The sequence below is a fragment of the Herbaspirillum rhizosphaerae genome (genome assembly GCF_046025915.1).
In the GTDB taxonomy this organism is placed as follows: Bacteria; Pseudomonadota; Gammaproteobacteria; order Burkholderiales; family Burkholderiaceae_D; genus Herbaspirillum; species Herbaspirillum rhizosphaerae_A.
Map to the genome: position 1 here is coordinate 1 of NZ_JAQQFR010000005.1, position 57,196 is coordinate 57,196.

Here is a 57,196-nt window from a genome sequence, read left to right on the forward strand (position 1 = left end):
GGTGTAATTGCCCTGCACGATGAAGTGGCCACCTACGCCAAGGAAACGGCACAGTTGCGCCAGTCGCTCCCTGGTACTCGGGGCGCCTGGGATAAAGTCGCTTTTTTGACGGCCTTCAAGATGAGCTTGTCATAAAAAGTAGGGTAAGTTTTTCTGAAGACAATAAGGGAAAGGTCCCTCGAGTTTAATATTCACTACTTTGGGATTTTTGTACAACTGCTCCTAGCCGATTCCGGCTGTCCTGTGGGCTCAATTTGTTGAGCGTGCTAACGACAAACTGAATGGAAGCTAACAAGCATTACTTGCTTAACAACAAATTGCTCGAATAGAATAAGTTCCAAGAAACGCTGGGTGTTGCTTCAAATAATCAGAATAAGATTGTTTCTCAAGCGCCAGTTTGCAGCATAGATTGCTCTTACATGGGGTGCGAATGTTCACTACGCAAACGCTGGCTCGTCGTCTGCTCAACACAATGTTGCCGTGGTACTTGTTGTTGGTGGTAAGCATGACCATGCTGCAGATGGGGATCCAATATGTCTCGATCAGTAAAGCTATCGCAGAAGACTTGGCATCCCTGGTGCGCACAATCGAACCCAGTGTCACGCAAGCCTTGTGGGAACTCGACTCCGCACGCCTTTCAAGTATTGTCAGCGGAGTGCGTCAAAATGCTATCGTCACCGGCGCCCGGATAAGCAACTCGGCTGACATTGAGGTTGTCGGTGATGGCGATCGTCCCGCAGTGGCGGATACCGAAGAAACCCATCCAACGTCCCAATATCAGGAGGTGGCAGTTCCGCTACGCCATATGGAGCGCGACAATAGACAGCTTCAAATTGGCAAACTTAGCCTGTATACCAATCGCACCGTATTATGGGACCGCATCAAATACAGCTTCTTTAACGTTTTGCTCACCTCAGTGCTTACCAGCACGTTCTTGTGGATACTATTTTACTGGGCCATCAGCTACCGGTTATCAGACAGCGTGACTGAAGTGGCGCACGCGATCGCACGGTGGCGTGCCAATCAGAGCGTGACGGAAGCCGAGAGAATAGTCTATCCGTATCGAGACGAACTGGGCCAGCTTGTGAAGGCTCTGAACCTCAGTCACTTCGAGCTCTACAAATCGATGCAGCAACTCAAGGAAATGAACCATAACCTTGAGAAAATGGTCGCAGAGCGCACTGCCGAGCTTCAGCAGGCCAAGGATGTCGCGGAGGCTGCTAATTTGGCAAAAGGACAATTCCTAGCCAACATGAGCCATGAAATCCGCACACCGATGAGTGCGATTCTGGGGATGCTTTATCTCGCCCTAAAAACGGAATTGTCGTCGGCACAACAAAACTACCTGAGCAAAGCTCGGACAGCGGCGCTGTCCATGCTCGCACTCATCAACGATATTCTTGATTTCGCAAAGATTGAGGCGGGAAAACTTGAGATCGAAAAAATTTCATTCTCGTTTGACTCCGTACTGGCACAACTCACCGATGCAATTTCCTATCAGGCCGAACAGAAAGGTGTTGAGTTTCTCATCCGCTATGATCCGACTATGCCGAATACGCTGGTTGGTGATCCTCTGCGCTTGGGACAGGTTCTGCTGAACTTGTGCGGAAATGCGATCAAGTTCACCGAGCAAGGCGAGGTTGAATTGCGGTTTCGTTCGGTCTCGCAGGAGAACAGTCATATCACTATAGAAATGTTGGTGCGCGATACTGGTATCGGAATGTCCGAGCCAGTCCAGCAAGTTTTGTTTGAAAAATTTACTCAGGCTGACCAAAGCACGACACGTCGTTTTGGCGGCACCGGACTGGGGTTGGCCATCAGTAAAGAGTTGGTCGAATTGATGGGCGGACGTATCTGGCTGGCGCAGTCCGAACCTGGGCGTGGTACCACCATATGCGTTGAACTGACGTTTGCATTGACAAAATCTGGACAGCTGACTGAGCTAGCCTTGATTGATCAGGTAGGTCCGATGCTGAAAGGACTCAGGGTGCTCGTCGTTGACGACAGCGTACCGGCGCGCGAAATCATGACGGAGATGCTGCGTTTCCTGCACCTCGACGTCGAGGTGGCCGTGAGCGGAGAACAGGCATTGGACATGCTCTCGGCGGCGAATCAGGCTTTTGACCTCGTCCTCATTGACTGGCGTATGCCTGGAATGAACGGTGATGAAGTCACCCGGTTGCTGCGCCGTGACAGTCGCCTTGCATCCACACCGAAAGTGATCATGGTGACTGCGTATGGCCGCGAAGATGTGTTCCAGCTGGCCCAGCAAGCGGGGGTAGACGGCTTTCTCATCAAGCCGGTCTCGCCCTCGACTTTGCTTGACGCCATACTATCGGTGCTTGGTCGCAAGCGCATTTTTGAAAATGAAGAGCAACAACGCTCGCGTCGTCGGACAATATCATACGGTCTCGCGGGTGCGCATCTGCTCTTGGTTGAAGACAATGATATTAACCGCGAATTCGCCTGCGAGTTGTTGCGCGGCGAGGGAATGCAGATTGACGAAGCGGTCAATGGCGAAGAAGCCGTCGATATGGTGCGTCAAAAACAATACGATGTTGTATTGATGGATATCCAGATGCCTGTGATGGACGGACTTGAAGCTGTGCGTCGAATCCGCGCATTGGCCTCTTCGGAGGCCGACGGTCGACGTTTTATTGATTTACCCGTCATTGCCATGACCGCCCTGGCAATGGCGCATGATGTGGAGCAGAGCCATGCTGCGGGCATGAATGACCATGTGACTAAGCCTATCGAGCCGGATCGGCTGATCGCCACGCTGGCACGCTGGATCAGATTTCCTGCTAAGCGAAGTGATGCCGACAGGCTGCTTGCGATGGCACCGGCGCAGATTCCGTGTCCTGCAGATTTACTCGATCTGGCCAGTCTTGATGCACAGGCAGGCATTCGTCGTATGGGCGGTAAAGCGGATGCGTATCGTAAGCAATTGCAGCGGTTTCGAGAAAGTTACGGAGATGCAGGTCTTCAGCTAAGCGCCATGCTATCGGCAGGGGATCATGCAAACGCACAGCGTTTTTGTCATACCTTGATCGGCGTGACCGGCAATATCGGTGCCATGTCCTTGCATGCTCAGTTGGTAACGATAAATAGCCGGCTCAAGGATGGGGAGGCACCCATCGATGACGAAATCACATTAATGCGTAACCTGCTCAGCAGCTTGACGGTGGAGATCGATAGCATCGCCCGCACTGCCGCGGCGGCGCCGGATACGTCCAGCGCAAGCTTGTCACAGGCATCTTTGATCGCACTCATCGAAGAACTGGAAACGGCGCTTGAATATGATCTTGGAAGAGCCGAATCATTACTGGCGGAGTTGCACGCCGGCTCGGTCGGGACGCGGGTTGCCGCAGCAATTAACGAAATAGCGGTATGCGCTGACGCATTTGACACAAGCAAGGCGGTTCGGCTGGTCATCGCATTGCGCCAGCGTCTGTTGGCAGAGACACAATGATGCTCTCTTTAGTTTGTAGGAATCCCCCAAGGGAATACGCACAACAATGGATTTGGAACCGCACATGAGCCGATCAAACCAGCATCGCCCCCGTATTCTGATCGTCGATGATGTTCGGGAAAACTTGCATCTTCTGATGAATATTTTGAAGGTGAATCACACCATGATGGCAGCAACATCGGGGGAAAAGGCTATTGAAATTGCACGCCGGATACCCCAGCCGGAATTGATTTTGCTCGATATTAAGATGCCGGGCATGGACGGCTACTCGGTATTGTCAACGCTGAAGTCGGATCCTGCGACAGCCCATATCCCGGTCATCTTTATAAGTGCTCTGAGCGATGCCGCCGATATTGCAGGAGGTCTGGAACTTGGTGTCGCCGACTACATCACCAAGCCTGTAGATCCTGAAATGCTACTGTTGCGCGTCAACACCCAGCTCACTCTTCAACGCTACAGGGAAGGACCGGCCTTGTTTGACAACGGGCCCGACGTCGACCCCGCACCTGTGCCAAGCGTCCTGCTGGTTGACGACGTCCCCGCAAACGTACACGGCCTTCTCGAGGTGTTACGGGATGACTATCGCGTCGTTGTCGCGAGTTCCGGCATGAAGGCGCTCGATATTGTGCAGAGCGAGTCACCACCGGATTTAATTTTGCTCGACATTCTGATGCCGGGGCTGGGAGGGTATGAGGTTTGTGAGCATATCAAGTCGTTGCCGGAGCGCAGCCGGATTCCTATCATATTTGTCACGGTGGCCGACTCTAAAGAGGACAAACTCAAGGCTTTTCAACTCGGAGCAGCTGATTACATTACCAAGCCTTTTGATGTAGATGAGGTACGCGCACGCGTGCGTATGCATCTCGAATTAGGCCGCTTGCGCCGTTATCTTGAACGGCTAGTCGGGCAGCGTACGGCGATGCTTCAGAAGAGTGAGGACAAATATCGCGTCTTGGCTGACTACTCACCCAACTGGGAGTACTGGCTTGCCCCCGATGGTAGTTATCTCTATGTTTCGCCCGCCTGCGTCGAGATCTCAGGGTATGTCCCCGAAGATTTTTTCAGCGAGCCTGGATTGATGGAGAAAATCATAGCGCCGGCAGATTTGCCAGCCTGGGCTGAATTCGGTCCAAACTGCGGTAAAGAAGCGTTTATGCCGCTGGCCTTGCGTATTCGTCACCGCGATGGTGGTGAGCGCTGGATCGAGCACACCGCAAAGCAGGTGATAAACGACGAAGGGCAACTGTTGGGTTGGCGCGGCTCTTATGCGAATATCACGCAACGGCGCCAGGCTGAACAGCGGCTCGATTTCTTCACGCATCGCGATCCTTTGACTGGCTTGTCGAATCGGGCCTTGTTTGCGGAGCTGTTGCTCCATGCCTCCAAACAAGCTGAACACACTCAATCCGAGTTTGCGCTGTTGTTCATCAATCTTGATAATTTTAAGACCATCAATGAAAGTCTAGGACATCGTGCGGGCGACCGTTTGCTAGTCGAGGTCGCAACGCGCTTGCGTGATTTCCTGCCCGGCATCGATGCGATTGCCCGAGTAGGTGGCGATGAGTTCAACGTGATACTGGAGTTGGAGGAAAATGGACCCGGTGTCGATCTGCTTGGCCAGCGCATCATCGATATTCTGTCCAGTCCGTATCAACTCGATGGCAATAGCGCCTATGTGGGCGCGTCGATCGGGATTGCTCTCTATCCGACTGACGGACTGGACGTGGAGACTCTGCAGAGCAACGCCGATGCCGCCTTGCACCAGGCAAAAGCAATGGGACATGGCAGCCTGCGCTTCTTCTCCCCGGAAATGAGCCGCCGGGCCAAGGAGCGACTGGCGCTGGAAGCGGATTTGCGCGGTGCGCTGGAGCGCGGCGAGTTTTCCCTCAGCTACCAGCCGCAGGTCGATCTGCGCAGTAGTGAACTGGTCGGGCTGGAAGCGCTGATCCGCTGGACTCATCCGGTACGCGGCAATGTCCCCCCAAGCGTCTTTATCCCGCTTGCCGAAGAATGTGGCCTGATTGTTGAGTTGGGCGACTGGATTTTGCAAACGGCCTGTCGCCAGATTCGGCGCTGGACCGACGCTGGATTGGCGCCGCGCCACACGGCGGTAAATATCTCAGCCGTACAGTTGAGTCGCGGACGCCTGCTCGACTCGGTAACGTCGACGTTGGAGAAGACGGGCGTGGCGCCAGAACAGCTGGAGCTTGAAATCACGGAGAGCTTTGTGATGCTCGAACGCGAACTGTCATTTCAGTCCTTAGCAGACCTACGGGCACTCGGAGTAAGTCTGTCGATCGACGATTTCGGCACCGGCTATTCCTCGCTCTCCTATCTTCAACAGCTCAAGGTACACAAGCTGAAAATCGACATGTCTTTCGTACGCGACATGATGAAAAATAGCAGCAACGCAGGTATCGTTAAGGCCGTCATTGCGCTAGGGAAAAGCCTCGGACTGGAAGTAATTGCCGAAGGGGTTGAGGATAGCGACCAGGCACATTATTTACGCGACCTGGGCTGTGACGTCATGCAAGGCTATCTTGTCAGCAAGCCGCTCCCGGACGACGAAATCAGCAAGTTCCTCGCCGATTTCAGTAAGCGGAAACCTATTTTTTAACCGAGGCATCTTGACGGCCGATGAGACTGGACCGCAGTTCCGTCACAGCGCCAGATTTGCTAAGAAGATCGATGATGGCATCCATTTCTTTTACTGAAATCGGTCCATCTCGCCTGACTAGATTTGACAGGTCCACACGCGAATCAAATTTCTCGCTTACGATGATCTCTCCCTGTATTTTGGGGTCTGCGAGATATTTGGCGATGATGACTTCAGGAACGATGCCGACATCGGCGCGACCGGCCATGACGAATTGGACCACCGCCTTATTGGTGGCGACAAGATAGGCATTGAAGTTGCTCTTGATATAGTTTTCATCAGAATTATTGTTGAATATCCGGTAGTGGTAGCCCCGTACTCCTACAATACTTTTTTTCGTCAGGTTATCAAAAACTTTGGTACCGCCGAAACGATTGTGGCGTTTCGAAAAATAGACATCGCCGCTGAATAAAATGGTCTTCGTCGGCAGCAGTCCGAGCGCCGGATTGGTCCACGCGGTCGTCCGTAGTGGATACACATCTGCTTCTTTTTCCATAAAAACGGTGTCGAGACGCAATCGGGGATAGACGTTCAATTCGAAATGAAATTTGCTTTGAACGTCGTTCATTTTGCGTATGAAATCAGCAATTGCGCCTTTGGGTTCCCCCGTATCGTCCAGATACACAATTTGATCCCAAGGCTCGGTCGCAACGCGGACTTTGATTTGAGCCAGGGCGATCCCAGCAGTTGAGATGCACAGCAGGAACATCGCTGATCTCAAAAATGCGCCAGTTTTATATACACTCACGTAGGTTCCATCGAGAAAAAATTGGTAAGAGAAATGGAAGGCTCTCGTTGTGAGAACATCTTCCCACCGCCTGCCACCGTGAGTCAGCCTACGCTAGGTAGATTTATCTTGCACCATACTAGTACCCACAATCTATTGGCGTATTTTTGACGTCATTTGCTACATAAATATTTCTTCACCAGGTTCGTTTTTGGCCGCGACTGTGTAAAAACGTAGAAAATTTTAACTCATCGAAAAATCGACCTCTCTGATCAAGCTGTATTCAATTTTCTCGACATCGGGAAGGGCCTCCCTACACACGAATTTTCCGCTGTTTTACGTTTTTACACAAAATTATGTACAGACTCCGTTGACGAAATTTAAAGATAGCTGGCTGTCCGGTTAAGGCAGTCAGCGCGGTTAGCCTCACCTCAGGCTAGGCGGCGGAGTCATTTGCACCGAATCCCGGCGAATTCAGTCGTTCTTCGACGTCTTCCGAGAAGTCCATCACCAATTGAATTGGATTTTCATGAGGGAGATGGTCATTCCACATCATCTCATCAATTTTCAAGTGAACAGCATCACCCACCATCTGTTGTCGTCGGTTTGTCAGCGACAACAACATTTGCGGCCGAGTTGCGTCATCTATGTCGACCCATAAAGTCGTTTGCCGCCCATCTTTTCTACTCACACGTAACGCGTGATTTACCCAATAAGATAAGCCAGTCTTAGGATCTTGCCTATACTCAGCGCGTGCTGCATCGGAAAGTTGAGCTACGAGAAGTTCACGCGCAGATTTAGGCCTTGTGAGTGTTACTCCTCGATGGATATGCGTTTATGCGGCAACATTAGTGCGGATACTCACAAACTTCGCAAATGCGGCAGATCGCGCCAGCTGGTCGTCGTCCCAATCACGTGGACAGAGATGTCTGGAGAAATAGTGCTCGGAGCTGCTCCACTGTGCGTCTCTGCTCTGAGAGCGCGCTAAATTGCAAGTGGAAACCCAGAGGTGGTATGCTTTCTTTGCTATATGACCATAAAATTGAGAATTGCTATGGTCATATAACATTTTGAGTTCCGAATGAAATTGCTCCAGCCGCGCTCATTGTTCGCTTTGACAGGCGTCTCGATCATCGCTGCATTGGCAGGCGCTGCCACGGCGAAACCAGCGCAATTCAGGATACTGCCATCCGCCTTATGGCCAGCTCCGGAACCGAAATAGCGGATCGCAAGCACATCGCTGTTGTAGTTCGTCGTGTTCTCTATTGGCACAGTGAGAGCGATTGTCTGGTCGCCGAGTCTGGCGTTATCTAGTCCAGAAACACCGGGTTGAAGCAATTTTGTGTCCAGCGAAGGGAAATCTGTAAATGCCGGATGATCGTAAGGCACAAAGTTAGCCTGCCGGATCGCGCGGCTCAAGACGTCGAGTGTGTAACGTCCATTGTCTTGCATGAGTGCGCCATCGCTGACGGCGACATAGCTGGATTTGGCCGCGTTGAGCAAAGCCAGTGATGCAAGAGCTACAGCCATGCCAAGCGCCATGGCAATCATGAGTTCGATCAGGCTCAAACCAGTTTGTCGACCTTGGCGCATTCAGATAGCGACAGCGATAGCAATGTGCGGAGAGGGTTCTTTAGCTACAGAGGTAGCGCTGGTTGAGACGGGTTCTCTTGCCGACCAGCCGATCTTGATGACGATCGCGGCATTGGCTGCGTGATCGCAAGACCATTGCAGTCTGTTCGCCGTTGCGGGATTGCTGTCGTGGCAAACGACGGCTCTTGCCTGCGGAAGTGCTTGCTGCAATTGCAGTTGCCATCGCTGTACTTCTGCCGTCGCCATGGTGGCGCCGTCGCAGATGTGCTGCATGCAGGCGAGAGAAGAGGGGGTATTGTTTGCCATCGCATCAGCCTGATAAGAAAACAGATACGGGCTGCCGGGCAATCTGGCCAACTCAGGATCAGTGCGCATGAGGTCTGCCAAGGTGACAGCCAGTTGTGTCGCCGTGGTTTGAAATCCGCTTTGCTGTGTCATGCGCAAGGCGCGCAATTGCATCGCGGCGACACCGCTTGCGCCTAGCGCCAGGATCGCGACGGCGACCAATACTTCGATGAGGGTAAAACCGCTTTCCCGCGATTGAGCGCTGGACTTGTTCACATGGAGGCGCATGGCGAGGTCATGTAAAAAGCCAAGATTGTGAGGGAGTTTCGACGGCAAACAAGCTGAAACTGCGCCCTACGATAGCCGCAGCACGCAATATCTGCGTTACCTAAAATCTTTTGCCAGGTTCTCGTGAAGATATTTCGCCTTCAATATCGATATTGAAGGCGAAGATGTGAAAGAAAGGTGGAGGAGGAGCGGCGGCATGCCAGTACCGCGCGCGCATTCAGAAAGATGAATGCGGTTCCTTCAAAAACGCGGTCTCTTCCGTGGTGGGCGGGCGTCCGAGAATGGCATTGCGATGTGGAAAACGACCGAAGCGTTCAATGATGGCGTGATGCTGGTCTGCAAACTTCAGGTAGTTGTCCACGCTTGCCTTGCAGGCCGGATCGTCCTTGACGCTTTGCTTGGCCAGTGCGCGAAACAGTTGCACGGAATATTCCTGATCATCGAGATCTTCGGAGTGTTCCAGCGGCAGGTAAAAGAAGACTCGCTGCAGCGGTGACAATTGCTGGTCGAAACCCTGTGCCAGACCGAGATGGCAACATTGCTGCGCCAGCGCATCGAAGGCAAACGCCTTGGCCGTATCGCGATACATATTGCGGGAGAACTGATCCAGCAGCAGGATCAGCGCCAGCATGCCTTGTGGCGTGTCGGCCCAGTCGTCGCGCTGGTTGCCGGCGGCGGCCAGCAGATCGGTTTCAAAGCGCGATTTGATATCTTGATCGACGGTGGCATCCTTGCCCCACCACAGTGCCGATTGACGACCGGCGACGGTGGCAATAGCGGCATCCGTACCACTACCGTCGGCACCGAACCAGAACGCCAGGATGGCGCTGATATTTTCCGGCGTACTCATTCTGCCAGCACGCGGATACGCACGTCGCCCAGCGCCACGGTCTGGCCGGCGGTGATCTTGCAGGTCTTGCGCAGCTCCTGTCTGCCGTCGACCTTGACGTTGCCGTCGGCGACGATAGCTTTGCCGGCGCCGCCGCTGTCGCACAGTCCGACAAGCTTCAGCAACTGGTTCAGTTCGACGTAGGGGCCTTGCAGTTGGAATTCCAGGTGTTGCATATCAACCTTAATAGATGCTTCAAAGACGCTTCAACAATGCTTCAATAAAGTACTTCAATAAAAATCAAACGAGTGTCTTCTCGGCCTTGTGCAGCCACACGGCGAGGTTGTTCAGCAGGTCTTCCTGGCTGAAAGAGCAGCTTTCTTCGGTGAACAGGCTGCCTGCTTCCAGGCGGCCGAGCAGGTCTTCTGCGACTTCTTCATAGCGTGGCGGCAGGCGCTTGAGCAAATCGCTTTGCGCGCGCCAGGCGGTGCAGAAGGCGGCAACATTGATGTCGCCGTCGCGCAGGGAGTTGAGTGCGTCGTGCAGGGTTTGGATGCTGGCGTTGCTCATGGCGAAGGTAAGATCAAGAGTGTAAGGCAGAGGCGACGAACAAGCCGATGACGCAGGCATAGCCGACGATCCAGGACAGCGAGCGCAAGCTCGGCAAGTCGTTCAGATAAAGCGCCGTGTAGACCAGACGTGCCGCGATGAACGCCATCGCCAGGCCGTCGATCCATGTTTGTGCAGCGCCGGTTTGCTGCGCCACCAGCACGGCGGCGGCAAAGAAGGGCAGTGCTTCAAAATGATTGCGGTGCGCATAATCGGCGCGGCGGCGCAGGCCGGTTTGTTTGTCCAGCCACGCGCGCGGTTCGGAATTGTCAAAATCCCTTTTGCCATATTTAGCGACTGCAATCGTCAGGATCGGCAGCAAGCCTGCGATCAAAATACACCAGTAGGAAATATGCACGAATGTCCTCGTTTAAAGTGTCTTGGCTTCAAAAGTATTGCAGGCGCTGACCTTGCCTTGCGTGATGCCGCGCTTGAACCAGTTCACGCGTTGCGCCGAGGTGCCATGCGTGAAAGAGTCCGGCACCACTTCGCCGCGCGCCTGACGTTGCAGCGCATCGTCGCCGATGGCCGACGCCGCGTTGAGGGCGCCTTCGATGTCGCCTTGTTCGATGATGTGACGCGCCTCATTGGCGTGATTGGCCCAGACGCCGGCAAAACAATCGGCTTGCAATTCCAGTCGCACCGAAAGCGCATTCGACTGTTTCTCTGACATGTTGCGGCGAGCCTTGTCGACCTTCCCGGAGATGCCCAGCAGATTTTGCACGTGATGTCCGACTTCATGCGCGATCACATACGCTTGCGCAAAATTGCCGGTCACGTTGAAACGCTGCTGCATCAACTTGTAGAAGCTCAGGTCGATATAGACTTTTTGATCACCGGGGCAATAGAACGGGCCGGTGGCGGTCTGGCCGGTGCCGCAGGCGGTTGGCGTGCTGCCGGAGAACAGCACCAGTTTCGGACGAACGTAGGTCGCGCCTCCGGCCTTGAAGATTTCACCCCAGGTGTCTTCGGTATCGGCCAGCACGGTCGATACGAAGCGCGCCATCTGGTCATCCGGCGGCGGCTTGTGGGCAGGCGCGGAATGCTGCACCGGTGCAATCTGGCCACCGCCGCCGCTCAGCATGTTGATGACGGTCAGTGGATTGATGCCGAGAAAGTAGGACGCCACCAGCGCCACGGCGATGCCGCCCAGTCCGATCGAACGGCCGCCGAAGGAGAAACCACCACCTCCGCCACCGCCATCTTCGCCACGGCGGTCTTCAACGTTGTCGCTTTCGCGATTGCCTTCCCATTTCATGATTGATTCCTTGATTGCTGCTGATGTGCTGCCGAGTTACTGCTGAATTCGTCGTTTAAGCGAGATTGTAATGGACTCGTGCCCGGCGAGATGGTTTCCGCGTGCCCATATCGCCGCAAACAGGAAAAGAATGAATTTCTGCGGAGAAATGCGGTCATCAAGATAAGTGCGGCAGGATGCGGCAGCATGGCACGGTGATGTGCTGCAAAGGTTTTCACAATCGCAACTTCTGTGGGAATATCTCAATGCGCTCATTGCGCTCAGTGCCTGGTACGCAGCGTTTGGCACGCAGCGTTCTGTATTTTGCGTTGTTATAGCATCCTCGTTTGCATCGTTCTTTGCACCATAAGCAGCATGACTGCCTGCGCCATACATCTCATCTGTTGATGTTGTAGTGTTGTCATGCAGATAACAGCAATTTCGAACGGGAGACTCTCATGATCTTATGGCTCGTTGTTTTCGTAGCAGGCGCCCTTGCATTGATGATGATGCGTGTCGGCGCATGGACCTGGCTGGTGGCTGAACTGGCCTGGATATGGGTAGGCGGCGTCACCGATCAGGCCAACGCCATCGTCTGCATATTACTGGCGATCATTTTGTGCGTGCCGACACTGCTCATCGCCATCAAGTCGGTGCGGCAGACGCTGATCACGCGCCCGGCACTGGACGTCTTCCGCAAGATATTGCCGAGCATGTCCGATACCGAACGCGACGCCATTGAGGCCGGTACCGTCTGGTGGGATGCCGATCTGTTTTCCGGCAAGCCCGACTGGAACAAGCTCATGCAATTGCCACCGCCGACATTGACGGCGGAAGAGCAATCTTTTCTCGACAACGAAGTCACGCAACTCTGCGCCATGGTCAACGACTGGGACACCACGGTTGCCTGGCAGGATCTGCAGCCGGAGGCGTGGCAATTCGTCAAGGACAAGGGCTTCCTCGGCATGATCATTCCGAAGCAATACGGCGGCAAACAATTCTCCGCTTACATGCACTCGCAAGTGATCATGAAGCTGTCCTCGCGTTGTTCGGTTGCGGCGATTTCGGTGATGGTGCCCAACTCACTGGGACCGGCGGAATTGCTGCTCCACTACGGCACCGAAGAGCAAAAGAATCACTACCTCCCACGCCTGGCGCGTGGCGAAGAAATTCCCTGCTTCGCCTTGACCAGCCCTTACGCCGGTTCTGATGCGGCAGCGATTCCCGATGTCGGCGTCGTCTGCAAGGGCATGCATGAAGGTAAAGAAGTGCTGGGTTTCCGCGTGACGTGGAACAAGCGCTACATCACGCTGGCGCCGGTCGCCACCGTACTCGGCCTGGCGTTCCGTGCGCTTGATCCGGATCATCTGCTGGGCGGCAATGCGGAACCCGGCATCACCTGCGCACTGATTCCGACCAAGCATCCCGGCGTCGTCACCGGCCGCCGTCACTGGCCGCTGAACGCCGTATTCCAGAACGGCCCGACTTCCGGCGACAACGTCTTCATCCCGCTTGACTGGGTGATCGGTGGACAGGCGCAGGTCGGCAAAGGCTGGCGCATGCTGATGGAATGTCTGGCGGCAGGCCGCGCCATTTCACTGCCGTCGTCCAGCGTGGGATTTTCTAAAATGGCGGTGCGCGGCACCAGCGCCTACGCCGCCATGCGCCGCCAGTTCAAGATCGCGATCGGGAAGTTCGAAGGCATTCAGGAGGCCTTGGCGCGCATGGGAGGCAATCTCTACATGATGGACGCCACGCGCCGCATGTCATCGCTGGCGGTCGATGCCGGCGAGAAACCGTCGGTGATTTCGGCGATCTCCAAATACCACGTCACCGAACGCGGCCGTATCGTCGTCAACGACGGTATGGATGTTATCGGCGGCAAGGGCATCTGCATGGGGCCGGGCAATTTCCTGGCGCGCGTGTATCAGCAGATTCCGATTGCCATCACGGTGGAAGGCGCCAATATTCTGACGCGTTGCCTGATCATTTTCGGGCAGGGCGCAATCCGCTGCCATCCTTATGTGCTCAAGGAAATGGCCGCCGCCAACGACACCGATCATGACCGCGCGCTGGGAGATTTCGACAAGGCTTTCTTCGGCCATCTGAGCTTCGTTGCCGCCAACATGGCGCGCTCGCTGGTGTTCGGCCTGAGCGCAGGGCTGCTGGCAGGCGCGCCGACCAATGCCGCAGAAGAAACTCGCGTCTACTACCGCGCCGTGTCGCGCATGTCGGCGTGCTTCTCTTTGCTGACGGATGTATCGATGCTGGTATTGGGCGGCTCGTTGAAATTCCGTGAACGGATCTCGGCACGTCTGGGCGATGTGCTGTCGCAGCTCTATCTCATCTCCGCCACGCTCAAGCGCTACGAAGACGACAGTCGCCAGCGCGATGACCTGCCGTATCTGGAATGGTCGGTGCAGGATGCCCTCTATCGCGCCCAGGAAGCGATGCTTGAAGTGCTCGACAACTTCCCCAATCCATTTATCTCGCTGGCGTTGCGTATCTGGATGTTTCCACTGGGCCTGTCGTATCGCAAGCCATCGGATCGGCTTGCCGGCGCAGTCGCGGTCGCCATGCAGACACCCGGCGCATCGCGCGATCGTCTCGTGGCTGACGTCTATCAGCCCGATGCCGAAACCGATCCATTGGGCAGCGGCGAGCGCGCGTTCAACTTGCTGCCGCAGGTGCATGAAATCGAGACGCGCCTCAAGCAATCCATCAAGGACGGCGTATTGCCGCCGATACCGCAAAGCCTGATTGAAATGCGGCGCTGGAATGCACGTGCGATGGAGCAGGGCCTGATCAATGCCGACGAGCGTCTGGTGCTGGATGACTTCGCACACTACGGCGACATCACGGTACAAGTGGACGATTTTGGCCCCGATCTCGATATGGGCAAGGCGTTGCAAAAGCCACAAGAACCGGTATTGATCAGAAGCGCTTGAGTAAAGTGAAGTGCAAGGCAGAGACGGCCATGCAACTCAGTTGGCGCCAGTTTCATCTCTGGCCGTCGTCCCGGCGAACGCTGGGACCCAGTGTCGTGAAGACGGTCGATACGACGCTGGATCCTGACTTTCGTCAGGATGACGGTCATTTGATATTCGATGTAAGCGACGCCGATTGCAAACTCAGCAATATTTTGCTGAAAAACCTGAGAAGGAGGTCGGTTGTTCCGATTAAATTGACCGTGAGTCACGGCCTGCCGCCTTGGTCGATATGCAGCAAAGGCTTATAATGGCTGTGTACTTGTCTATTCGGCGTTTCATGTAATGCGTACGCGACGTCGTTTTAATTTGTTCTCTGTCTGAATCCGGTATTGTCATGACTACATCCTCCAACAGCTTGCCCTCCAGCTCACCTGACGTCGCGCCGCCATTCCGCTGGCTGAACCCATACCGCCCAACCAAATTCCGCGTCATCTTCGGTCTTGGCATCGCCGCCATCGTACTGGCGCTGATCAACTTGTTCGTGCCTGGTGCGCTCGACGCTACTGCCTATCTGTCCAGCATCGCCGCCGGCGCCATCGCCTACGTGCTGGCCGAAGTGCTGCTGGTCACGATTGTCGTGGTCGGGCCGTTTGCCGGGTTTGTGTATGGTGTGATTGCACTCTTCGCGCGTTAATCGACTGGATAATCGCTGATCAGGTTGAAAGAAAAGGCCGGTAGAGATACCGGCCTTTTTTGCGTCGTAAGAGTCTTTCCATATCAAGGCAGGCTGAATGGATATCCCATGATCCTGGTGTCGAATAAGCGAAACTGCACTTTGTCCTTTTCGATACCCGGATATTCCTGTTGGATTTCACCAAGATACTTATTGAAATCTTCGCGTGTTTCGGGATAGAAGCGCCAGGGCATAGGTGCCTTGGCGCAATCGAGACTGAAGTGCCCGATGTAGACGACTTCTCCCGCTGCGACGGTAAAGCTGCCGCCCTTCGACTTACCGTTCTCCAGCATGTTCTTGCGGTCGCCGTAGAAGTTGCCGACGTTACTGACGGATTTGCCTAATTTGATGCGGAATCCGGTCAGCAGATATTCACCCGGCTCGACGATGAAGGCGTAATTGCCGTAATTCTTCTTCGACGGAAAAATCGATCCATCCTTGATCAGCACATCCCATTGTCCGTCAGGGGATGTTTTCTGCGCACCGTCCTTATCAAACGCAAGGAATTGCAATTGTGCATTCTCGTAGCGGGCACAACCCCAATGCCTGCTCCAGTCGGCAGACATCAATACAACCCCCTTGGTTGCTGCCTGTTGCGCAAATAGCGTTGCATCGAAGGGCGTGCTGGAACCGCTCGTCTCTTGCGCCCAGCCAGGCGTGGCAATCAAGCCCGCCGCACCGACCAGCAGCACAGGAAGGCCGAGTCTGAATGAGCGTGAAAAACGCGCCGCACCGAAAGCTGTCATCTGATTTTCCCCAATTTGATTTTTATGTAGTCAGCGTGGACAAACGGTTTTGTTCATACCGCCTGCACAAGCTCGCAGATAAATGTACCATGCCGACTTGCCGCGAGGAATCCTGTTCGCGCGGGCGTTTACCCGTGGCAAGCGATGCCAAAAAACGTATTCACCGCGGCAAATAATTCATTGGAAAGCGCGCCGCAGCGGACATACCATAGCCGCCTCCGCGCTGATTGCACATCGGCAGCACATTCAGTGGTTTCAACAACAAGGACAATTCATGCAAACACGCAAGCTCGCCAGCGATGGCCTCACCATTCCTGAAGTCGGCCTGGGATGCTGGCAACTCGGCGGTGGCTGGGGCGATCATTGGGACAATGACGTCGCCCAGCAAACGCTGGCACAAGCCTACGCCACCGGCGTGCGCTTCATCGATACCGCCGACGTCTATGGTGATGGCGCCAGTGAACGTTCGATCGGCCAGTTTCTGAAATCGCACAAGGATCTGACCGTCGCCACCAAGCTCGGACGCGGTGCGATTTATCCCGACGGTTACAGCCGCGACGCCGTGCGCACCGCGACACAGCGTTCGCTGGACCGTCTGGGCGTCGACAAGCTCGACCTGACACAGCTGCATTGCGTGCCGCCGGCGGTACTCAAGGACGGCAAGATTTTCGACTGGATGCGCGAGCTGCGCCAGGACGGACTGATCAGCCGCTTCGGCGCCAGCGTCGAAACCGTGGAAGAAGGTTTGCTTTGTCTTGAGCAGGAAGGCATGACTTCGCTGCAAGTGATCTTCAACATCTTCCGCCAGAAGCCGTTGGCAGAACTGCTGCCGAAGGCAAAGGTGAAAGACGTCGGCATCATCGTGCGCCTGCCGCTGGCAAGCGGTCTGCTGAGCGGCAAGATGACGCGTGCGACCACCTTCAAGGCGGACGATCACCGCAACTTCAACCGCGACGGCCAGCAATTCAATGTCGGCGAAACTTTCGCCGGTCTGGAGTTCGCGACCGGCGTCGATCTGGCGCAAGAAATTGCAGCGCTGGTGCCCGCCGGCATGAACATGGCGCAAATGTCCTTGCGCTGGATCCTGGATCACGATGCCGTATCGGTCATCATCCCCGGTGCCAGTTCGCCTGCGCAGGTGTTGTCGAACGCCAGTGCATCGGCGTTGCCACGCTTGCCGGCCGAGCTGCACGAGAAGCTGGCTGTGCTGTATCGCGACAAGATTCATGCAGCGATTCGTGGCCCGTACTGAGTTAGTGCTCAAACATAATCGACGCCACAAATAAAAAGCCCACGACTTTGCGGTCGTGGGCTTTTTTAATGCAACCTGCGCTTACAGCTTGAACACGCTGACCACCTTCACCAGATTGTCGCCCTGCATTTGCATCGACTTCGATGCGGCGGCGGCTTCTTCCACCAGTGCGGCATTTTGCTGCGTGACTTCGTCCATCTGCGTGATGGCCAGATTGACCTGATCGATGCCTTCGCTTTGCTCGTGGCTGGCAACGGCAATTTCCTTGATCACTTCACTGACCTTGCGGATGCTGTCGACCACTTCACCCATGGTCTTGCCGGCCTGACCGACCAGATCCGAGCCGGCGCGCACTTCCTGCACCGAGCCGTCGATCAGCGATTTGATTTCCTTGGCAGCTGCAGCCGAGCGTTGCGCCAGGCTGCGCACTTCCGACGCCACCACCGCAAAACCGCGACCCTGCTCCCCGGCGCGTGCTGCTTCCACGGCGGCGTTCAGCGCCAGAATGTTGGTCTGGAAGGCGATACCGTCGATCACGCTGATGATTTCCACGATCTTGTTCGACGAGGCATTGATCGAATCCATGGTCTTCACCACTTGCTGCACGACGCTACCGCCTTGTTCGGCAACCGCCGAGGCCGACACGGCGAGTTCGCTGGCCTGTCTGGCGTTGGAGGCATTCTGCTTGACGGTCGAAGTGATCTCTTCCATTGCGGAGGCAGTCTCTTCCAGCGAGCTGGCCTGTTCTTCGGTACGGTTGGACAAGTCCATATTACCGCTGGCGATTTCGTCAACCGATTGCTTGATCGAGCCGGTTGCGTTCAGGATGCTATTGACGGTATCGACCATGCGATCGCGTGTGTAGGCGATCGAGGACACCAGGCTGGCTTCGTCGCCCTTGCGTACGGCAATGACACCGGTGAGGTCGCCTTCGGCGATCCTGCGTGCAATTTGCGACGCTTCGCTTGGCTCACCACCGATGGAGCGATAGATATTGCGCACCACCAGTATGGCAATACCCGACATCACCGCACCGAGGATCAGCAGCACGACACCGGCCCGGATCAGCGCGCGGTAAAAGTCGGTCTGGATGTCATCCTGATAGACGCTGGCGATGAAGTCCCAGTTCCATGGCTTGAAGCGTTTGACGAAGCCCATCTTCGGGCTGGCTTTTTCTTCCTTGGGACGCGGCCACCAGTATTCCAGGAAGCCTTCGCCGGCCGCGGATGAGCCGGTGGCGGCGATCATCTTGTAGAGCTCGTTGCCCTTGGCGTCCTTGAAGTCGTACATGTTCTTGCCGTTGAGTTTGGGGCTGGTCGGATGCATGACCACTACCGAATCGGCACCCACCAGCGTGATGTAGCCGTTGCCGGTATAGCGCTGGTCGGCGACGCGGGCAATGGCCATCTTCTTGGCGTCGTCGACCGACATCTTGCCGTCGGCAGCTTGCTGGGCAAGCCCGCTGACGATGGAGTAGGACATTTCCGTGATATCAACCAGCGCATGCTGGCGATCTGAGATCTGGAGATTTCTGGTTTCGTAAATGTTCCAGAGCGACAGCGCAAACAGCGCGACCCAAGAGAAAATCAGCGGAAGCCAAAGCTTCTGCTTCAAAGACAGGTTGTTCACTGCGTGTTCCCCTTTTTAACTATTCCTGCGACGAGTAAATGCTTCTTGCGTAACGATTTTTTTATCGTCTCTCTGGTTTTTATATAACGCTCACCGAAGATACGGCGTCGTATTTATGATGAAAAATCTTAGCACGGCGTTTGGCTTTGAAAGCATCGAATTGACGGGTAAAGCCTCAGTCTTTTCCTGAAAAAAAGCGGTATTGCCTTTCAGAAAGAAGGGCAATACCGCAAAGGGACGACTTGCTCAGAAAAAACTATTTATAACCATGCAACGACTTCAGACGGGTTTGCCGAAACCTCCGCCGCCCGGCGTGGCGATGACAAACACGTCGCCCGGCTGCATCTCCGTACTGGCGACGAAACTCAGCTCTTCCTGCGTGCCATCCTTGCGGATCACCATGTTCTGGCCGCACTGACCCGGCTCGCCGCCCGCCGCGCCGAAGGGTGGAACGATACGGTTGTTCGACAGGATCGATGCTGTCATCGCCTCGAGGAAGCGGATCTTGCGCACACCGCCGTTACCGCCATGCCATTGGCCGGCGCCGCCGGAGTTCTCGCGGATCTCGTAGCTTTCCAGCCTGACCGGATAACGCCACTCCAGAATCTCCGGATCGGTCAGACGCGAGTTGGTCATGTGCGTCTGCACCACATCAGTGCCGTTGAAACCCTTTCCCGCGCCTGATCCACCCGAGATGGTTTCGTAGTACTGATATTCGCCATTGCCGAAGGTGAAGTTGTTCATCGTGCCCGGCGCCGAGGCCAGCACGCCGAGTGCGCCATAGAGTGCATTGGTGATGCAACTCGAGGTTTCGACGTTGCCCGACACGACTGCCGCCGGATAACGCGGATTGAGCATCGAGCCTTCCGGGATGATCACGTTGAGCGGCTTCAGGCAGCCCGCGTTGAGCGGGATCTCATCGTCCACCAGCGTACGGAACACATACAGCACTGCCGCCATGCAGATCGCACTTGGTGCGTTGAAGTTGTTGTTCAACTGCGGCGAGGTGCCGGTGAAGTCGATGTCGGCGGTGCGTTCGGCATGGTTCACGCGAATGGCGACCTTGATCACCGCGCCGTTGTCGAGCGGGTAATCGTAGCTGCTGTCCTTGAGCAGTGTGATGACGCGGCGCACGGCTTCTTCGGCGTTGTCCTGCACGTGACTCATATAGGCTTGCACCACCTCCAGGCCGAAGTGATCGACCATCTTCAGCAACTCGTCGACACCCTTTTGGTTGGCGGCGATCTGCGCTTGCAGGTCGGCCAGATTCTGCGCGATGTTACGTGCAGGGTAGGGGCCGGAGCCGAGCAGAGTCACGGTTTCCTGTTCCAGGAAGCGGCCTGCGCGCACCAGCTGGAAGTTGTTGATCAGGATGCCTTCTTCTTCCACCACGGTGCTGTTGGCCGGCATCGAACCCGGCGTGATGCCGCCGATGTCCGAGTGATGGCCGCGTGAACCGACATAGAACAGGATGTCCTTGCCGTCCTTGTCGAAGGCAGGCGTGATCACCGTGATGTCCGGCAAATGCGTGCCGCCATGATATGGATCGTTGAGCATGAAGACGTCGCCCGGTTGCATCTTGCCGGCATTCTCGCGAATGATGGTGCGGATACTTTCGCCCATCGAACCCAGATGCACCGGGATGTGCGGCGCGTTGGCGATCAGGTTGCCTTGCGCATCAAACAGCGCGCAGGAGAAGTCCAGGCGTTCCTTGATGTTGACCGAGAAGGCAGTGTTTTGCAGGCGCAGGCCCATCTGTTCCGCGATGCTCATGAACAGATTGTTGAACACTTCCAGCATCACCGGATCAGCAGTAGTACCGATGGCCTTGCGTTGCACGCGCGCCTGATAGCGTTGCATCACCAGATGGTTCAGCGGCGTCACTTCGGCCAGCCAGCCTGGCTCAACAATGTTGGTCGCATTTTTCTCTGCGACGATGGCGGGGCCATGCACGATATCGCCGGGGCGCATGTCTTCGCGGCGATACAGCGCGGTGTCATGCCATTGACCGCCGGAGAACAGTTTCACCGTTTTGGTCGATAGCAGCGCGCCGTCGCGTGGCGGCAATTGCTCGACTTTCTCTTCACGATCATTGGACACGCCGATGGCCTCCACCGAGATGGCTTCGATGATCATGTTCTTGTCCGGCATCAGGAAAGAGTAGCGTTTCTTGTACGCCGACTCGAACTGCGACACCATGCTCGCGATATCGCCGAAGGCCACCACGATCACTGAGTCGGTGCCGTCATAGCGCAGATGCGCGCGCTTGAGAACATTGATCTGGGTTGGCGTCACGCCTTGCGACAACAGATCATCGCTGGCTTGCGTCGCCAGTTTGTTCAGCTCGGCATCGAGCTTGCTGATGGAGTAGCCGGTCAACGGCAGCTCCATCGCTTGTTCGCGCATGGCGGTCTGATCCGCCAGACCCATGCCGTAAGCCGACAGCACACCGGCGAAAGGATGGGCGAAGACGCGCGTCATGCCCAGCGCATCGGCCACCAGGCAGGCATGCTGGCCGCCGGCGCCGCCGAAGGTCGTCAGCGTGTAATCGGTGACGTCGTGGCCGCGCTGCACCGAGATGAACTTGATCGCGTTGGCCATGTTGCCGACGGCGATTTCGATGAAACCTTCCGCGACTTCTTCCGGTGTGCGGCGATTACCGGTTTCTGCAAAGATGCGATCAGCCAGTTCGGTGAACTTCTGCACCACTGCGTCGCGATCCAGTGCTTCGTCGGCTGCGGGGCCGAACACTTTGGGGAAGTACGCCGGTTGAATCTTGCCCAGCATGACATTGCAATCGGTGACGGCAAGCTGGCCGCCGCGGCGATAACTGGTCGGGCCGGGATTGGCGCCGGCGCTGTCCGGGCCGACACGATAGCGCGTACCGTCAAAATGCAGAATGGAGCCGCCGCCAGCCGCTACCGTATGAATGCTCATCATCGGTGCACGCATGCGCACACCGGCGACCTGGGTTTCAAACTCACGCTCGAACTCGCCGGCATAGTGCGACACATCCGTTGAGGTGCCGCCCATGTCAAAGCCGATGATCTTGTCGAAACCGGCCGTCTCCGCTGTACGCACCATGCCGACGATACCGCCGGCCGGGCCGGACAGGATCGAGTCCTTGCCCTGGAAGCGATGCGCATCGGTCAGTCCGCCATTGCTTTGCATGAAGAGCAGGCGCACGCCTTCCATTTCACCGGCGACCTGATCGACGTAGCGGCGCAGGATAGGCGACAGATAAGCGTCAACTACCGTTGTGTCGCCACGCGAGACCAGCTTCATCATCGGGCTGACTTCATGCGACACCGAGACTTGCGTATAGCCGAGTTCGGCAGCGATCTCAGCCAGCTTCTCTTCGTGTGCGGTAAAGCGATAGCCGTGCATCAGCACAATAGCGACGGCGCGATAGCCTTCTTTATATAAAGCCGCGAGTTGCTGGCGCACCGATACGGTATCAAGCGCTTGCACCACGTCGCCGTGCGCGCTCAGGCGTTCATCGACTTCCACGACTTTTTCAAACAGTAATTCCGGCAAGACGATGTTGCGATCGAACAGGCGCGGACGATTTTGATACGCGATGCGCAAGGCGTCGCGGAATCCTTTGGTGATGACGAGTACGGTCGGATCACCCTTGCGTTCAAGCAGGGCGTTGGTGGCGACGGTGGTGCCCATCTTTACGGCTTCCACCTGTTCCGGCGAAATCGCTTCTTCAGGTTTGAGTCCAAGCAGACGCTTGATGCCGGCGACGGCTGCGTCCTTATATTGCTCGGGATTTTCAGACAGCAGTTTGTGCGTCAGCAAGGTGCCGTCCGGCTGGCGCGCAACGATGTCGGTAAATGTGCCGCCGCGGTCAATCCAGAACTGCCAGCGTTGTTCCCCCAGTTTGGTCTGCTCTTGATTCATGGTGCATTGCCTTTCTCAAATGAACTTTCAGGTGCATTTTTGTTGATGAATTATCGATACTTTGCACATAAACCGTGCGATAAGAATCGAACGTTTGTTTGAGGAAACACCGGAAAACCAGTCAAATCCTCCTTAAAGCCTTGATGCGTCTGTGTTTGCGTCTGAAGTGGCGATCGCTCTTAAAAACTGGCACGCGCTTTGCTAATAACTCGTCAATGATTTGGCGATCATTTATTGTTTTTAGTATTAATAATTTATTGACATATTATCGACGAAACATATAGGATTCAACAAAAAAATAAAGGAGACAAAAAATGGATGAAAACCAGACAAAAAAGAGCGGACCGCAAACCAGCGCAGACACCGCCGCCATTTTTGAGCGTGCCCTCGACGTCGGCCAAACACCGGCGAATAGCAACGCAAGAGCAGCGCAAGCAGGGCAAGTTCGATGAATCCTGAGTCGAGAAGTCGATAGCAATCAGCAGTCAGCAATCAGCAATCAGGCAGCACCAGTAGCGTCAGCAATATCGGAAAACATCAGTAACGCCGCACCATCGTGCCGGTCAGCCCCTGCGGGCGGCCGCGTCACATCGGTTCAGTGCGTACTGAGCAGTGCAAGCAAGTCCAGCCGGCTTACCGGCCTGGAGTGGATCAACACATCCTTCGCTTTTGCGATGGCGATGTATTGATAAAAAACCGGTAAAAAAACCGGCAGCAACTGTGGTGATTTTTGGGCAGCTCCCGCTTCAGGTTTCATGCAGTGGGGGGAATTTTTAGATGTCATTCATCGATACAACAAGGAGCGTCTCATCATGTTAGGTCCCGTCTTCAAACACGCTAAACATCTCGTCAAAGCCGGCCTCGCCGTGTCCTTCTGTGTGGCCGCCTATTCGGCGCAGGCACAGCAACAGGAAATCAAGATCGGCGTCATCTATCCGCTCAGCGGCGCCGCTGCATCTACCGGTGCAGAAATGAAAGACGCGCTGGAACTGGCCGCCGACATCATCAACAACGGTGCCAAGAGCGTCCCCAACCTGCCGTTCTCGGCCGGCGGCGGTCTGCCCAACCTGAAGGGCGCCAAGATCAAGCTGGTGTTCGCCGATTCGCAAGGCAACCCGCAAGTGGGTGCTACCGAAGCCGAGCGCCTGATCACGCAAGAGAAAGTTGTCGCGGTTGTCGGCGCCTATTTCAGCAACGTCACCGCCACCACCAGCCAGGTCGCAGAACGCTACAAGGTGCCTTACCTGAACCCGGAGTCGTCGTCGGCATCGCTGACCCAGCGCGGCTTCAAGTGGTTCTTCCGCACGACAGCCCATGACGATCTGTTCGTCACCAACTTCTATGAATTCTTCAAGGAGCTGGAAGCCAAGAAGAACATCAAGATCAGCAAGCTCGGCGCTTTCAACGAAAACACGCTGTGGGGCAACGAAACCACCAAGCTGGAAACCAAGCTGTCCAAGGACCGTGGCTACGATCTGGTGAAGACCATTGTCTATCCTGCCAAGAGCACCCAACTGACATCGGAAGTGCAGTTGCTCAAAGCCGCCGCACCGCAAGTCGTGCTGCAATCGTCCTACCTCGGCGACGCCATCCTGTCGATGAAGACCTACAAGGAACTGGGCTTCACGCCTGACATGATCCTGGCCAACGACGCCGGTTTCATCGATACCGAATTCGTGAAGACCCTGGGCAAGGATGCCGACTACATCATCACCCGCGACGTCTGGTCGCTCGATCTGGCCGGCAAGAATCCGCTGATCAAGCAAGTCAACGATCTGTTCAACGCACGCTTCAAGATCAATTTCACCGGCAACTCCTCGCGCACCTTCACCGGTCTGATGACGCTGGCTGATGCGATCAACCGTGCCGGCTCCACCGATCCGGAAGCAATCCGCAAGGCGCTGTCGGAAACCAATATTCCCGGCAACAAACTGATCATGCCGTGGAAGGGCATCAAGTTCGATGAGCACGGCCAGAACACGCTGAGCTCCGGCATCCTGCTGCAAATCATCAACGGCAAGTACTACACCGTGTGGCCGTTCGACATGGCAACGCGCGACATCGTGTGGCCGATGCCGAAGTGGGATCAACGCAAGTAATCAGTTCAGGTAAGTCGTCTTTTTAAGCAGTCGAGGGAAGGCCGCGGCAGGAGAAATACGCAAGCAACGCGGCGGCCTTCCTCTCAGATTCAATTTTTATCGCAGGTATTTACGGCGCGTAAATAGCGTTAAGGGGAAATTTATGACTTGGGATATTTTGGTGCAGACCCTGGCGTCCGGTTTGTTGATCGGACTGATTTATGCGCTCGTAGCGATTGGTCTCACGCTGATCTTCGGCGTCATGGACATCGTCAATTTCGCGCACGGCGAATTCCTGATGTTCGGGATGTATTCCAGCTTCTGGCTGTTCGCGCTGTATGCGCTGGATCCTATTTTTACTTTGCCGCTGACAGCCTTGTTCCTGTTCGCGCTGGGTACCGTGCTGTACAAGCTGGTGATTCGCAAGATCACCAATGCGCCGATGGTGTCGCAGATCTTCACCACCTTCGGGCTGATGATCCTGTTCCGCGGCATTGCGCAGTTCTTTTGGAAGGCTGATTTCCGCACAATCGAAAACTCGATGGTTGCCGGGCATGTCTCCCTCGGGGGCATCCAGATCGGTTCGCCCCAACTCACCGCCGGCATTGGCGCAATCGTGGTCACCGGTGTGATCTATACCTTCCTGACTCGCACCAAACTTGGCGCTGCGCTGGAAGCGACGGCTGCCGACAAGGAAGCGGCACAGCTCATGGGCATCGATTCACAAAAAATGTTCGCGCTGGCCTGGGGCGTCGGCGCCGCCTGTGCCGGTGTGGCGGGCGCATTGCTGTCGACTTTCTTCCCGATCTTTCCGGAAGTCGGCGCCAACTTCATCCTGATCGCTTTCGTGGTGGTCAACCTCGGCGGCTTCGGCAGCGTGGTCGGTGCACTGATCGCCGGCGTGCTGGTCGGCGTGATCGAAGTGATGGGCGGTCTCTTTCTCGGGCCGCAATACAAGATGGCGATCGTACTTGTGCTGTTCCTGACGGTGCTGATGTTCCGCCCGCAAGGTTTGATGGGCAAGGCCTGATTCTTGTCTCGCACGCCAACTATATTAGAGAGAAACCCATGCTCAAAACAACTTCCAGTCTGCCACTGACGCCGGGCGCGTCAGTCAACGGCTTCAACAAAATCCACGCCTTGCTGGTCGCGCTGCTGGTACTCGCGCTGGCATTGCCGCTCTATATCACCAGCCCGTCGCACCAGAATCTCGCGATCCTGATCCTGATGGCGGCGCAGATCGGCGTGTCGTGGAACATCGTCGGCGGTTACGCCGGCCAGGTCTCGCTGGGCCACGTCGCGTTTTACGGTATCGGTGCCTACACCTCGGCGATCCTGTTCTCGATCTATGGCGTCAATCCATGGTTTGCCATGATCGTCGGTGGTGTCATCGCGGCGCTGGTCAGCCTGGTGATCGGCTGGTCCTGCTTCCGTCTCAAGGGCCACTACTTTGCGATGGCCACGATTGCAGTGGCGGAAATCATCCAGATCGTCTTCACCAACTGGGACTTCGCCGGTGCAGCCGTCGGCCTGACGATTCCGATGGGCGAGGGCGGTTGGGCCAACATGATCTTCGCCGGCAAGGAGCCGTACTACTACATCGCACTGGGTTTGCTGCTGATCACGCTGCTGGCCAACTTCATCATCGAACGCAGCTTTCTCGGCTACTACTTCCGCGCCATCAAGGATGAGCCGGATGCCGCGCGCAGCCTCGGTGTCAGCCTGTCCCGCTATAAACAGATCGCGTTCGCTGTCAGCAGCTTCTTCACGGCAATGGGTGGCAGCCTGTACGCACAGAAGGAGCTGTACATCGACCCGGCCTCGGTGCTCGGCACCGGCATGTCGATCAAGATGGCGCTGGTGGCGATCCTCGGCGGCATCGGCACCTTGTTCGGTCCGCTGGTCGGAGCCGGTCTGCTGACTGCGATTGAAGAAGGTACACGCACCATGTTCGGCGGCTCCGGCCGGGGTACCGATCTGATCATCTACGCCGCGCTGATCATCGTGATCGCGGTGTACTACCCGAACGGCATTCTCGGCTATCTGAAGAGCACGTTCGCACGCCGCAAAGCCGTCAAGGCACAAGCTGAAAACGCCGCCAAGGAGGAATCCAAATGAGTCTGTTACGCGTAGAAAACGTCTACAAGAAATTCGGCGGCCTGACCGCGAACCAGGATATTTCCTTCACGGTCCAGGCCGGTGAAATCGTCGGCCTGATCGGCCCCAATGGCGCCGGCAAGACCACCATGTTCAACTGCATCGCCGGTTATTCGCCGCCGACCACGGGCGACATCTGGCTGGAGGACATGAAGATCTCGGGCATGACGCCGGAGCAGTGCGCGCGTGTTGGCATCGGCCGCACCTTTCAGGTGGCGCGCACCTTCACCAGCATGACCGCGCTGGAAAACGTGATGGTCGGTGTCTTTCTCAATGAGCGTGGCGTCGGCGCCGCACGGCGCACGGCGCAGGAGCTGCTCGACTTCGTCAACCTCGGCCGCTTCGCCGACAAGCCGGCCGGCAGCATGACCATCAGCGAACAACGCCGCCTTGCCGTGGCGCGTGCGCTGGCGGTCAAGCCCAAGCTGTTGCTGATGGATGAAGTCATGGCCGGTCTTAACCCGACTGAAGTGCGCGAGACCGTGGACGTGGTGCTGAAGATTCGCGACCAGGGCATTTCCTGCCTGATCGTGGAACACGTGCTGGAAGGCATCATGCCGATCGCCAACCAGATCGTAGTGCTCGATTACGGCAAGAAGATTGCCGACGGTTCGCCGCACGACGTATCGAATGATCCACATGTGATCGCCGCTTATTTGGGAGATGAATAATGCTACAGGTGAGAAATTTGCGAGCCAGCTACGACGGCGTGCTGGCCCTGTCCAAAGTCGACATCGACGTCAAGCCGGGCAGTCTGGTGGCGCTGGTGGGCGGCAACGGCAACGGTAAGTCGACCACGCTGCGTGCGATTGCCGGTCTCAATAAAGTCGACGCGGGCAGCATCATGTTCGACAACGTCGACATCGGCAAGATCCCTCCCTTCGACCGTGTCGGCCTTGGGCTGTCGCTGGTGCCGGAAGGCCGCCGCCTGTTTGGCCGCCTGACCGTGCAGCGCAATCTGGAGCTGGGTGCCTATACGCGCAGCGATAAGCACGAGATCGAAGAATCGATCGAAGACATGTACGCGACTTTTCCGATCATCAAGGAACGCCGCCATCAGCTGGCCGGCACCATGAGCGGCGGCGAACAGCAGATGCTGGCAATTGCACGCGGCCTGATGGCCAAGCCGCGTCTGCTGTTGTTGGACGAGCCGTCGTGGGGTATTGCTCCCAAGTTCGTCACCAAGGTGCTCGACACGATCCAGCAAGTCAATGCCAAGGGCGTGTCGATCCTGCTGGTGGAACAGAACCTGCACAAGGCGCTGGCGATTGCGGATTATGGCTACGTGATTCAGACCGGCCGCATCGTGATGCAAGGCACCGGCGACGAACTGCTGCACAACGAAGACATCAAGAAGGCTTACCTCGGAGGGCTGTGAGATGAGTGAAATGAAGGGTAATAGCATGAAAATGAACATGGCGGTTTTTGATGATGCCTTGTCCGCTGCCGACGTACGCGCACTGTGCCGCAGTGGCGAGTTTGACGGGCCGACCGCAGGCTATGCCGACAACCACGTGCAAGCCAATCTGATGATCGTGCCGAAGGAATACGCTTTCGATTTCCTCCTGTTCTGTCAGCGCAATCCCAAGCCTTGCCCGCTGGTGGAGGTGCTGGAAGCCGGCGCGTTCGAACCGCGTACTGCAGCAGGTGCGGATCTGCGTACGGATCTGCCTGGCTATCGCCTCTTCGAAAACGGCGTGATGACAAAGGAAGTTGCCGACATCTCGGAATACTGGCGCGACGATCTGGTGAGCTTTCTGATCGGTTGCAGTTTTTCTTTCGAGAGCGCGCTGATCGAAGGCGGTATCCCCTTGCGCCATATCGAGCAGCAACGCAACGTCGCCATGTACAGAACCAATATGCGATGCGTGCCGGCCGGACGTTTTACCGGCAACGCGGTGGTCAGCATGCGTCCGGTCAAGAGCCGCGACATCTCACGCGCGGTGGAAATCTCCGCACGCCTGCCGCAGGTGCATGGCGCGCCGGTACACATCGGCAATCCACATGCCATCGGCATCAGTGACTTGATGCGCCCTGATTTCGGCGATGCGGTCGAGATCATGGACGATGAACTACCGGTGTTCTGGGCCTGCGGCGTAACGCCGCAATACGTTGCGGAGTTGAGCAAGCTGCCATTCTGCATTACGCATGCGCCCGGCAAGATGTTCATTACCGACCGGTTGAACGAATGACCTAAGCGCCAACGCGATAGCGATCAAGTGATCGCTCACCCATCCTAGCGGCGGATCTTCCGCCAAGAACCAAGGAATTTTATGTTGACGCATAAATCCCTGTTGGAAGCGTACGTCTACGCAAAAGACAAATGCTGTCCTTCACTGATCCACGACATCTACGAGCCCAATGCGGTGCTCAGTATTTCGACCTCCGCCAGCGCAGTGGCCTTTCCGCCGCTGGTCGTGGGCGCCGAAGGCATCGCGCAGACGCTGGTGACCGATTTCGCCAAACGCTTCACGCTCTGCTGCACGTATTACATCTGTGACGAGCTGGAAGTACAGGAGCGGGCAGGCGGCAGCCGCATCGAGCAATTGCCGTGGCTGGTACTGATGAGTGAAGAAGAAACCGCGTCGCTGCGCATCGGGCGCGGTTACTACAACTGGCAGCTCAATGAACATCCGGAAGAGCTCTGGCGCGCCAGTGAGATGCATATCCGCATCGATCACATGATGCTCATCGCCGACATCGCCGGCGACCTGTTGCAGACGCTGCAATCGTTCTTGCCCTATCCATGGCTGCCGGCGCGTGTGCTGGATTCGTCATTCGGTTTCATCGGCGACAGCAATCCGGCGTTCGCCTTCCTGAAGGAATTCCGAAGCAACAAGTTCGAGCTGCCGCGCGAGCGGCTGTCCGCTTAGTTGGCTGAGTTGGCTTATTTGGCAGAGCAAAAAAAGAATAGCGACGCGCAGAACGAGTCATCACTGCGCGTCCGGAAGTTCTCTTTGAACGCGACAAGACAACGGCCATTGTCGTCGCCGGAGGAGAGCAGGCGCATACCGGCAAAGAGGAAGGGCGCGCACAAAGCTTGGCCGGTAAGCGGTTTTTGGGTTTGATGCAATTTCATTTAATCGGGGAGTTTCAATGAAACATAAAGTCTTGGCTGCAGCGGTGCTGGCCGCAGTCGGCATCCAGGCAGTACCTGCACTGGCGCAATCGTCGGTCACAATCTATGGTCTGATCGATACGGGTCTGGTGGTCGAAAGCGGCGGCGCAGCAGGTCACGTCACCAAACTGACCAGCGGCATCAGCGGCGGTTCGCGCATCGGCTTCAAAGGCACGGAAGATCTGGGCGGTGGCATGTCTGCACTGTTCCTGCTCGAAAGCGGCTTCCAGAATGACACCGGCGCATTGGGTCAGGGCGGCTTGCTGTTCGGCCGTCAAAGCTATGTCGGCCTGGGTGGTGGCTTCGGTACGGTGACCGCCGGTCGCCAGTACACGCCGCAATACCTCGTGCTGTCAGCCGTCGATCCTTTCGGCACCGGTTACGCCGGTGATGCTGCCAACCTGATGCCGAATACCGGCAACGGCGCCAGCCGCATGGACAACACCGTCAAGTACGCCACGCCTAACTTTGGCGGCGTGACGGCTGAACTGGCTTACGGTTTCGGCGAAACTGCCGGCAACACCAAAGCCTCCAGCCAGATCGGTGCAGCCGTCGGTTACGCCAACGGCCCGTTGAATGTGCGTCTGGGTTTTCATGGACGTAACAACGACACCGTGACGACGCAAACCGGTACTGGTCGCAGCACGCTGCTGGGTGCAACCTACAACTTCGGTCCCGTCAAGCTGCATGCCGCCTACGGCATCAACAAGGGTCTCAACAGTTCGCCGCTGCGCAATACGGTCAACCCTTACGGCACCAGCGCCATCGTCGCGTCCACCGACAGTGCAGACATGCTGATCGGTGTCACGGTTCCTTTCGGCGTGTCGCACACCTTCCTCGCGTCTTACATCCACAAGGATGACAAGACAGCGTTGAACCAGGATGCGGATCAGTTCGCTCTGGGCTATCGCTACGCGATGTCCAAACGCACCGACCTGTATGCCATGTACGCCCACATCAAGAACAAGAACGGTGCGCCTTACACCGTTGGCAGTTCGATTGAAGCGGGTAGTGGCAACAGCGCCTGGAATATGGGCATCCGCCACACGTTTTAAGCGTCTCTCCGGAAGCAGTGTGTAGCGGATGAGTGGTTCCTGGAAAAACACGCATCCGCCGATACTGCGCTCCGGGCCTGATTGCCGGCGGCTTTGAGAGTTGTCCATTGTGTTCGGGCCGGTATCCCGATCCCAGTAGATGCATTCTTTCTTGAGGAAAGCCGCCGGCCAGGTGAGTGCTGTGTGCTTGCATCTCTACGTATCTCTGCAGTTGTGAATCATGAAACATGAGGGGTAGCAAATGAAAAAACTGACTCACCTGAAAATAGGACAACGCCTGGGCCTCGGCTTCGGCATTGTCATTCTGCTGATGCTGGCGCTGACCGTGATCGGCGTATACCGCCTGAACCAGATCAACGGCAACATTCGCAGCATCGCCAACGATTACTATCCGCGCACCGTGATGGCGAACACCGTCAAGGGAGCGCTCGACGAGACTGCACGCAGCATGCGCAACCTGCTGTTCATGAGCACCGTCGACGAGATCAAAGGAGAGCTGGACGCCATCGCGCGTGCCGGCGGCACCATCGACGAAACACTCAAACGCCTCGCCAAGGACACGACTTCCGCAGAGGGAAAACGCATGCTCGACGCGGTCAACGCTGCGCGGGTGCAATACACGCCAGTGCTTAACAACTTTCTGGCGGCGGTCAAGGATGGCCAGGTCGAGCAGGCACGAGATCTGATTCTGCCGGAGATCGCTCCCTATCAGGTCGCTTACTTCAAGGCATTGGACAATCTGATCACCTTTCAGGGGCGCGGCATGGAACAGGCCGGGCAAGAGGCCGAGCAGGTATCCGGCGCAGCCAGTGTGCTGATGATCGCCATGGCCAGCATCGCCACCTTGCTCGCCGTGCTGGTCGGTTACTCGGTCATGCGCAGCATCACACGACCGCTCAATGCCGCCATCAATATCGCCGAGCGTGTCGCCGGCGGTGACTTGTCGGTGCGTGTTGAAAGTACGTCGCAGGACGAAACCGGCAAGCTGTTGGCGGCGCTGCAAAACATGCGCGACGGCCTGGTCAGCGCCGTGATGCAGGTGCGAGACGGCTCCGATGCGATCTCCATCGCCGCACGCGAAATCGCCGACGGCAACGCCAATTTGTCGGCACGCACCGAGCTGCAAGCCAGCACGCTGGAAGAGACGGCCAGTTCCATGCTGGAGCTGACCGACGCCGTCAACCACAACGCCGACAATGCACGCCAGGCCAATCAACTGGTGCTGAACGCGTCGCAGGTCGCGATGCAAGGCGGCAAGGTGGTCACACAAGTCGTCAGCACCATGAAGGAAATCAAGGACAGTTCGCGTCAGATCGTCGAGATCATCGGGGTCATCGACGGCATCGCTTTCCAGACCAATATTCTGGCGCTGAACGCCGCAGTCGAAGCGGCTCGTGCCGGTGAACAGGGGCGCGGTTTTGCGGTGGTGGCGGCAGAAGTGCGCGGGCTGGCGCAACGCAGCGCTTCGGCAGCGAAGGAGATTGCCGGTCTGATTCAGAACTCGGTCAAGAAGGTCGACGCCGGCAGCGAACTGGTGGATGCCGCCGGCAATACCATGCAAGACATCGTGCGCAGTGTCAAACATGTCGCCGACATCATGGTGGAAATTTCCGCTGCCAGCGAAGAGCAGAGCGCCGGCATTCGCCAGATCAACGACGCCATCGAGCAGATCGACGATATGACGCAACAAAACTCAGCGCTGGTGGAGCAGGCCGCCGCCGCTGCGCAAAGCATGCATGACCAGTCGGTAGCACTGGGCCATGCCGTAGCAATTTTCAAGACTGACCTCGGCAGTGAATCTGCAGCGGGCGGCGAGGCACCGGTGGAACTCAAGACGCTGGAAATCCCGGACGGCGGCAAGCGCGGTTTGCTGCGCATGGCGTCTGCACGTCGCCTGCATGGTTGATACAGGCCGGTGCATTTTTTGACAACACAGATTGAACATTCACTATGCCGACCGACAAGAAAACTACCAGGGCTAGCGTAAAGGCTAACTTCGCCCAGCAAGGAAATACCCGCAAGGTACCTATCGTGTCTTCATTGCACCTCGCCTCGGGGAGAAGCAAGGAATTGAGCGAATTCGAATTCGGCATGATCATCGCCAACAATGCCTTCAACCGTTGGATCGTGCGCTGCATCTCCGCCGCCGGCATGAAGGACATGACGCCCACGGACGTATTGGTGCTGCATCACATCAATCACCGTGCGCGCGAAAAGAAGCTTGCCGATATCGCCTTCATTCTCAATATTGAAGATGCCCACATCGTCAACTATTCACTCAAGAAGCTGCACGCGCAGGGCCTCGTCAATACCGAACGGCGCGGCAAGGAAGTCCTGTATTCAACCAACGAGGCGGGGCAGGATTTGTGCAAGCGCTACTACGAGATCCGCGAGCGCCTGCTGGTGTCCGGCCTGACGGGCGACGATGCGGAAAGCTTCGAGTTGGCCGAGCTGGCGCGCTTTCTGCGGATACTCTCCGGCTTGTACGAGCAGGCAGCGCGTTCGGCGACGTCGATGTAGCGGTGAGCCTTGTTGGCTAGTCCTGTCAATTGTTGATGATTTTCAGAATGCGCTGCGCCAGCGCTTCTATCGTTGCGGCGCTGTCGATATTGGTAAAGCCAAGCAATAGTCCCGGCTGCACTTGATGGTGGACAGAACGTTGCGACAGCGTGTGTGCATACATGCCGTCCTTGCGCATGGCTTCCGCCAGCGGCTTGTCTGAACGCCTTCCCCGCATGCGCAAAATCATATGCATGCCGCCGGGTTGTGAATCGACGCGCAGGGTTTTTCCCAGCAGGCTTTCCAATCCTTCTGCAGCGATCTTGCGCCGCTCGCCATAGAGCTTGCGCATGCGTTGCACGTGACGCGCAAAATGGCCGTCGGCAATGAAGTCGGCGACAATGCTCTGCGTCAGCGCCGGACTGCCGCTGAACATGGTCTGGCTGACCGCAGCGAAGCGTTCTATTTGCGATACCGGTACCACCAGATACGCCAGCCGGATACCCGGAAACAGCACCTTGCTGAAGGTGCCCGCATAGAGCACGCGACCATCGCGGTCCAGACTCTGCAGCGCGGGCAGAGGGCGGCCGACATAGCGGTATTCGCCGTCATAGTCGTCTTCCACGATCCAGGCATTGGCGCGCGTGGCCCAGTCCAGCAATGCAAAGCGGCGTTGCAATGACAGCGACACACAGAGCGGACTCTGATGCGCCGGCGTGACGATGGCGGCACGCGCACGCGGCGCAGCCTGCACACCCAACTCAACCTGAATGCCCTCGCCATCGACCGGTACCGGCACCGGCGTTACGCCCGCCTGCATCAGCGCCTGGCCGGTCGGCATATAGCCGGGATCTTCCGTCCATACCTTGTCGCCAGCCTTGAACAGAGCGCCGGTTATCAATTGCAGCGTCTCACGGTAGCCGGACGTGACAAACACCTGTTCAGGCGCGCACGCCACACCACGCGACAATTGCAGATAGGTGGCGATTTCATTGCGCAGCGCGGCGACGCCAGCATACGGCGGATAAGTCATGTCACGCTGTGCGGTGGCGCGTATCGTGCGTGCCGCCAGCCGCGACCACAGCTTGCGCGGAAAAGCATCGAGCGCCGGTAGTCCCATCTGGAACGGTAGCGGCAACGACTGCGATGCAGTCAGACGGTGTATCGGTGTTACTTTAGCCGTGACGGTGCTGAGCACTGGCGGCAAAATTTTCTCTGCCTGAGGATGTACGCCGGGCTTCAGTCCCAGCGTCACGATGGTGCCGGCCTGGCCGCGGGTCTCGACATAGCCTTCTGCACTGAGCAGCGAATAGGCTGCTTCGATGGTGCCGCGCGCGACGCCGAGTTCTTCCGCCAACGCCCGTGCCGAAGGAATGCGGTCGCCGGGCTTGAGCAACTGGTCGGCGATGGCATTGCGAAAGCGCGTGTAAATCTGCCGATAAAAAGGCTCGCCGGACGACAGGTGCAGCGGCAACAGATCACGCAGAGATGATTTAATCATGGACTAGTCCATATGTTATTTCTTGGATCTGTGCATTATGCCATCGGATCATTAAGATGCAGGCTCGATTAGTTTTGGCAAAGAAGGAGAGCAGCCATGCAACAGAACCGGCATGCCGTTGATCAATCAGTAGAGTCAGTGGAGCCAGATGACGCCGCCTTGCGCCACGCCGATACACAGGAATCCCTGCGTGCCTGCTATGCAGTGATGAAACAGTTGCGGCCGCATTTGCAGAGTGAAGAAGATTTCCTTGATCGCATTGCGCGTCAGCAGGCGCAGACCTACCGTCTGCTGGCTGCATGGGAAGACGGACAGGCGGTGGCGCTGGCCGGCTACCGTTTTCAGGAGAATCTGGTGTATGGCAAGTTTCTCTACGTCGACGATCTGGTTACTGCGGAAACCGCGCGCGGCCATCGCTGGGGCGCACGCTTGCTGGATGCGCTGACGACCGTTGCAGAGCAGACCGGATGCATGCGACTGGTACTTGATACCGGGCTGGCCAATGCACTGGCGCAGCGTTTCTATTTCCGTCAGGGATTGCTGTCTAGCTCGATGCGTTTCGGCAAACCGATCAACCCAGTGAAGGCAATCGTCTGAGCGCGGTATTCGTCATTATTTTTTAGAAGGAATGTTTCATGAAATTGTTTCACGTTGATGCCAGCGCCAAGCGCGAATGGTCCAATTCGCGCGCTTTGTCGCGTCACTTTATCGACCTGCTGAAGCAGCAGCGCCCGGACGTCGAGGTAGATTATCTCGACGTCAGCGTGGACACGCCGGCACACGTCGATGAACTCTTTACCATCGCCACCTATACGCCTGAAGCGGATCGCACGCCGGCCATGAAGCAGGCGCTGCAAGCCTCTGATGCCTTGTGTGCACGACTGCTGGCGGCAGATGCTTACGTGTTTGCCATGCCGATGTACAACTTCTCGATGCCGTCGTCCTTCAAGGCTTTCATCGACAACATCGTACGCACCAATCTGACTTACAAGATCGGTGAGGACGGCAGCTACGTCGGGCAGCTGGCGGACAAGGTATTGTTCATCACCACGCGCGGCGCGGATCTGCGTCCCGGCACGCCCTTCAGCGCGATGGATGCGCTGACGCCGGCATTACGTGCAGCGTTTGGTTTCATGGGCGTTGCCGCCCCGACCTTCGTCGATGCTCAGCCGCTGACCTTCAGCGCCGCCGAAGAGCGCGAAGCGGCGCTGGTGCGCGCCAAAGCAGAATTGGCCGCGGTTGCCGGGGAATGGGCTGCAACGCGATGAACTGGAGTTGCATTTCCAGCCGCAGCAGCGTTTGCGCGATGCAGAGCTGATCGGCTTTGAAGCGCTGGTGCGCTGGCGTCGCGGCGGCAAGCTGGTACCGCCTGCCGAGTTCATCCCGATTGCCGAAGAATCCGGTCTGGTGATCGCCATCGGTGACTGGGTGCTGGAGCGTGCCTGCGCCCAGATCCTGGAGTTGCGTGCGCAGACCGGCAAGGATTTCGTCATCGCGGTGAACATCTCGCCGCGTCAATTCCTGCATCCCGACTTTCTGCGCAAGATTGAGCGCTTGCTCAAGGAAACCCAGATCGACCCTTGCACGCTGGAACTGGAAATCACCGAAGGTGCGGTCATGGAACAAACCGAAAACGCCATTGCGTTGCTGCATAAGTTGCGTGCGCTCGGCTTGAAACTGTCGATCGATGATTTCGGCACCGGCTATTCCAGCTTGTCGTATCTGAAGCGCTTCCCCATCGACAAACTCAAGATCGACCAGTCCTTCGTACGGCAGTTGAAACCGCATTCGCAAGATTCGGCTATCGTCGAAGCCGTGATCGGGTTGGGTCACACACTGGGAATCAATGTCATCGCCGAAGGCGTGGAAACCATCGATCAGCGCGAATGGCTCAAGCGTCTTTCCTGCGACGAGATCCAGGGCTACTACTACAGTCGGCCGCTGCCTTGCGAAAACGTGCTGCCGTTTGTACTCAGCCAGTTTTCCTATCCATATCGGACTGCCTGATTGGGTTGCTGAGTCAGCAGGCGGTCAGGCTTGCAGGCGAAGCAGGTGCAATATTCGCCGGGATGTTGTAAGTACGGCAATAAAGTTCAGGTAGCTGCTTTCATATTTGCAATAATATTTTGGTGTGAGCTGAAAATAACGCGATAATTCGGCTGATAGCCTGACTAATTGCAGAAAAATGAGCCGCCTGAAAAAAATAAAAGTCGAACAACTCGAACTGGGAATGTACTTCTGTGGATTTGAAGCGTCCTGGATGGATCATCCTTTTTGGAGAAATCGTTTCCTGCTGAAAGACGTGGCTCATCTGCAACAGGCGAAGGCCAGCGGGATTACCCATTGCTGGATCGATATCGATCAGGGCAAGGATGCCCCAGAAGAGACGGCGGAAGATGATGCCGACGATGTGCTTGAAGGCGCGGCAGAAAGCTCTGCCGAAGAAGCGCCGGCATTGCCTGTGCAGGCGATTACCGAAGAAGACAAAGATGCAGAAGCCGTAACGGTAACGATTGCCACCGCGGCCGATCCTTTTTTTGCGGAAGTCGAGCAGGCACGCGTGTTGTGCGAAAGTGCCAAGGACACCGCCAAGGCGATGTTCTCCGATGTTCGCCTCGGTAGAGTGCTTGATATGGATAGCTGTCTGCATTTGGTCGATCAGATCACCGCCTCGATCTTGCGCGACAGCAGCGCGCTCACCAGCATCGTGCGCCTGAAGATCGCTGACGATTACACCTATATGCATTCCGTCGCGGTGTGCACGCTGATGGTGGCATTGGGACGCACTCTGGGTATGGATGAAGCCGCCTGTAAAGAAGCCGGGCTGGCCGGCTTGCTGCATGACGTCGGCAAGGCCTTCATCCCGGTGGAAATCCTGCACAAGCCGGGCAGCCTGACACCGACGGAGTACGACGTCGTCAAGCGTCACACGGTGCTAGGCCACGACCATCTGGTCAAGAATGCCAACATTCCCGACTATGCGACCGATGTCTGCATGCATCATCATGAAAAAGTCGACGGCACAGGTTATCCGCATGGTTTGAGCGGCGCAGGGATTTCATTCCTGGCGCGTATGACCGCCGTGTGCGATGTCTATGACGCCGTGACCTCGGAGCGGCCGTACAAGAAAGGCTGGGATCCTGCCGAGACGCTCACTCGCATGTCGACCTGGACCGGCCACTTTGACAAGACCATCATGTCGGCTTTCGTCAAGACGCTGGGTATTTATCCGATCGGCTCTTTGCTCAAAATGGAATCCGGCCGTCTGGGACTGGTGATTCGCCAGAGTACCGTGGTCCTGACCAAGCCGGTGGTGAAGGCTTTCCGCTACAACACCGAAGGCGAAATCATCGACTCCGAAGTCATCGATCTGTCCGATCCCAACGCGACCGACAGCATCCGCCAACGCGGTGGAGAAGAATGGCTAAAATACAATGGTCTGGACAGGATGTGGACACAGCCTACGCCGTCGTCATCGTCATCCTCATCGTCATCCTGACCGGGATTCTTCGCGTGGAATGACCGTCACGTATTAGAACTCATTTCATAAATAGGCGTGAGATGCGTTCTTTCCAGAAAGGGCACTGGCAAGGCGTGCGACGCGTCGCGTGGTGGTGCCACGCGCAAGGAGTGCAACGCGGCCAGCGCCCTTTCTGGAAAGAACCCGGAGGGAGCGTCCTGTTTGGGCGAATTGCTGCGTTACGAATCGGGGTCAAGACGTCCAGTCTTGACCCCGATTCGCGCCTTGCACTTCATCCCAAACAGGGCAAGCTCGCATTCACGCCTATTTATGAAATGAGTTCTATATGATCACTGCGTGTCGTGACGTATCGTGACGTGTCATGATTGCCGGCGCCGGCCGCCCATTCTTTACATGCGTTCCGGCGCGATCATTTCAGCATAGTCATACAAGGCGCCGAGGATCTCTTCGCCGCGTTCGTCCACGCTTTCGGACAACTGATCGATTTGCTCGAACAGTGCGTCCAGCGTACGTGCGCCGCCTTCGCCTTCGAACAGCCGCGCGGCGCGATGTTCTTCCCAGCGTTGCGCTTCTTCTTCCGACAAGGTCTCAGGGAAATTGCGCGCGCGATAACGGAACAGCAATTCTTCCAATCTGGGGTCGTCAAACGTGATGCGCGCCTGGGCCAGTTGTTGCGGCGACAGCGCGCGCAATTGCGTCAGTTGGCGGCGATCATTGTTGCCGACGAAGCCGCCGTACAAATCTTCATCCACATCCGCCGGCGCTTCCTTGGGACGCTGAAATACCTTGGTCCAGACCGTATGCATTTCCGGCAGTGCTGCAGCGCTTGCCGCATTTTGCAAAGCAGCGTCGACGTCGAGACCGAGTTCGGCGGCGCGCTCTGCGGTCAGTGTTTTGAGGCTGGCGATCACCATCGGCGACTTGTTCAGATGGATGGTCTTGACCGGCAAGCGTGACACGCCTTCCGGCAGGTCTTCGGTTTTGCTGAACATGCGTGTACGGATCGTCTCTGCATCGAGCCCGGCGAGTTCGGTCGGATCACGGCTCAGGTCCCAGGCAATGACTTCATTCTTGTTGGTCGGGTGGGTGGCCAGCGGCCACATCACGGCGATACAGCCTTGCGTCGCGGGGAACATGCCTGACACGTGCAAAAACGGTTTTGGCGTTGCCAGGGCGAGTTCGGTGGCGACGCGTTCTTTCTTGTGCAGGGCGAGGCAAAAGTCGAACAGGCGAGGCTGTTTGTCTTTGATCAGGCGGGCGAAGGCGATGGTTGCACGGACGTCGGATAAGGCATCGTGGGCCGCTTCGTGGAGGATGCCGTTTTCTCTGGTCAGATGTTCGAGCTTGAAGCTGGGCGTGATGCCGTCTTCTTTCTTCGGCCATTGGATGCCGTCGGGGCGCAGCGCGTAGGTGGTGCGCACCACGTCCAGCAAGTCCCAGCGGCCGCAATTGTTTTGCCATTCACGTGTATACGGATCGATCAGGTTGCGCCAGAACATGAAGCGCGTGATCTCATCATCGAAGCGGATGGTGTTGTAGCCGACGCCGATGGTGCCGGGTTCGGACATGGCTTGTTCAATCTGCGCGGCAAACTGGTATTCGGGAATACCGCGTTCAAGACAATCTTGCGGCGTGATGTGGGTGATCAGGCAAGACTGCGGATCAGGGACGAAATCCGGCGCCGGTTTGCAATAGATCATGATCGGCTCGCCGATCTCGTTGAGCTCGGCATCGGTGCGGATCGCGGCGAACTGCGCCGGGCGATCGCGACGCGCTTGTGCGCCGAAGGTTTCGTAGTCGTGCCAGAGGAAAGTGTGATTGGACATCGGGGCAATGATGAGTCGGTGAATACTGAGCAGCGGGCAAACAACAGCGGGCACGCAGGCAATATGCAGGCGCGGCCGCAGCCGGTTGGAACATCCGCGATTTTAACCGACGAACACTGTCCGGCGAAGATTGCCGCCGGCCGGATGAGAAGGAGGCCGGTCCGGGCGAGCAGGTCGAATGGATTTATTGAACGATGCGGCGTTCGTTCTTGTTGAGGATCGCTTGCAGGGTCTTTTGCAGATCGCCCTGATGTACGCCGCTGTTGGCGCTGCCGCCACCGTATTCGATATTGTCGATGACCCAGCCGCGGGCGTCGCGCGAGAGCACAACGCGATCAACGGATTTGAACGGCGACTGCAACTTGGCATCGCTGTAGATCAACTCCACCGAACAGGTGCTGTCGGCTTCCTTGACTTCGCAGCCCAGCACCCGATAAGTGGAGGCACCCTTGGGATGCGTGGTGAACAGGTCGCCATCCACCAGCGGCGGGGTTTGATTGTCGGTTTGCGCCAGATGCGCTTCTTCGGCGACGGAAACATCCTTGAGCAAGTCGAACAGCGGCACCGACAGGTAGTGGCGGAAGGTGATCAGTTCTTTGAGCGACAAGGCGCCGTTGGGGCGGTTGGATTGATGCGTCTGATAGAAGCTGTTGACCAGATCCTTGGCTTCTTGTTCGCTGCTGGCGCTGCAGCCTGCCATCAGCAGGGCGGCTGCAAGGATAAGCGTATTGCGGCATTGCTTCACGATCTTTTTCTCCCCGGTCCGATTGCTTTTGTTGTGGTCTTCATCATCGTCACCAGTATTATCTGATGACCGGCGACGCAGACTGTCGACAGGCAAGCGGGTCCATTTGCGTGTTCTATTGCGATATTGTCATGTTGTCAGCATTCCCCCGGATTGCGGATTGCCGCGAGGAAACGCACTCATCATGATAAATCAAACTGACGCGGTCATCACGCATCCGGCTACACGAAAGGCGTCGGCATGCATTTGCCATATCCGCCTACGCGTCTATCGTACCGCAGCGTCCGGGTAATGTTGACAGGGAGATTATCGGAAGAAAAGGCGCATTTCTTCAATATGCGCCGCGACGAACCGGGATCAGTTGTAGTCCTGAACAATGCTGCTGAGCGTGTCGGTCAGGTATTCGCGTTGCGACGACTGGCCGCTACCGAGAAACTCGATGTCGTCGATGCGCCATTGATTGTTTTCTTTGACGAGCAGCAATTTGTCTTTCCAGCTTTCGTCACTGCCGCCGCCTTTGCTATCGCTACTGCCTGTGTGGCGAAACTTGACCTGGCAGGAGGCGCGATTGTCTTCGCTTTCACAGCCGTCCATCTTGAAGGATGTCGCGCCTTCAAACAAGGATGTGAACAGGTCACCGTCGACCAGCGGCGGCACCGGCTCTTCGGCAGCGGCGTGGTATTTGACTTCGGTTTCCGAGGCTTTGCTCAGCAGCGCGAACAAGGCTTGCGAGAGGAAAGGCTGCAGCAGCTTGAGTTCGTCCGCATTGGGAATGCCGGGTGTATGCGTCTTCAGATGCTGTTGGTAAAACCCTGAAATAACCTGCTCCTGCAAGTGCGTATCGTCCGGCGGCTCGCCGCACGCTGTCGCACAGGCGACGGTGAACAAGGCTGCGATTCGGGTAAAAATCTTCATGCAATAAGGTCCGGGTAAATCAGTCTTGAATTGTGTTTACTTGTGTTTGCTTCTGTTGACTGCGCGTCACGACGTACAGATGTTCATGCGGTCATGTCAGAGTAGCTGACGCGTCATGTGTTCCTCATGTTGCTGTCGTTGTTTAATTTATCTTAGTTGCCATGCGGCATCATGATGCCGCAGGATGATGACCTGTTGCAATGACGGGACTGTGACAAGAGGGGGCAAGCAGTGCGGATGTGCCCGTATCAACAATGACCGGGCACCGTCGGGCTGTTCGGGAAGACGCTGATGCGCTTCCCGATTTTGTTCCGGCGTTTTCTTGCTTCTGATAGCTTGCTTCCGATTTATTTCGACTCGGTCAGCAGAGCGAAGTGTTCGACATGCGGTGCGCTGGCGAAGAACGGGCCGACAATGCCGCGCCATTCTGTGAAGGCCGGCGACTCGCGGAAATCGACAGTGTGATTTTCCAGCGTTGCCCAGTGCACCATCAACAGATAGCGCTCAGGAGCTTCCACACCTTTTTGCACTTTGTGGCCGAGATAACCCTTGGCCTTGGAAATCGTCTGCGCGATGCCGCGCTGGATGGCTTCGTCGAATTCAGCTTGTTTGCCTGGTTGGATGCGGATATCGGCAAGTTCCAGAATCATGGTTGTCTCCGTAGGGGATGGAAAAGCGGGTCTCGATTATTACATTTTCCCGCAGGCATTGCGTGCCTCGCCCAAGTAGCGATCCTGTTTGCTCCCTCGCCGCATGAAAAGCCTTCAAGATGAACCTGTACTTTGTTGTGCAAATGACTATGCTGAAAGGAGCAGGATCAGTATCGCTGACCGGGTGTTTGCGCGGGTTTGCTGCGTCCACGGAAGAGGTGATGGCGGTCGGATCTTGCACAAGGAGACAATTATGTTAGGCAGACAAAGGCTGTATTTCATGCTGCCGGATGTTCCCAGTGCACGCAGCATGCTCGACGAGCTGTTGCTTGCGCGTATCGAGATCCGGCATATCCATTTCTGGGCGCGGGACGGCGACTTGCCGGACGATATGCCCGACGCGACTTTCTTTCACAAGACCGACCTCACGCACGGCGCCGAAATGGGATTGCTGGCCGGCGGGCTGATGGGGCTCGCGGGTGGTTTGTGGTTGCTCCTGTTTCCGCCTGAATGGGTGCAGGTCAGCATGGTGGCGGTATTTGTCACGACCATCAGTGGCGCGGTACTGGGCAGCTGGATGTCGGGCATGGCGGCGGCTGCGATTCCCAATTCGCGGCTGAAAAACTTTCATGCGGATATTGCGAGCGGCAAGGTGCTGCTGTTGATCGATGTGCCGTTCAAGCGGATTGAAGCGATTGAAGATCTGATTGCCAGTCGCCATCCCGAAGCCAGCTTTCGCGGTGTAGAACCGCATATTCCGGTTTTCCCCTGACAGTGGTTCACGTCAGTTAGTTAGTTAACGTGCCACCTCGCACCGCTTTGCCGGTGCGTTTTTTTGTATTGGCCAGTTGTTGATCTCCGCTTTCAACAATCTAAGTGTCGATGTGCATGTCGGCCAAATTGGGGCAGGCGACGCCCCATGTCGGGAAATCTGCACTGCGAAAAAGCAATGCTCGCCAGCGGCGTAAATTTTTTGGCTGTTTCGGCTATTTTTCGCTGGTTTCCGCCCGGCAGACAATTGTTATTTTTGCCGCCTCTCAATACACTAGCTCCCGGTCATTCAATAACAAGACGTTCCGTGGTTTCACTGGCGGTGCGTTCCAATAACATCCGGAAGGAAACTCATGGCAGGCTCTTATTTTCCACAATGGCGCGTACGCAGCAGCACCTCGGACGGACAAGGTCAGGTCATCGCCACCGACGAACGTTTGCCGATGCCGCAGACGGTTGCCATGGGCGTGCAGCACGTGGTCGCCATGTTCGGTTCGACCGTGCTGGCACCGTTGCTGATGGGTTTCGATCCTAACCTGGCAATTTTGATGTCGGGCTTCGGCACCTTGCTGTTCTTCCTGTTGGTAGGCGGCCGCGTGCCGAGCTATCTGGGTTCCAGCTTCGCCTTCATTGGTCTGGTGATTGCCGTCACCGGCTATGGCGGACATGGCCCGAACACCAACCTCGGCGTCGCGCTGGGCGGCATTGTTGCCTGCGGCGTGGTGTACACGCTGATCGGTTTTCTCGTCAGTGCCATCGGCACGCGCTGGATTGAAAGCCTGATGCCGCCGGTGGTGACCGGTTCGGTGGTCGCGGTGATTGGTCTGAATCTGGCGCCGATCGCCGTCAAGGGCGTGACCGGCAATAACTTCGATGCGTGGATGGCCTTGGGTACGGTCTTGTGCGTCGGCCTCGTTGCCGTGTTCACACGCGGCATGGTGCAGCGTCTGCTGATCCTGATCGGCTTGCTGATGGCCTATGTGATTTACGCGATCCTGACCAACGGCGCCGGTCTGGGCAAACCAATTGATTTCAGCAGCGTCGCGAATGCAGCGTGGTTCGGTATCCCGACGTTTGCGTCGCCGGTCTTCAAGATGGATGCGATGGCTTTGCTGGCGCCGATCGCCGTCATCCTGGTAGCGGAGAACCTTGGCCATATCAAGGCGGTCAGCGCCATGACCGGCCAGAATCTCGACAAGTACATGGGACGCGCCTTCATCGGCGACGGCCTGGCGACAATCTTGTCGGGTAGCGTGGGTGGCACGGGCGTGACGACCTATGCAGAAAACATCGGCGTCATGGCGGTCACCAAGATCTATTCGACACTGGTGTTCGTGGTGGCGGCCGTGATTGCCATCGTGCTGGGTTTCTCGCCGAAGTTTGGCGCAGTGATTTTGACCATCCCCGGTGCGGTGCTGGGCGGTGTCTCGATTGTGGTGTTCGGTCTGATCACCGTGTCGGGTGCGCGTATCTGGGTGGAGAACAAGGTCGACTTTTCCAACAACACCAACCTGATCGTGGCTGCGGTTACGCTGGTGCTGGGGGCTGGCGACTTCACCTTGAAGCTCGGTGGTTTTGCGCTGGGTGGCATCGGTACCGCCACCTTCGGTGCAATCATCCTGTACGCATTGTTGAGAAAGCGCGGTTGATTGCACTGTCTGAACGACAAGTAAATCACTCACCAAAAGACGCGGCCTGACGGTCGCGTTTTTTGCTATTGTTGCTGCGTCGCGAGGTCAGCACGTCATCAAGGATTCATTTTGCGGTTTTAAACTGATTTAAACGTCGAAACTTGCCAAATTTCCATTGAGCAATTTTTCTGTACTTACTATACTCACGTGTTGCAGTCGCATTGCATCGAATCAGGCCCGGGAAGGGGACTGTGGATGCAGAGCAGTAGTCAGTATTTGCAGCGATCGCAGCGATTGCAGCAACGCCGGCCGTCATCACTCAAAAAACAGGAATACGCCGTATGAATACCGTTCTCAAACGCTCCCTGGCACTGTTGTGCCTCGTCGTTCCTTTCACACCTTTGCTGTCCGGCTGTGACGCTATTGCGGGCAAGAAGGACTATGCCTATTTTCGTCAGCACATCGATGAAGCCAAGTCGGTCTCCGATCAATGCCAACTGAACGGCACCTCCGGCATGGAGCGTGACAAGATTGCCCAATGTGACGCCGCACGCGACGCCTACGCCAATCGCAACTACAACTATTGAGCTCCTGATCTCGCAAATCCGGCGGGTGGTCTGAACACCCCCGCCGGTTTGCAACGGCCTTGTCACAAAATTGTCAAAGTCGGTCGGTAGAATCCGGCGTTTCCCCTGTGGAGTACGCCGCGCCATGCATAATCCCCCAGAAACACCTCAGGCTTTGCACCTGCTCTACGAGCCTGCCGGGTTTATTTGTGCATTTCGCTTCGATGAGGGACGCGCCACGTCGCTGAAGTGGCATGAAGTCCTGGCGGGCAAAGTCGCCGCTCCTGCGTTCAGTTGGCTGCACGTCAAAACTGCTGACGTCAAGGTGCGCCACTGGATGGAAACCAGCGACGATATTCCCGAACACATCGCGGAATTCCTGCTCAGCAGCGACACACATCCCTGCCTGCACACCACCGCCAATGGCGCCTACGGTACGCTGGCAGATCTCAAGATGGAAATCGGCAATACCGGCACCGAAAAAGGTGCGCTGCATTTTTTCCTCGATGGCAATCGTCTGCTGACGTTGCGCACGCAGCCGCTGTGTTCGACCAACATGCTGCGCCAGAAGGTGCTTGACGGCGCGCTGTTCGACAACCCGATGGAGTTGTTTGCCGAGCTGTTGCGTTGTCTGGCTGACGGCTTTGACGCCCGTGTAGCGTCGCTCAACGACAAGGTGGACGACATTGAAGAGTCCGTGTTGTCGGATCGCCGTCCGGAAGACCGTGCGGAGCTGAGCGCGATCCGGCGCCAGTTGGCGGAGTTACGTCGGCACATCACGCCCGAACGGCGCCTGCTAAATCAGCTCAATCGCCTGCGCCCGGCCTGGGTACCGACTGCTGCGCTGGAAGAACTCAATCACGCGCTCGATGAGCTCAATGAATTGCACCTGACTCTGGAAGCACTCTACGAGCGCGCCAAACTGCTGCAGGAAGAAATCGCTTCGCAGATGTCGGAACAGATGAACCGCAACCTGATGGCGCTGTCGATTCTGACCGCCTTGCTCATGCCTGCCACGCTGGTGTCAGGGATTTTTGGGATGAATGTTGCCGGCTTGCCGGGGTTGCACGACGAGGCCTCGTTCACCATGGTGATGTGGGTGATGATGGGCCTCGGCGTGGCGACGGTTGGCTTGCTGAAGTGGCTGAAGATCTGGTGATCGAACGTGGTTTCCGGAAACCACGTTCAACGCAGTATCGGAAGAGGCACAAAGCGCAGTGATGCGCTTTGTGCAAAGCATCAAACGACAGTTTGCCGGTCGACGCTGTCTGTATCAGCAATTTCCTTTTTTTGCCTGCCCCGGTGGGCAGTGATAGCGAGGCCCGTCGTCGCGGTCGTCGTAGCCATGTTCGCGATGTCGCTCTTCACCCCGGCGCCAGCCGCCACGATGTAGTTCCCATCCATGTGGTCCTTCGCGCCATTCAGGGTGGTCATATTCGTAACCCCGGCGCACGCGCTCCCAATGTCCCTGCACCCATACATGGCGATGCCCATCCCAGTTCCAGTAGCCGGGAGCCCATATGTAACCGCCGCGTGGAGGAGGGGGCGCTTCATAGCGTGGCGCCGGCGGAGGTGTGCCAATGTTGATGTTGACGCTCACTTGTGCGGCAGCCTGGCTTGGCATGAACACCGTGAAGCAACTGATAGCAAGTGCGGAAGCGCAGAAAAAGCGTTTCATCTGGTGACCTTTTTTGATTTTGGGAGAATCGGACTATACCGATAATTTTTTGTTCGCCAACGCGATGATGCATTTGATTGCATGTGACATCGCTGGTTCTTCAAGCAGCATCTGATCAGGCATCAGTAGAGACAAGTATGTTCCTTTTATCTCCGAGGCCGATCTCATTTGTCTAAAAAAAATCCTTCCACAAATACCGACGGAAGGATTTTCAATATTCCACATTCTGTTTAATCGCCCGCCGCAAACTGCGGGCGTTTTCTGCCGGAAGATCAGTAAGTACCGATGTAATCGCCCTTGCCGATTTCCACGCCGTTGTGGCGGAAGATGTCGTAAGCAGTGGTGACGTGGAAGAAGAAGTGTTGCACGCCGTAGTGCAGCAGGTAGGCTTCGCCGGTGAAACGCTTTTCTTTCGGCGTACCTGGACGCAGCACGATCTCGCGGCTTTCGGCGCCTTCGAATTGTTCCGGCTTGAGGCCGTCGATGAAGGCGATGGTCTTGTCCAGACGCGCTTGCAGGTCAGCGAAGCTGGCTTCGTTGTCTTCGTACGGTGGCACCTCGACATTGGCCAGACGCGCAGGCACGCCCTTGGCAAAGTCGGCGGCGATTTGAACCTGACGGGTCAGATTCAGCATGTCCGGGAACAGGCGTGCTTTCAGGAACACATCGGCGTCGATGCTTTTTGCAGTAGCGTGCGATTCAGCCTTTTTCAGGATGTCCTTGAGCGCGTTCAGCGCTTGCTTGAAAACAGGGACGGAAGCGGCGTAGTAAGAGATGGTCATGATTTTCCTTTGGTGTAGTGCCGGTAAGCGCATGGCGCGCTGACGCAGGTGATGCGGTCGTGCTTTGAATTTTTAACTTTGAGCTTCTAGTTATGAGTATTTCTGGAATTCGCTTTTTTGAAATTCAATTTCCAGCGGGCGAAACTTGGAGTACAGCCACAGGCCGCAGGCGAACAGCGTGCCGAGGAAGCCTGTGAAGATCAGCGCCAGCATGATGCCGACGAAAGGCGAGGCGATCAGACCCATCAGGCCGGTCAGATGCTGGCCGTTCCAGACGATGGTTTCGGCGCCGAAGAAGGCAAACAAGCCCATCAGGATGGAGATCGGTACCATCGAAAAACCTGAAGCGATCGCGAGGATCTTGTAGACCGTGCCGAAAGAGAAACGCTTGATTTCCATTGTTTCAAACATGATTGACCCGCATAAAAATGCCGGCGCTGTCGTCAGTGCCGGCGTAAAAGCTATTGTTGGAATTGTTAAATGATTACTTTGCGACCCAGCTGTCTTTCAGTGTCACTGCACGGTTGAATACGGGCTTTCCTGCGGTTGAATCAACGCGGTCGGCAACGAAGTAGCCATGGCGTTCGAACTGATAGATCGCGCCGGCTTCGGCGGTCTTCAGTGTCGGTTCCAGATAGGCGGTGATGACTTCCTTCGAGTTTGGATTCAAGGCCAGCTTGAAATCTTTGCCGCCGGCATCCGGATGCGCGTCGGTGAACAGACGATCATACAGGCGTACTTCAGCTTCCAACGCGTGGTCTGCGCTGACCCAGTGCAGGTTACCCTTGACCTTGTAGTTGGCGCTGCCGGGTGTGCCGCTCTTGCTGTCTTCGAAGTAGTTGCAATGCACGGCGATGATGTTGCCGTCCGCATCCTTATCGCAACCTGTGCACTCGACCACATAGCCGTAACGCAGGCGCACCTTGTTGCCCGGGAAGAGGCGGAAGTAGCCCTTGGTCGGCACTTCCATGAAGTCTTCCTTCTCGATCCACAGGTTCTTTGTGATCGGGAACAGGCGGTGTTCGCTGTCATGCAGCGGATGTGCCGGTGGATAGACCGGTGCGCTGCATTCAACGCTTTGGCCTTCGGGGAAATTGTCGATGATCAGCTTCAGCGGACGCAATACGGCGACGGCGCGCGGCGCCTTCGGATCGAGATCGTCGCGCAGTGCGCCTTCGAGGATGCTGTAGTCGATCCAGCTGTTGTTCTTGGAAGCGCCGGTGCGGTCGCACATCAGGCGGATCGCTTCCGGCGTGTAGCCGCGACGGCGCAGGCCGACGATGGTAGGCATGCGCGGGTCATCCCAGCCGCTGACGATTTTTTCATCGACCAGCTGTTTCAGCTTGCGCTTGCTGGTGATGATGTAGGTCAGATTCAGACGGGCGAATTCATATTGATGCGGCAACGGCTTCTTGAAGAAACCTTCTTCGGCCAGACGCTCCAGCACCCAGTCGTAAAACGGGCGCTGATCTTCGAACTCCAGCGTACAGATCGAGTGGCTGATGTTTTCCAGCGCGTCTTCGATCGGATGTGCGTAGCTGTACATCGGGTACACGCACCACTTGTCGCCGGTGTTGTGGTGGGTCGCGTGGCGGATGCGGTAGATGGCCGGATCACGCAGATTCATGTTGGGGCTGGCCATGTCGATCTTGGCGCGCAGGATCAGCGTGCCGTCGGCGTGCTTGCCGTCGCGCATTTCTTCGAACAGACGCAGCGATTCGTCGGCAGGGCGGTTGCGCCATGGCGAGTCGGTACCCGGCTCGGTCAGCGTGCCACGGGTTTCGCGCATTTGTTCGGCGTTTTGTTCGTCGACGTAAGCCAGACCCTTGCGGATCAGCGCTTGCGCGCCGGCGTACATGACGTCGAAGTAATTGCTCGCGTAGTAAAGGTGTGGCTGACCGTCGTGATCCCAGTCAAAACCCAGCCATTTGACCGAGTCGATGATGGTGTCGACGTATTCCTGGTCTTCCTTCTCCGGATTGGTGTCGTCGAAGCGCAGGTGGCAGCGGCCGTTGTAATCGCGTGCCAGACCGAAGTTCAGGCAGATCGACTTGGCGTGACCGATGTGCAGATAGCCGTTGGGTTCGGGCGGAAAACGGGTCACGACCTGCGGCAGAGCCTGGCCCTGCTTGTCGCTGCGTTCGGCATAGGTGCCGGAAACCAGATCGGCTTCGATGATGCCGCGCAGGAAGTTCGTGGATGGTGCTGGCGTGTGACCGTTTTTCAGTTCGTTGCTCATGGATGCTTTGAGGGAGACATATTTATATAGACAGACATTTTACCGCAGCGCGCCAACATTGAATGGGTTTCCCGGCGGCTATGGAGGCTGGCGGCGGAGCGGTAGTCGCAAATCAGGCCGGAAATAATTGATTACACCTGATACGGATGGGAATTACCTGGTTTTTCACTTTGCGGGCAAGCTGTGCTTCATCGTCAAGTTTTGCCAAGTCCAAGGAGGACGTCATGAAGAAACTTATCAAACTCGCCATTGCCGGCGTGCTGGTCGCTACCACACTATCTGCCTGCATCGTTGTTCCTGTAGGCCCACCGCATGGCGGCTACTATCGTCATGACCCTTACTATGGCCGTTAGTGGTGAACGTGCGGCGCTTCCCCGGGCCGTGCAAAGAATGTTTTACAACGGGAGTTACTCATGAAGAAGAGCATGAAAAAAATATTCGTGGCACTGGCCATGACCACCTCGGCATTTGCAGCTGTTACGGCGCATGCTGATGAACCCGGACGCCATCCTTTCTATGCCCATGCCAAGGTAGATCTGGATCAGGCCCGATGGCTGATCGATCATCGTCCCGGAGATAACTGGCAAATGGGGCGCAGTGAGCAAGTTGCTCTGAGGGAAATCGACCTGGCGGCACGTGACGTCACGCAACTGGGATTGGATGTCGGCAAGGACATGTTCCGTCCTGAGCGTGCAGATGCGCATCCCGACCGCCGGGGCCGCTTGCACGATGCCGCTGAGACGCTGGAAAAGGCGCACCAGGATCTGGCGCATGAGGAAGACGATCCGCGTGTGCGCGGCCTGCAACGGGATGCATTGCGCCACGTTGACGTTGCCCTGCACGCGACCAGAGACGCTATTCGCGAAGCCGGCTATTAAGCTTCGGTAGTTTCTTGAATGGCCCGCTGCGTCTGTCATTGACCAGCGGGTTTTTTGTTTTTGAACATCGCTTCTGAGCAGCATTTCGTCCCATAAGCAGGGCATTTCGTCGCATTTTGCTTGGCGCAATACGTGCAAGTCACGACACTGGCATCCTGTTTTTACACCGGAGAATTGCCATGTCATTCAGTTTGCTCAAGGCCTTGCACCTGCTGGGTGTTGTTCTTTTTCTCGGCAACATCATCGTCACCGCTTTCTGGAAAATCATGGCCGACCGCACACGTGATCTGGCCGTTATCCGTTTCGCCGTGCGCGCTACTAACTGGGCGGATGTCGTGTTTACTTTCGGTGGCATGGTGTTGCTGGCGATAGCCGGGCATGCCATGGCGGCAATGGAAGCCGGTGTGATGCAAACCGCCTGGCTGCGCTGGGCTTATAGTCTGTTCATCGTGACGGGTTTGCTGTGGATCGGTATTTTGATTCCTGTGCAAAGAACACAGGCTCGTTTGCTGTATCCCTTGCCGCGCAAGGCGCAGATTCCTGCACGCTATTGGAGGCTGTCGGCGATCTGGGCCATGGCCGGTTCGGTCGCGACCTTGCTGCCACTGGTGATTTTGTATTTGATGACTGCCAAGCCAATCTGATCTGATTTTTACGCTTACATTTGCTTGAACAAGTGTGTGAACAGGCGGCTGACAGCCAGTGTTTCCGGACGTGTACGCAGGCGCAGCGACAGTTTTCCGGCCTCGTCGCGTTGCGCTGACTGTACCTGCGCAATGCGGACGACGGTGCCGCGATGGATTTGCCAGAACTGATCCGGGTCGAGCTGCGGAATCAACTCCTTGAGGCTGGTACGGATCAGCGATTCGCTGTCGGCCGTGACGACGTTGACGTACTTGTCGGTGGCTTCAAAATAAATCACTTCTTCTATCGGAATCAGCTTGATCTGATTGCCGACGGCTGCGCGTATCATGCGCAGCCGCTCCTGTGCTGCTGGCACCGGGGTGATGCCACGCAACTGTTGCAGCACGCGTTCCATGTCGTCACTGGTATTGCCGGGATTGCCGGTCTTGCGGTTTTGCGCCAGTCGGGCTTGCAGGCGTTCTACGGTTTTTGCCAGACGCTCGTCGTTGGCCGGTTTCAGTACGTAGTCGATGGCCGCCTGTTCGAAAGCCTGAACGGCGTAGTCGTCATAGGCGGTAACGAACACCAGCAGAGGAAACGATTGTTTCTCCGGCCATTCGTCGGCCAGTTCGCGCGCGGCCTCCAGTCCGCTCTTTCCAGGCATTTTGATATCGAAGAAGAGGATGTCCGGCTGCACTGCCAGCGCATGATCGACCGCTTCGATGCCATTGGCGGCAACGCCGATAATCTCCAGCTCCGGCCACAGACGCTGCAGGGCGGCAGACAAGGCTGCAGCGAGCAGGACTTCGTCTTCAGCAATCAGAGCGCGGGCGGCGAGAGTGGTCATCGCGGCATAGTCCTTTATCGTGTCGGGTTGGGATCGAGCGCCGTCAGAGGTATCGTGATCTGCGCCACGGTGCCTTGAGGGATATTGTGCGTCAGGGTCAATTCAGCCAGCGGGCCGTACAGTGCATCGAGGCGGGCACGGATATTTTCCAGGCCGAGGTGGATGCTTTCCGGCTTGTTGTAGCTGGTGGTAGTACTGAGTCCCATGCCGGTGTCGAACACGCTCACAATCAGCATGCCGTCATGCACGTTGACGCGTACGGTGCAATCGCCGCCTTCTACCTTGGGTTCGAGGCCGTGGCGTATTGCGTTCTCGACCAGCGGCTGCAGCAGCATCGGCGCGATTGGCGTGGGTTTGAGTTCGTCCGGCAGCTGCAGGCTGTAAGTCAGGCGCAAGCCCATGCGCAGAGACATCAGGCCGAGGTAGGCCTTGGTCAGTTCGAACTCCTGTCCGAGCGAGGTCTGGGTGCTGCGCGAGGTCGACAGCGTGGCACGCAGGTAATGAATCAGCTGATCCAGCATTTGCTGGGCGCGGATGGGTTCGGTGGAAATCAGGGTTTGCAGTGTCGCCAGCGTGTTGAACAGCATGTGCGGCTCGATCTGCGCTTGCAACATCTGCAACTGCGCCTGGACGGCCTGCTTTTCGATGATGACGTTGCGGGCTTCCAGTGCCGCCATTTTTTCGCGATTCCAGTAAAACAGCGTGGCGCCGACGCAGACCAGCAGGATCAACACGATGATGCCGATCGTGTTGTTGGCCTGGCTCAGCGTGAACCATTCGATTGGCCGCCCGATCAGTGCGCTGGCGATGGCATTGCCGATGAAAAACGATAGCGGTGCAAAAATCAGCAGCATGAGGAAGAAGCCGGGCTTGTTCGGCTCATCCTTGCCCCATAAAAAAATGCGACCGCAGTCGATCAGCACCATGGCGGTAGTGCCGATACACATCGAGAACACCAGGTTCTCGACAAAGCCGGCGCCGATGCGCATGAGATACGTGACCACCACTGCGCACAGCAGGTTGATGAGCATGGTCGGCACCAGCCCGCGTAGTAGTTCCGGTGCGATGAGAGGTAAGCGTGAAGCGATGGTTGTTGCGTTCGTGGTCATTGCCGGTGATTTTTCAATTCCTGTTCGATCATGCGTTGTTTCCATGCCGGGGGCAGTTGCATGAATACTTTCAAGCCGTGAAATAGTAACCCGATTCCCCATCCCAGTAACGGGCCGGCCGCCCAGAATGGCTTGTGTGCTTGCATGTGCGTTTGCAGCAGATTCAAGGTGATCAGGCCGGCATTAACCAGCAGATAGACGCCAAGATGGGCGAAGAAGCCGAGTTTGCGCTCGACGCGCCGGGTGGCGTCGGTCAGGATCGTATCGGACGATGGGGAAGGCGCAGGCATGGTGATTTCCTCGTTGCAGATGTAGCGGCATGATGCGCTGCGGATCGTGACGGAGACAGCGGTTTGCGACGAAGCGTCAAAATCGCAGCGCGAAGTGCTGCCAAGCTGCACGCCTCGGCATAGAATGGCGGCAACAAATTTTTTGCACGGAGAAAAACATGTGGCCATACCCAAAAGTTGCAGCACATCGTGGTGGCGGCACGCTCGCCCCTGAGAACACGCTGGCGGCGTTTCGCTGCGGCATGGAATACGGTTTCAGGGCAGTGGAGTTTGATGTCATGCTGACCAGCGACGAGCAAGCCATCCTGATGCACGATCCTGTGTTCGGCCGCACGCTGCCGGGCGAAGGCAAGATTGCGGAACACACGCTGCAGGATTTGCAGAAGCTGGATGCAGGTGGCTGGCACAGCCCGAAATACGCCGGTGAACCGATCTGCACGCTGGCGCAGGTGCTGGAGTTCTGCCGCAGCAATGGCATTTGGATGAATATCGAAATCAAGCCGGCCGGTGAAGCTTATGCGGTGCGTACCGGCGAAGTTGCCGGCGAAGCCGTAGCGCGCTTTTTTGCTGATGAGATCGCCGCACATGTGCCTGGGCAGAATGATCGCAGCTTGCCGCTGTTTTCTTCGTTTTCTTTCGATGCGTTGATGGCGGCCAAGCGGGCAGCCCCGGGTATTCCGCGTGGCTTCCTGGTCGACAAGATTCCCGCTGACTGGGAACAGCGTTTGCAGGCGCTGGATGCGGTGGCGCTGCACACCAGCCACAAGAATTTGACGCCGGAACTGGCGCAGGCAGTGAAACAGGCTGGATATGGTTTATTCTGCTACACCGTCAATGAACCGGCACGGGCAGAAGAAATTCTGGGCTGGGGCGTGGATGGATTTTGTACGGATCGGATTGACCTGATCGGTCCGGCTTAGGAAGAACATCGAAACACCGAAATAACCAAAAAGACGAAACATAGAGGGAAGCAGTAATCATGAAAACCAAGGGCATGCTTTGCATGCTGACGGCTGTGGCCGCCATTATCATCGCCATCACCGGCAACGCCAGCGCACAGCAGGGAAACACCCAGCATAAATATACCGATGACGCCATCGTCCGTGATCTGAAGGCCGGCAAGCTGACCGTGCGTGAAGCGCAAATCCTGCAGCAGCGGAACGATCAGGCTGCGGCAAAAACAGCACCTAAAGCTGCTGCGCCTGCCAATGCACCAAGATCGACAGCAAATAAGACGCATGCTGCCAAACCGGTAAAATCCGTAAAATCGGGTAAAGTCGGGAAGGAACCCAAGAAGAAAAGCAAAGCGCCCGTCAAGCATCTGACCAGCTCGCATGTCAAGCATGGCCAGCACGCTCCATCCGATCAGCACGCCCCGAAGAGCAAGGCCAAAACCAAGCCCCACCATGCAGCGGCCAAGGGCGAATCAGCCAAAGCAGCTAAGGCAGTCAAGCCGGTAAAGAAGAAGGACAAGGTCGAGAAAGACAAGACTGCCACCAGAAAGCCGGAGCCAGTCCGCAAAACTGCGGTGAAATACATCAGGTAATTCCTGAATAGACGGCGCTTGCCTACCGCTTAAAATGTGTCAACGCGAATCGAAAGCACAGCGTTAAACGAGGGCAAGCGGTCGTATGTAGAACGGATCCGCCGAAATGACGTGACGGATTCTGGATAACAAATCGTCAGCGCACTTGCAACGAACCAACTAAAGAGGAAAAAGATGAAACTGAATAAATTACTGGCAGCAGTCCTGGTCGCCGCTTTCGCAATGCCTGTTCTGGCTCAGAACGCACCTGCAGCAGCTCCAGGTGCACCAGCAGCAACTGCACCAGCAGCAGCGCCGGCCGCAAAGCCAGCACATTCCAAGCACAAGAAACACGCCAAGAAGCACAAAAAGCACAAGAAACACGCTAAGAAGAGCAAGAACAGCAAGCTGTATCAAGGCGCCTGATTTACCGGAGGGGGTTTTAGCCACGCAAGCCGTGATGGGGCCAGGTCGGAAGGAAACGAGACCGGTCTGATTCAGGTTGCAGGTTGACATCACCATTAACCCGTTTGGAGCGATCCGAACGGGTTTTTTTGCGTCCGTATTTGCGTTTGCACATCAAGACATGCCCCGGGCGCGTTGCAGACCATGATTGTGATAGGGCTTATCACGTATAATCATCGGTTCGCAACATCTTTTTTGCACCGTTTTCTTTACAGTCCTCGAACATGAACTCAGCCGAAATCCGCGACAAGTTTTTGAAATTCTTTGAATCCAAGGGACATACCGTCGTCCGTTCGTCCAGCCTTGTGCCGGGCAACGACCCGACCTTGTTATTTACCAATTCCGGCATGGTGCAGTTCAAGGACGTGTTCCTCGGCACCGACAAGCGCAACTATGTGCGCGCTACCTCCGTGCAGCGCTGCCTGCGCGCCGGCGGCAAGCACAACGATCTGGAAAACGTCGGCTATACCGCACGTCACCATACTTTCTTCGAAATGCTGGGCAACTGGTCTTTCGGCGACTATTTCAAGCACGACTCGCTGGTCTGGGCCTGGGAGCTGCTGACCAAGGTCTACGGCCTGCCGGCTGAAAAGCTGTGGGCGACCGTCTACGAAACCGACGACGAAGCCTACGACATCTGGCACAAGGTCATCGGCCTGCCGAAAGAGCGCATCGTGCGCATCGGCGACAACAAGGGCGCACCTTACGCGTCCGACAACTTCTGGCAAATGGCCGACACCGGCCCTTGCGGTCCTTGCTCGGAAATCTTCTACGACCATGGTCCTGACGTCTGGGGCGGTCCTCCGGGCAGCCCGGAGCAGGATGGCGACCGCTACATCGAAATCTGGAACAACGTGTTCATGCAGTTCGACCG

At 56.5% G+C, this 57,196-nt stretch carries 55 protein-coding genes (1 of these 55 cut by a window edge); 32 read left to right on the plus strand and 23 right to left on the minus strand.

The annotated features are described in order from the left end of the window. Positions 1-430 precede the first annotated feature (430 nt). On the plus strand, positions 431-3,472 hold the full coding sequence (locus tag PQR63_RS08755; protein WP_408167443.1) for a response regulator: 3,042 nt from the start codon (positions 431-433) through the stop codon (positions 3,470-3,472). 64 nt (positions 3,473-3,536) lie between these two features. Further along, positions 3,537-6,089: a GGDEF/EAL domain-containing response regulator gene (locus PQR63_RS08760; RefSeq protein WP_408167444.1), complete on the plus strand. Its 2,553-nt coding sequence runs from the start codon at positions 3,537-3,539 to the stop codon at positions 6,087-6,089. On the opposite strand, the gene PQR63_RS08765 is transcribed toward PQR63_RS08760, so the two are convergent. The 8 genes from PQR63_RS08765 to ypfJ all read right to left on the minus strand — a co-directional run bounded on the left by PQR63_RS08765 (position 6,079) and on the right by ypfJ (position 11,717). After that, positions 6,079-6,876, minus strand: a complete 798-nt coding sequence (locus tag PQR63_RS08765) for a type 2 periplasmic-binding domain-containing protein (protein WP_408167445.1) — start codon at positions 6,874-6,876, stop codon at positions 6,079-6,081. The genes PQR63_RS08760 and PQR63_RS08765 overlap by 11 nt on opposite strands. A 1,005-nt stretch (positions 6,877-7,881) precedes the next feature. Further along, positions 7,882-8,448 carry a PilW family protein gene (locus PQR63_RS08770; protein ID WP_408167446.1) on the minus strand — a complete coding sequence of 189 codons (567 nt, stop codon included), beginning with the start codon at positions 8,446-8,448 and terminating at the stop codon, positions 7,882-7,884. Beyond that, complete coding sequence (gene pilV / locus PQR63_RS08775; RefSeq protein WP_408167447.1) at positions 8,449-9,021, minus strand: type IV pilus modification protein PilV; 573 nt, start codon at positions 9,019-9,021, stop codon at positions 8,449-8,451. A 217-nt stretch (positions 9,022-9,238) separates the two neighbouring features. After that, positions 9,239-9,871, minus strand: coding sequence for a DUF924 family protein (locus tag PQR63_RS08780; protein WP_408167448.1), 633 nt, complete (start codon positions 9,869-9,871; stop codon positions 9,239-9,241). Then, a complete protein-coding gene (locus tag PQR63_RS08785; RefSeq protein ID WP_094562798.1) occupies positions 9,868-10,086 on the minus strand; it encodes an RNA-binding S4 domain-containing protein in 219 nt (72 codons plus the stop codon). The genes PQR63_RS08780 and PQR63_RS08785 overlap by 4 nt, the downstream gene beginning before the upstream one ends. 64 nt (positions 10,087-10,150) lie before the next feature. Beyond that, positions 10,151-10,420: a hypothetical protein gene (locus tag PQR63_RS08790; protein WP_408167449.1), complete on the minus strand. Its 270-nt coding sequence runs from the start codon at positions 10,418-10,420 to the stop codon at positions 10,151-10,153. 13 nt (positions 10,421-10,433) lie between these two features. Continuing rightward, the gene (locus PQR63_RS08795; RefSeq protein ID WP_408167451.1) at positions 10,434-10,817 is read right to left on the minus strand and encodes an MAPEG family protein; all 384 of its coding nucleotides are present in this window, start codon (positions 10,815-10,817) and stop codon (positions 10,434-10,436) included. Positions 10,818-10,829: 12 nt separating this feature from the next. Then, positions 10,830-11,717, minus strand: a complete 888-nt coding sequence (gene ypfJ, locus PQR63_RS08800) for a KPN_02809 family neutral zinc metallopeptidase (protein ID WP_408167452.1) — start codon at positions 11,715-11,717, stop codon at positions 10,830-10,832. Between the two features lie 437 nt (positions 11,718-12,154). Here ypfJ and PQR63_RS08805 point away from each other — a divergent pair, with 437 nt between their 5' ends. Next, positions 12,155-14,644 (plus strand): acyl-CoA dehydrogenase, encoded by a 2,490-nt coding sequence (locus PQR63_RS08805; RefSeq protein ID WP_408167454.1) that lies wholly within the window; start codon positions 12,155-12,157, stop codon positions 14,642-14,644. A gap of 376 nt (positions 14,645-15,020) precedes the next feature. Continuing rightward, positions 15,021-15,320, plus strand: coding sequence for a hypothetical protein (locus PQR63_RS08810; protein ID WP_408167456.1), 300 nt, complete (start codon positions 15,021-15,023; stop codon positions 15,318-15,320). A gap of 83 nt (positions 15,321-15,403) precedes the next feature. Here PQR63_RS08810 and PQR63_RS08815 read toward each other — a convergent pair whose 3' ends face one another. Next, positions 15,404-16,105, minus strand: a complete 702-nt coding sequence (locus PQR63_RS08815) for a hypothetical protein (RefSeq protein WP_408167458.1) — start codon at positions 16,103-16,105, stop codon at positions 15,404-15,406. 274 nt (positions 16,106-16,379) lie between these two features. Here PQR63_RS08815 and PQR63_RS08820 point away from each other — a divergent pair, with 274 nt between their 5' ends. After that, positions 16,380-17,357 carry an aldo/keto reductase gene (locus tag PQR63_RS08820; RefSeq protein ID WP_408167460.1) on the plus strand — a complete coding sequence of 326 codons (978 nt, stop codon included), beginning with the start codon at positions 16,380-16,382 and terminating at the stop codon, positions 17,355-17,357. Between the two features lie 81 nt (positions 17,358-17,438). Here the strand turns inward: PQR63_RS08820 and PQR63_RS08825 are convergent, their stop codons facing one another. After that, on the minus strand, positions 17,439-18,986 hold the full coding sequence (locus PQR63_RS08825) for a methyl-accepting chemotaxis protein (RefSeq protein ID WP_408167462.1): 1,548 nt from the start codon (positions 18,984-18,986) through the stop codon (positions 17,439-17,441). Between the two features lie 279 nt (positions 18,987-19,265). Continuing rightward, positions 19,266-22,892 carry a hydantoinase B/oxoprolinase family protein gene (locus tag PQR63_RS08830; RefSeq protein ID WP_408167464.1) on the minus strand — a complete coding sequence of 1,209 codons (3,627 nt, stop codon included), beginning with the start codon at positions 22,890-22,892 and terminating at the stop codon, positions 19,266-19,268. 314 nt (positions 22,893-23,206) lie between these two features. Between PQR63_RS08830 and PQR63_RS08835 the strand changes: the two genes are divergently transcribed. The 11 genes from PQR63_RS08835 to PQR63_RS08885 all read left to right on the plus strand — a co-directional run bounded on the left by PQR63_RS08835 (position 23,207) and on the right by PQR63_RS08885 (position 33,820). Further along, complete coding sequence (locus PQR63_RS08835) at positions 23,207-23,344, plus strand: hypothetical protein (RefSeq protein WP_157739212.1); 138 nt, start codon at positions 23,207-23,209, stop codon at positions 23,342-23,344. A 360-nt stretch (positions 23,345-23,704) separates the two neighbouring features. After that, positions 23,705-24,991 carry an ABC transporter substrate-binding protein gene (locus tag PQR63_RS08840; protein ID WP_408167466.1) on the plus strand — a complete coding sequence of 429 codons (1,287 nt, stop codon included), beginning with the start codon at positions 23,705-23,707 and terminating at the stop codon, positions 24,989-24,991. A 142-nt stretch (positions 24,992-25,133) separates the two neighbouring features. Beyond that, a complete protein-coding gene (locus PQR63_RS08845) occupies positions 25,134-26,000 on the plus strand; it encodes a branched-chain amino acid ABC transporter permease (RefSeq protein ID WP_408167468.1) in 867 nt (288 codons plus the stop codon). Between the two features lie 38 nt (positions 26,001-26,038). Beyond that, positions 26,039-27,088, plus strand: coding sequence for a branched-chain amino acid ABC transporter permease (locus tag PQR63_RS08850; RefSeq protein ID WP_408167470.1), 1,050 nt, complete (start codon positions 26,039-26,041; stop codon positions 27,086-27,088). Then, positions 27,085-27,798: an ABC transporter ATP-binding protein gene (locus tag PQR63_RS08855; RefSeq protein ID WP_094562810.1), complete on the plus strand. Its 714-nt coding sequence runs from the start codon at positions 27,085-27,087 to the stop codon at positions 27,796-27,798. The genes PQR63_RS08850 and PQR63_RS08855 overlap by 4 nt, the downstream gene beginning before the upstream one ends. Further along, positions 27,798-28,505: an ABC transporter ATP-binding protein gene (locus PQR63_RS08860; RefSeq protein ID WP_408167472.1), complete on the plus strand. Its 708-nt coding sequence runs from the start codon at positions 27,798-27,800 to the stop codon at positions 28,503-28,505. The genes PQR63_RS08855 and PQR63_RS08860 overlap by 1 nt, the downstream gene beginning before the upstream one ends. A gap of 25 nt (positions 28,506-28,530) precedes the next feature. Further along, positions 28,531-29,319, plus strand: coding sequence for a putative hydro-lyase (locus PQR63_RS08865; RefSeq protein ID WP_408167474.1), 789 nt, complete (start codon positions 28,531-28,533; stop codon positions 29,317-29,319). 81 nt (positions 29,320-29,400) lie between these two features. Next, positions 29,401-30,000, plus strand: a complete 600-nt coding sequence (locus PQR63_RS08870) for a hypothetical protein (protein WP_408167476.1) — start codon at positions 29,401-29,403, stop codon at positions 29,998-30,000. Between the two features lie 223 nt (positions 30,001-30,223). Beyond that, positions 30,224-31,300 carry a porin gene (locus PQR63_RS08875; RefSeq protein ID WP_408167478.1) on the plus strand — a complete coding sequence of 359 codons (1,077 nt, stop codon included), beginning with the start codon at positions 30,224-30,226 and terminating at the stop codon, positions 31,298-31,300. A 241-nt stretch (positions 31,301-31,541) separates the two neighbouring features. Beyond that, entirely contained in the window at positions 31,542-33,206 is a 1,665-nt protein-coding gene (locus PQR63_RS08880) for a methyl-accepting chemotaxis protein (protein WP_408167480.1), read from the plus strand. Between the two features lie 44 nt (positions 33,207-33,250). Next, a complete protein-coding gene (locus tag PQR63_RS08885; RefSeq protein WP_408167482.1) occupies positions 33,251-33,820 on the plus strand; it encodes a winged helix DNA-binding protein in 570 nt (189 codons plus the stop codon). A 25-nt stretch (positions 33,821-33,845) separates the two neighbouring features. On the opposite strand, the gene pdxR is transcribed toward PQR63_RS08885, so the two are convergent. After that, positions 33,846-35,300, minus strand: coding sequence for a MocR-like pyridoxine biosynthesis transcription factor PdxR (gene pdxR, locus PQR63_RS08890; RefSeq protein WP_408167484.1), 1,455 nt, complete (start codon positions 35,298-35,300; stop codon positions 33,846-33,848). 96 nt (positions 35,301-35,396) lie between these two features. On the opposite strand from pdxR, the gene PQR63_RS08895 reads away from it, so the two are divergent. The 4 genes from PQR63_RS08895 (at position 35,397) to PQR63_RS08910 (ending at position 38,799) form a co-directional block, all read left to right on the plus strand. Then, entirely contained in the window at positions 35,397-35,897 is a 501-nt protein-coding gene (locus PQR63_RS08895) for a GNAT family N-acetyltransferase (protein ID WP_408167485.1), read from the plus strand. Positions 35,898-35,935: 38 nt separating this feature from the next. Continuing rightward, positions 35,936-36,568, plus strand: a complete 633-nt coding sequence (locus PQR63_RS08900) for an FMN-dependent NADH-azoreductase (protein WP_408167487.1) — start codon at positions 35,936-35,938, stop codon at positions 36,566-36,568. After that, positions 36,540-37,307: a putative bifunctional diguanylate cyclase/phosphodiesterase gene (locus PQR63_RS08905; protein ID WP_408167488.1), complete on the plus strand. Its 768-nt coding sequence runs from the start codon at positions 36,540-36,542 to the stop codon at positions 37,305-37,307. The genes PQR63_RS08900 and PQR63_RS08905 overlap by 29 nt, the downstream gene beginning before the upstream one ends. 178 nt (positions 37,308-37,485) lie before the next feature. Next, entirely contained in the window at positions 37,486-38,799 is a 1,314-nt protein-coding gene (locus PQR63_RS08910; RefSeq protein WP_408167490.1) for an HD-GYP domain-containing protein, read from the plus strand. Between the two features lie 371 nt (positions 38,800-39,170). Here PQR63_RS08910 and sbcB read toward each other — a convergent pair whose 3' ends face one another. The 4 genes from sbcB to PQR63_RS08930 all read right to left on the minus strand — a co-directional run bounded on the left by sbcB (position 39,171) and on the right by PQR63_RS08930 (position 42,917). Beyond that, positions 39,171-40,607: an exodeoxyribonuclease I gene (gene sbcB, locus PQR63_RS08915; protein WP_408167491.1), complete on the minus strand. Its 1,437-nt coding sequence runs from the start codon at positions 40,605-40,607 to the stop codon at positions 39,171-39,173. A gap of 184 nt (positions 40,608-40,791) precedes the next feature. Continuing rightward, the gene (locus PQR63_RS08920) at positions 40,792-41,352 is read right to left on the minus strand and encodes a YqhG/Tai3 family protein (RefSeq protein ID WP_408167492.1); all 561 of its coding nucleotides are present in this window, start codon (positions 41,350-41,352) and stop codon (positions 40,792-40,794) included. A 357-nt stretch (positions 41,353-41,709) separates the two neighbouring features. Continuing rightward, positions 41,710-42,267 (minus strand): DUF3828 domain-containing protein, encoded by a 558-nt coding sequence (locus PQR63_RS08925; RefSeq protein ID WP_408167493.1) that lies wholly within the window; start codon positions 42,265-42,267, stop codon positions 41,710-41,712. 347 nt (positions 42,268-42,614) lie between these two features. Further along, positions 42,615-42,917, minus strand: a complete 303-nt coding sequence (locus PQR63_RS08930) for an antibiotic biosynthesis monooxygenase family protein (protein ID WP_094562845.1) — start codon at positions 42,915-42,917, stop codon at positions 42,615-42,617. Positions 42,918-43,170: 253 nt separating this feature from the next. On the opposite strand from PQR63_RS08930, the gene PQR63_RS08935 reads away from it, so the two are divergent. The 5 genes from PQR63_RS08935 (at position 43,171) to PQR63_RS08955 (ending at position 47,044) form a co-directional block, all read left to right on the plus strand. Continuing rightward, positions 43,171-43,689, plus strand: coding sequence for a DUF1269 domain-containing protein (locus PQR63_RS08935; RefSeq protein WP_408167495.1), 519 nt, complete (start codon positions 43,171-43,173; stop codon positions 43,687-43,689). Positions 43,690-43,805: 116 nt separating this feature from the next. Next, the gene (locus tag PQR63_RS08940) at positions 43,806-44,024 is read left to right on the plus strand and encodes a hypothetical protein (protein ID WP_408167497.1); all 219 of its coding nucleotides are present in this window, start codon (positions 43,806-43,808) and stop codon (positions 44,022-44,024) included. Positions 44,025-44,041: 17 nt separating this feature from the next. After that, positions 44,042-45,337, plus strand: coding sequence for a solute carrier family 23 protein (locus PQR63_RS08945; protein ID WP_408167498.1), 1,296 nt, complete (start codon positions 44,042-44,044; stop codon positions 45,335-45,337). A gap of 323 nt (positions 45,338-45,660) precedes the next feature. After that, the gene (locus PQR63_RS08950; protein WP_408167499.1) at positions 45,661-45,906 is read left to right on the plus strand and encodes a hypothetical protein; all 246 of its coding nucleotides are present in this window, start codon (positions 45,661-45,663) and stop codon (positions 45,904-45,906) included. Between the two features lie 124 nt (positions 45,907-46,030). Then, positions 46,031-47,044 carry a transporter gene (locus PQR63_RS08955; protein WP_408167501.1) on the plus strand — a complete coding sequence of 338 codons (1,014 nt, stop codon included), beginning with the start codon at positions 46,031-46,033 and terminating at the stop codon, positions 47,042-47,044. Between the two features lie 114 nt (positions 47,045-47,158). Here PQR63_RS08955 and PQR63_RS08960 read toward each other — a convergent pair whose 3' ends face one another. From PQR63_RS08960 to PQR63_RS08975, 4 genes are all read right to left on the minus strand, one after another. Next, a complete protein-coding gene (locus PQR63_RS08960) occupies positions 47,159-47,563 on the minus strand; it encodes a YXWGXW repeat-containing protein (RefSeq protein ID WP_408167503.1) in 405 nt (134 codons plus the stop codon). Positions 47,564-47,835: 272 nt separating this feature from the next. Next, positions 47,836-48,345, minus strand: coding sequence for a DUF1993 domain-containing protein (locus PQR63_RS08965; protein WP_408167504.1), 510 nt, complete (start codon positions 48,343-48,345; stop codon positions 47,836-47,838). Positions 48,346-48,435: 90 nt separating this feature from the next. Then, the gene (locus PQR63_RS08970; protein WP_034378978.1) at positions 48,436-48,756 is read right to left on the minus strand and encodes a hypothetical protein; all 321 of its coding nucleotides are present in this window, start codon (positions 48,754-48,756) and stop codon (positions 48,436-48,438) included. A 73-nt stretch (positions 48,757-48,829) separates the two neighbouring features. Then, a complete protein-coding gene (locus PQR63_RS08975; protein ID WP_408167506.1) occupies positions 48,830-50,584 on the minus strand; it encodes a glutamine--tRNA ligase/YqeY domain fusion protein in 1,755 nt (584 codons plus the stop codon). Between the two features lie 224 nt (positions 50,585-50,808). Between PQR63_RS08975 and PQR63_RS08980 the strand changes: the two genes are divergently transcribed. From PQR63_RS08980 to PQR63_RS08990, 3 genes are all read left to right on the plus strand, one after another. Further along, positions 50,809-50,937, plus strand: coding sequence for a hypothetical protein (locus tag PQR63_RS08980; protein WP_007876107.1), 129 nt, complete (start codon positions 50,809-50,811; stop codon positions 50,935-50,937). 72 nt (positions 50,938-51,009) lie between these two features. Further along, positions 51,010-51,462, plus strand: a complete 453-nt coding sequence (locus PQR63_RS08985; protein WP_408167508.1) for a hypothetical protein — start codon at positions 51,010-51,012, stop codon at positions 51,460-51,462. Between the two features lie 179 nt (positions 51,463-51,641). Next, on the plus strand, positions 51,642-52,106 hold the full coding sequence (locus tag PQR63_RS08990; protein WP_408167510.1) for a DUF2269 family protein: 465 nt from the start codon (positions 51,642-51,644) through the stop codon (positions 52,104-52,106). Positions 52,107-52,120: 14 nt separating this feature from the next. On the opposite strand, the gene PQR63_RS08995 is transcribed toward PQR63_RS08990, so the two are convergent. From PQR63_RS08995 to PQR63_RS09005, 3 genes are read right to left on the minus strand one after another with little or no spacing between them, the layout of a single operon-like run. Next, positions 52,121-52,933, minus strand: a complete 813-nt coding sequence (locus PQR63_RS08995; protein ID WP_408167512.1) for a LytR/AlgR family response regulator transcription factor — start codon at positions 52,931-52,933, stop codon at positions 52,121-52,123. A gap of 14 nt (positions 52,934-52,947) precedes the next feature. Beyond that, on the minus strand, positions 52,948-54,042 hold the full coding sequence (locus PQR63_RS09000) for a sensor histidine kinase (RefSeq protein ID WP_408167513.1): 1,095 nt from the start codon (positions 54,040-54,042) through the stop codon (positions 52,948-52,950). Further along, the gene (locus tag PQR63_RS09005) at positions 54,039-54,332 is read right to left on the minus strand and encodes a 2TM domain-containing protein (protein ID WP_408167515.1); all 294 of its coding nucleotides are present in this window, start codon (positions 54,330-54,332) and stop codon (positions 54,039-54,041) included. The genes PQR63_RS09000 and PQR63_RS09005 overlap by 4 nt, the downstream gene beginning before the upstream one ends. Before the next feature lie 158 nt (positions 54,333-54,490). On the opposite strand from PQR63_RS09005, the gene ugpQ reads away from it, so the two are divergent. The 4 genes from ugpQ to alaS all read left to right on the plus strand — a co-directional run. Further along, positions 54,491-55,252: a glycerophosphodiester phosphodiesterase gene (ugpQ, locus tag PQR63_RS09010; RefSeq protein ID WP_408167516.1), complete on the plus strand. Its 762-nt coding sequence runs from the start codon at positions 54,491-54,493 to the stop codon at positions 55,250-55,252. Positions 55,253-55,311: 59 nt separating this feature from the next. After that, a complete protein-coding gene (locus PQR63_RS09015; protein WP_408167517.1) occupies positions 55,312-55,878 on the plus strand; it encodes a hypothetical protein in 567 nt (188 codons plus the stop codon). A gap of 174 nt (positions 55,879-56,052) precedes the next feature. Next, the gene (locus tag PQR63_RS09020; RefSeq protein ID WP_094562859.1) at positions 56,053-56,283 is read left to right on the plus strand and encodes a hypothetical protein; all 231 of its coding nucleotides are present in this window, start codon (positions 56,053-56,055) and stop codon (positions 56,281-56,283) included. A gap of 263 nt (positions 56,284-56,546) precedes the next feature. Beyond that, a protein-coding gene (gene alaS, locus PQR63_RS09025) for an alanine--tRNA ligase (RefSeq protein ID WP_408167518.1) crosses the window boundary here: on the plus strand, positions 56,547-57,196 show its 5' portion. The gene runs 1,975 nt beyond the window's last position; the window shows 650 of its 2,625 coding nt (coding positions 1-650); the start codon lies at positions 56,547-56,549; the stop codon falls past the right edge of the window.

Coding starts and splice junctions, on each gene's coding strand:
- PQR63_RS08755 (WP_408167443.1), top strand. CDS start 431: ATGTTCACTACGCAAACGCTGGCTCGTCGTCTGCTCAACACAATGTTG.
- PQR63_RS08760 (WP_408167444.1), top strand. CDS start 3,537: ATGAGCCGATCAAACCAGCATCGCCCCCGTATTCTGATCGTCGATGAT.
- PQR63_RS08770 (WP_408167446.1), bottom strand. CDS start 8,448: ATGCGCCAAGGTCGACAAACTGGTTTGAGCCTGATCGAACTCATGATT.
- pilV (WP_408167447.1), bottom strand. CDS start 9,021: ATGCGCCTCCATGTGAACAAGTCCAGCGCTCAATCGCGGGAAAGCGGT.
- PQR63_RS08780 (WP_408167448.1), bottom strand. CDS start 9,871: ATGAGTACGCCGGAAAATATCAGCGCCATCCTGGCGTTCTGGTTCGGT.
- PQR63_RS08785 (WP_094562798.1), bottom strand. CDS start 10,086: ATGCAACACCTGGAATTCCAACTGCAAGGCCCCTACGTCGAACTGAAC.
- PQR63_RS08790 (WP_408167449.1), bottom strand. CDS start 10,420: ATGAGCAACGCCAGCATCCAAACCCTGCACGACGCACTCAACTCCCTG.
- ypfJ (WP_408167452.1), bottom strand. CDS start 11,717: ATGAAATGGGAAGGCAATCGCGAAAGCGACAACGTTGAAGACCGCCGT.
- PQR63_RS08805 (WP_408167454.1), top strand. CDS start 12,155: ATGATCTTATGGCTCGTTGTTTTCGTAGCAGGCGCCCTTGCATTGATG.
- PQR63_RS08810 (WP_408167456.1), top strand. CDS start 15,021: ATGACTACATCCTCCAACAGCTTGCCCTCCAGCTCACCTGACGTCGCG.
- PQR63_RS08815 (WP_408167458.1), bottom strand. CDS start 16,105: ATGACAGCTTTCGGTGCGGCGCGTTTTTCACGCTCATTCAGACTCGGC.
- PQR63_RS08820 (WP_408167460.1), top strand. CDS start 16,380: ATGCAAACACGCAAGCTCGCCAGCGATGGCCTCACCATTCCTGAAGTC.
- PQR63_RS08830 (WP_408167464.1), bottom strand. CDS start 22,892: ATGAATCAAGAGCAGACCAAACTGGGGGAACAACGCTGGCAGTTCTGG.
- PQR63_RS08835 (WP_157739212.1), top strand. CDS start 23,207: ATGGATGAAAACCAGACAAAAAAGAGCGGACCGCAAACCAGCGCAGAC.
- PQR63_RS08840 (WP_408167466.1), top strand. CDS start 23,705: ATGTTAGGTCCCGTCTTCAAACACGCTAAACATCTCGTCAAAGCCGGC.
- PQR63_RS08845 (WP_408167468.1), top strand. CDS start 25,134: ATGACTTGGGATATTTTGGTGCAGACCCTGGCGTCCGGTTTGTTGATC.
- PQR63_RS08850 (WP_408167470.1), top strand. CDS start 26,039: ATGCTCAAAACAACTTCCAGTCTGCCACTGACGCCGGGCGCGTCAGTC.
- PQR63_RS08855 (WP_094562810.1), top strand. CDS start 27,085: ATGAGTCTGTTACGCGTAGAAAACGTCTACAAGAAATTCGGCGGCCTG.
- PQR63_RS08860 (WP_408167472.1), top strand. CDS start 27,798: ATGCTACAGGTGAGAAATTTGCGAGCCAGCTACGACGGCGTGCTGGCC.
- PQR63_RS08865 (WP_408167474.1), top strand. CDS start 28,531: ATGAAAATGAACATGGCGGTTTTTGATGATGCCTTGTCCGCTGCCGAC.
- PQR63_RS08870 (WP_408167476.1), top strand. CDS start 29,401: ATGTTGACGCATAAATCCCTGTTGGAAGCGTACGTCTACGCAAAAGAC.
- PQR63_RS08875 (WP_408167478.1), top strand. CDS start 30,224: ATGAAACATAAAGTCTTGGCTGCAGCGGTGCTGGCCGCAGTCGGCATC.
- PQR63_RS08880 (WP_408167480.1), top strand. CDS start 31,542: ATGAAAAAACTGACTCACCTGAAAATAGGACAACGCCTGGGCCTCGGC.
- PQR63_RS08885 (WP_408167482.1), top strand. CDS start 33,251: ATGCCGACCGACAAGAAAACTACCAGGGCTAGCGTAAAGGCTAACTTC.
- pdxR (WP_408167484.1), bottom strand. CDS start 35,300: ATGATTAAATCATCTCTGCGTGATCTGTTGCCGCTGCACCTGTCGTCC.
- PQR63_RS08895 (WP_408167485.1), top strand. CDS start 35,397: ATGCAACAGAACCGGCATGCCGTTGATCAATCAGTAGAGTCAGTGGAG.
- PQR63_RS08900 (WP_408167487.1), top strand. CDS start 35,936: ATGAAATTGTTTCACGTTGATGCCAGCGCCAAGCGCGAATGGTCCAAT.
- PQR63_RS08910 (WP_408167490.1), top strand. CDS start 37,486: ATGAGCCGCCTGAAAAAAATAAAAGTCGAACAACTCGAACTGGGAATG.
- sbcB (WP_408167491.1), bottom strand. CDS start 40,607: ATGTCCAATCACACTTTCCTCTGGCACGACTACGAAACCTTCGGCGCA.
- PQR63_RS08925 (WP_408167493.1), bottom strand. CDS start 42,267: ATGAAGATTTTTACCCGAATCGCAGCCTTGTTCACCGTCGCCTGTGCG.
- PQR63_RS08930 (WP_094562845.1), bottom strand. CDS start 42,917: ATGATTCTGGAACTTGCCGATATCCGCATCCAACCAGGCAAACAAGCT.
- PQR63_RS08935 (WP_408167495.1), top strand. CDS start 43,171: ATGTTAGGCAGACAAAGGCTGTATTTCATGCTGCCGGATGTTCCCAGT.
- PQR63_RS08940 (WP_408167497.1), top strand. CDS start 43,806: ATGTCGGCCAAATTGGGGCAGGCGACGCCCCATGTCGGGAAATCTGCA.
- PQR63_RS08945 (WP_408167498.1), top strand. CDS start 44,042: ATGGCAGGCTCTTATTTTCCACAATGGCGCGTACGCAGCAGCACCTCG.
- PQR63_RS08950 (WP_408167499.1), top strand. CDS start 45,661: ATGAATACCGTTCTCAAACGCTCCCTGGCACTGTTGTGCCTCGTCGTT.
- PQR63_RS08955 (WP_408167501.1), top strand. CDS start 46,031: ATGCATAATCCCCCAGAAACACCTCAGGCTTTGCACCTGCTCTACGAG.
- PQR63_RS08960 (WP_408167503.1), bottom strand. CDS start 47,563: ATGAAACGCTTTTTCTGCGCTTCCGCACTTGCTATCAGTTGCTTCACG.
- PQR63_RS08965 (WP_408167504.1), bottom strand. CDS start 48,345: ATGACCATCTCTTACTACGCCGCTTCCGTCCCTGTTTTCAAGCAAGCG.
- PQR63_RS08970 (WP_034378978.1), bottom strand. CDS start 48,756: ATGTTTGAAACAATGGAAATCAAGCGTTTCTCTTTCGGCACGGTCTAC.
- PQR63_RS08975 (WP_408167506.1), bottom strand. CDS start 50,584: ATGAGCAACGAACTGAAAAACGGTCACACGCCAGCACCATCCACGAAC.
- PQR63_RS08980 (WP_007876107.1), top strand. CDS start 50,809: ATGAAGAAACTTATCAAACTCGCCATTGCCGGCGTGCTGGTCGCTACC.
- PQR63_RS08985 (WP_408167508.1), top strand. CDS start 51,010: ATGAAAAAAATATTCGTGGCACTGGCCATGACCACCTCGGCATTTGCA.
- PQR63_RS08990 (WP_408167510.1), top strand. CDS start 51,642: ATGTCATTCAGTTTGCTCAAGGCCTTGCACCTGCTGGGTGTTGTTCTT.
- PQR63_RS08995 (WP_408167512.1), bottom strand. CDS start 52,933: ATGACCACTCTCGCCGCCCGCGCTCTGATTGCTGAAGACGAAGTCCTG.
- PQR63_RS09000 (WP_408167513.1), bottom strand. CDS start 54,042: ATGACCACGAACGCAACAACCATCGCTTCACGCTTACCTCTCATCGCA.
- PQR63_RS09005 (WP_408167515.1), bottom strand. CDS start 54,332: ATGCCTGCGCCTTCCCCATCGTCCGATACGATCCTGACCGACGCCACC.
- ugpQ (WP_408167516.1), top strand. CDS start 54,491: ATGTGGCCATACCCAAAAGTTGCAGCACATCGTGGTGGCGGCACGCTC.
- PQR63_RS09015 (WP_408167517.1), top strand. CDS start 55,312: ATGAAAACCAAGGGCATGCTTTGCATGCTGACGGCTGTGGCCGCCATT.
- PQR63_RS09020 (WP_094562859.1), top strand. CDS start 56,053: ATGAAACTGAATAAATTACTGGCAGCAGTCCTGGTCGCCGCTTTCGCA.